The following is a 55,019-nucleotide window of genomic DNA, read 5'->3' as shown; positions in this document are numbered from 1 at the left end:
AGCGCACGACCCTCGATCACCGGCTCGCCCCAGCCGCTGATGCCTTCGTCGGTCTCGATCTTCAGGAACATCGAGCGCGGTGCAACGCGGTAGGTCGTGAGGCGTGTGATCTTCATGGGGCAGGTCTCAAGGGGTCTGCAGGGTGCCGTCGACCCGCCGCGTCTGGGTCCAGGTCGTCACGCTGTTCTCGCAGGGAAATCGCCGCGCGGCCTCCTCGTCGATGTCGACGCCCAGGCCGGGCTTGTCGTTCGCATACACATAGCCCTGCCGGAACTCCGGCAGGCCCGGGAACACGTCGAGCAGCGCCTCACGGGGTCCTTTCAGGTCCTGGATCACGAAGTTGGGCGGCTCGGTCCCGGACCACTCCTGGACGCCGAAGTTGCGCGCCGCGAGGTCGATATGGATGTTGGCCGCGTGCGCGAGCGGTGACATGTCGCCAGGCCCGTGCCACGCCGTGCGGACGCCGAACTGCTCGGCGAAGATCTGCAGCTTGCGGCCCGGCGTGATGCCGCCGATCTGGCTCAGGTGCACGCGGATGAAGTCGATCAGCCGCTCTGCAATCAGGAACTTCCACTCGAAGGGATTGTTGAAGAGCTCGCCCTGCGCCAAGGGGATGGTGGTCTTGTCGCGCAGCTGGCGCAGCCACTTGCCGTCTTCGAGCGGGATCGCGTCCTCGAGGAAGAACAGGTCGAACTGCTCCATGTCGCGCGCGAAGCGGATCGCGTCGACCGGCTGCAGGCGCTCGTGCACGTCGTGGCACAGCGAGATGTCGAAGCCGACCTTGCCGCGAATGCCTTCGAACAGCTTGAGCGTGTCGCGCATGTACTTCCGGCTGTCGAGGTACACGCCCGGCGGTGCCCCGCCGGGCGCGCTCCCGGGCGCGGCCCCGAAGGCGCCGCCGCCGTAGCCGCCGCTCTGGCAGCGCACGTGGGTGATGCCCTGCGCCTGGTACTTCAGGATGTTGTCGCACAGCTCGCCGAGGTCGCGGCCGTCGGCATGGCGGTAGATCGGCACACCCTCGCGGACCTTGCCGCCGAACAGCTGGTAGAGCGGCATCCCGGCCATCTTGCCCTTGATGTCCCACAGCGCCATGTCGACGCCGGAGATGGCGTTGTTCTCGATCGGCCCGTTGCGCCAGTAGGCGTTCTGGTGCATCAGCTGCCACAGCTCCTCGATCGCCGTGGCATCGCGGCCGATGAGCAGCGGCCGCAGGTACTGCTCGACCAGGCACTGCACCGCCAGGTGGCGATAGGCGAAGGTGGCGCAGCCGAGGCCGTGCAGGCCGGGCTGGTTGGTATCGATCTTCACCACCACGAGGTTGATGCCCTCGGGGGCGGTCAGGATGACCTTGACGTCGGTGATGAGGGTTGCCATGCCGAGCGTCTTCTCACTTCTGGATGTTGAGACCGGCCAGCAGCTTCTTGAAGTAGCTCGACTGGCTGGCCATGAAGGCCTTGAACTGCTCGCCGTCCATGTAGGCGGGCTGGAGGTTGGCCTTCACGAGCGCATCGCGGAAAGCCGGGTCCTCGGCGGTCTTGCGCGCGGCCTCGCGCAGGTACTGGACGACCTCGGGCGGCGTATTCAGGGGCACGCCGAGACCGCGCCAGGTTCCCACCACGAGGTCGGTTCCCTTTTCGGTGAAGGTCGCGACCTTGTCGTAGGGCGCCGGCAGCCGGCGGTCGGCCATCGAGATCAGCACCCTGACCTTGCCCGCCGCGACGAAGGACCCGATCTCCGCGGGACTCACCGCGATCGCGTCCACATGGCCGCCGACCAGCGCCATCACGCTCGGTGCCGCGCCCTGGTAGGGGACATGGTTGAACTTCACGCCGGTCTTTTCCTCGACGGCGGCGGCGGCCAGGTGCCAGATCGTTCCGGTTCCCGCATTGCCCATCGTCACGCTGCCCGGTGCCTTGCGGGCCTGCGCCAGCAGTTCGTCGATCGTCTGCCACGGGGCCTCGGCGCGCACCGCGATCAGGCCGGGGTCGGCATTGAGCCGCGCCAGCGGGATGAAGTCGGCGGTCGTGACCTTGGTCATCCCGAGGTACGGAATGATCGCCAGTTCGGAGATCAGCACGCCGATCTTGTAGCCATCGGGCGCCGCCCGCTGGACTTCGGTCATCGCAATGCCGCCGCTCGCGCCCGGCTTGTTGCTCACCACGATGGGCTGCGGGATGTACTTCTTGGCCGTGTCGGCGAACAAGCGCGTCATGACGTCGGTCCCGCCGCCGGCCGACGACGGCACGATCATCTCGATCGGGTGGTTCGGGTAGTCGCCCGCGGCGGCCGCGACGACCGCTTGCGAGCCGGCCAACGCAATGGCGGCGATGGAAAGTGCGGCGCGAATGAGCTTCATGGGAATCACCTTTTCATTGACGGTCGAATGGGATGGGCGCGTCGTCTACAGGACGGCCAACATGCCGCCGTCGACGTAGACGATCTGTCCGTTCACGTAGTCGGACGCGGCCGAGGCGAGGTACACCGCGGTGCCGCCCAGTTCGTCGGGCCGGCCCCAGCGCCGGGCCGGCGTGCGCCCCTTGACCCAGGCATCGAAACTCGGGTTCTCGATCAGCGCGGTATTCATCTCGGTCGCCATGTAGCCGGGTCCGATCGCATTGGCCTGGATGCCGTGCTCGGCCCACTCGGCGGCCATGGCGCGGGTCAGCATCTTGATGCCGCCCTTGGCTGCGGTGTAGGGCGCCACGGTGGCGCGCGCCGCCTCGCTCGTCAGGGAGCCGATATTGATGATCTTGCCGCCGCGCTTGCGCGCGATCATCCGGCGGGCCGCTTCGCGCCCGACCAGGAAGGCGCTCGTCAGGTTGGTCCGCAACACGCTGTCCCACTCGGCGAGCGCCAGGTCGACCAGCGGCTTGCGCAGCTGGATGCCGGCGTTGTTGACCAGGATGTCGACCGCGGTGTCCGCCGCATCGAGCCGGGCGAAGGCCTCGCAGACTGCCGCTTCGTCGGTGACATCGAACGCCGCCGCGACGACGTCATGACCCTTGGCGCGCAGTGCATCGGCGCTGCGCTGCAGGCGATCCCGATCCACGCCGTTGAGAACCAGCCTGGCGCCAGCTTGTGCCAGCGCCTCGGCGATGGCGAGGCCCAGACCGCGCGACGAGCCGGTGACCAGGGCGGTGCGACCGGAGAGATCGAACAATGGATGCGTCATGAACTGTGCGCCCGAAATGAAAGCGATGCGGAAGAATATCGTGATATTTCACCAAAGTTCTGCAGGTTTTCCCCTAGTACGTTTTTCGGCCGAGCACGCCATGAACCAGGTCGTTTCTCTGGAGAACGGAGCAAAATGCGTGAGATAGCATTCAAATATCTGAGTGTGTTCAGCGACAATCACCGCCCAGGCGCCCTCGTCCCACTGCATTTCAAGGTTCAGCATGGCATCGTCCCCCCGCCCCCGACCGCGCGTGGTCGCCSCCGACGCCCTGGCATCGGATGCGCAGCGCCCGCGCAGCCCGGTGAATCTGTCCGATCAGGCCTATGAGCGCATCGAGGAACTGTTGGTCTGCTGCGAGTTGCGCCCGGGGCGGTTCCTCGCCACCCACGACCTTCAAAAGCTGGTCGGCTTCGGACGCACGCCGGTGTTGCAGGCCGTCAACCGGCTGGCCGCCGACACGCTGGTCATCGTTGCGCCGCGGCACGGCCTCAGGATCGCGCCGGTCGACCTGACGCGTGACCGGGTGCTGCTGCGGCTGCGCCGCGACATGGAGCGCTTCGTGATCCGCCTGGCGACCGAGCGATCGGGTGCATCGCAGCGCAATCAGATGCTCCACCTGAAACGCCATCTGCTCGAGCACAGGGACCAGATCAATCTGGATCAGTTCAATCGGGTCGACCGGCGGATCGATCAGCTCTTTCTTGCCGCCGCCGGCGAGCCCTTCGTCGAGAGCACGCTGCGGCCGCTGCACACCATTTTTCGACGGCTGGGCTGGATCTATCACACCCAGACGGGGCGAGGCGTCAACCTCGACGACACCGTGGACGGCCATGTCGCGGTCATCGAGGCCGTGGCCGAAGGCCAGGTCGACAGCGCGATCGCCGCCTCCGACCGGCTCATGGATTTCGTCGAGGGCATGTTCGACGTGCTCGAGCGCGAGGTCTCGCCCACGATGCTGGATTGCAGCCTGGACATGCTGGACGGCACGTTCTCGAGCGTGCAGGCGCCTGCCCCCGTGGAAGGCTGAGGGCCAGGCCCCCTCTCCAGGGTCGCGAAGGCCTGCCAGGACGGCCGGCAAGCGCAAACCACCGACGCCACGAGAATGCCTCCGATATCCCTCCGGCCATAGTTTGAATTTGAATTTCAATTTGATATCATTCCAGCACTCACCCGCACAGGATCCTGCGCCGTCATCGGCGCGCGAGAGCGACCCATGAACAAGAAGCCCCTCCTTGCCGGCGCCATCGTCCTCGCCGCGGCGGCTGCCTTCGCGGCCTGGTACCTGAACCGCCAGCCCGCCGATGCGCACCAGCTGGTGCTCTACGGCAATGTCGACCTGCGCCAGGTGTCGCTGGCCTTCAACGGCAACGATCGCATCGCCAGGCTCGAGGTCCAGGAAGGCGACCGGGTGAAGGCCGGCCAGGTGCTCGGCGAACTCGACACCCGCGCCCTGCAGCTGCAGGCGGCACAGGCCGAGGCCCAGATCGCCGGCCAGGCACAGGCGCTGCAGCGGCTGAAGGCCGGCAGCCGGCCCGAGGAAGTGGCGCAGTCGCGGGCCCAGGTCGCCGCCGCCCAGGCCGATGCCGAGCTGGCCCGCCAGCAGCTCGAGCGGCTGCAGGGGATCCGCCAGACCACCGCCGGCCGCGCGGTCAGCCAGCAAGACCTCGACGCCGCACAGGCGCGCCGCAAAGTGGCCGAGGCCCAGCTCGACAACGCCCGCAAGGCACAGCAGTTGGTGGTCGCCGGTCCGCGCAAGGAAGACATCGCCCAGGCCCAGGCGCAGCTCGACGTCGCGACGGCGGCGCTCGCCGTGCTCCGCCACCAGCTGCAGGAAGCCCGGCTCATCGCGCCGATCGACGCGGTGGTACGGGCGCGGCTGCTGGAGCCTGGAGACATGGCTTCGCCGCAGCGCCCGGTGTTCACGCTGGCGATCACCGATCCCAAGTGGGTGCGGGCCTATGTCGCCGAATCCGACCTCGGCCGCGTCAGGCCCGGCATGGCCGCCACGCTCTCGACCGACAGCCACCCGGGCGAGCCGCTCGCGGGCAAGGTCGGCTACATCTCCTCGGTGGCCGAGTTCACGCCCAAGACCGTGCAGACCGAGCAGCTGCGCAGCAGCCTGGTCTACGAGATCCGAGTACTGGCCGACGACCCCGGCGACCGGCTGCGGCTCGGCATGCCGGTGACGGTTCGGCTGGCGCTCGATGGCGACGCGGGCGAGCCCGGGAGCGCACGCTGATGTCTTCCTCGGCGCCGGCGCTGGTCGGACGAGGCCTGCACAAGCGCTTCGCCCCGAAAGGCTCCGCCGAGGGCACGCTCGCGCTCGACGATGTGTCCCTCGACATTCCGGCCGGCACGCTGGCGGCGCTGGTCGGGCCGGACGGCTCGGGCAAGACCACGCTGCTGCGGCTCGCGGCCGGCCTGATGCAGGCCGACCAGGGGCATCTCGAGGTGCTCGGCATCGACGTGGCGAGCCGTCCGCAGGCGGTGCAGGACCGCATCAGCTACATGCCGCAGCGCTTCGGCCTCTACGAGGACCTCAGCGTGCAGGAGAACCTCGACCTCTACGCCGACCTGCATGGCGTCGACAAGGCGACCCGGCGCCAACGCTACGCACGGCTGATGGCCATGACCGACCTGGGCCGCTTCACCTCGCGGCTGGCCGGCAAACTCTCGGGCGGCATGAAGCAGAAGCTGGGGCTGGCCTGCACGCTGGTGCGCTCGCCCGAACTGCTGCTGCTCGACGAGCCCACGGTCGGCGTCGACCCGCTGTCGCGGCGCGAGCTGTGGGAGATCGTGCAGCAGCTGGTCGACGAGGAACACTTGTCCGTGATCGTCAGCACCGCCTACCTCGACGAGGCCGAACGCTGCGCGCAGGTCTTCGTGCTGCACGGCGGCAAGCTGATCGCACAAGGCGCGCCGGCACAGCTGCGCGACCATGCGAAGGGCCTCTGCTTCGTGACGACACCGCCTCGCGGCACGGCGCCGCGCACCTTGCAGGCCCGCCTGATCGATGCGCCCGCATCGATCATCGATGCCGTGCCGCAAGGTGGTGAAGTGCGCTTCATCCGCCGGCCCGACGCCGATGCCGCCGCCGTGGGGGCCCTGCTCGACGGTGCGCCGGCAGAGCCGGTGCCCGCACGCCTGGAGGACGGCTTCATGGTGCTGCTGCGTGCACGGCAAAAGACCGCAACCGCGGCGACCGCGCACACGCCCGCGCAGGCGCCTCCGCCCGCTTCCGGCACGCAGGAGATCGTCATCCAGGTGAAGGACCTGGTGCGCAGGTTCGGCGACTTCACCGCCGTCGCGAGCACCAGCTTCGATGTGCGGCGTGGCGAGATCTTCGGCCTGCTCGGCCCCAACGGCGCCGGCAAGACCACCACCTTTCGCATGCTCTGCGGGCTGCTGCCGGCCAGCAGCGGCTTCCTGCAGGTGGCCGGCATGAACCTGCGCACCGCGCGCGCCCAGGCACGCGGCCGGATCGGCTACGTCTCGCAGAAGTTCGCGCTCTACGGCAACCTCACCGTCGCCGAGAACCTCCAGTTCTTCGGCGGGGCCTACGGCCTGCGCGGACAGCGGCTTCGCGATCGCATGCAGACGGTGCTGCAGCAGTTCGACCTGCTCGGCCAGGCGCATGCGACCAGCGGCCAGCTGCCCGGCGGCTTCAAGCAGCGCCTCGCGATGGCGACCGGCCTGCTGCACGAGCCGGAGATCCTTTTTCTCGACGAACCCACGAGCGGCACCGATCCGCTGGCGCGGCGCGAATTCTGGCGCCGCATCACGGCGCTGGCCGAGGCCGGCGTGACGGTGATCATCACCACACACTTCATGGAAGAGGCGGAGTACTGCGACCGCATCGTGATCCAGGACGCCGGCAAGCTGCTGGCCATCGGCACCCCGCAGCAGGTGCGCGTGCAGGCGGGCAGCGCGGCAGACAGCCGGCTCAGCATGGAGGAGGCCTTCATCGACATCGTGACGCAGGCCCGCGACGCCGCGAAGGTCTCCCAATGACCGCGCCCGCCCAGCCTCCCGCCCCTCACAGCCGCTTCTGGCAACGGCTGATCGCGCTCACGCGCAAGGAGACGCGGCAGCTGGTCCGCGACCCGAGCAGCCTCGCGATCGGCATCCTGCTGCCGATCATCCTGATCCTGATCTTCGGCTATGGGCTCTCGCTCGACGTCAAGAACGCGCCGCTGGCCGTCGTGCTCGAAGACAGCTCGCCCACCGCCGTGCAGGCCGTCTCCGGGCTCCAGCTCACGCCGTACATCTCGCCGGTCATGCTGGGCTCGATGCATGAAGCCGAGACGCTGATGCAGCAGCGCAAGGTCGACGGCATCGTGCGCGTGCCCGGCGACTTCTCGCGCCGGCTCGCGGCCGGCGACGCCAGCATCCAGGTGATCGTGCACGGCGCCGATGCGAACAAGGCCGGCATCGTGCTGCGCTACGCGAGCGGCGCCCTGGCGCAGAACGCGGTGCGGCTGGCCGACCGCGGCGCTGTAGCGGCGCCCGGCGTCGGCGCCGTCACCATCGAGCAGCGGCTGTGGTTCAACGCCGCCAACACCAGCACCTGGTACCTCGTGCCGGGGCTGATCGTCCTCATCATGACGCTGGTCGGCGCCTTCCTCACCGCGCTCGTGATGGCGCGCGAATGGGAGCGCGGCACGCTGGAGGCGCTGTTCGTCACGCCCGTGCGGCCGGTGGAAATCCTGCTGGCGAAGATCATTCCCTACTTCGGCATCGGCATGGTCGGCCTGCTGCTGTGCCTGGTCGCCGCGCGCTTCCTGTTCGAGGTGCCGATGCACGGCTCGCTGATCGTGATCGTCGTCAGCGCGATGCTCTATCAGCTGGTCGCGGTGGCCGTCGGCCTGGTCATTTCCTCCGTCACGCGCAACCAGTTCCTCGCCAGCCAGGTGGCGCTGATCTCGAGCTTCCTGCCGTCGCTGATGCTGTCGGGCTTTCTCTTCGACCTGCGCAACGTGCCGACCGTCATCCGGATCGTGGGCCATGCGCTGCCGGCAACCTACTTCATGGAACTGGTCCGCACGCTGTTCCTCGCGGGCAACGTGTGGTCGCTGATCTTCAGGAACTGCGCGATCCTGATCGCCTACGCCGTGGTGCTGCTCGGCGTCGCACGCTTCGTCACGCGCAAGAAGCTGGATTGAGGATCATGAACGGTTCATTCATCGACTTCGTGCGGCGCGTCGCCCACCTCTGCCGCAAGGAGCTGCTGGCGATCCTCAAGGACCCGTCCAGCCGCGTCATCCTGGTCGTGCCGGCGCTGATGCAGAGCCTGCTCTTCGGCTATGCCGCCACCTACGACCTGAGCCGCGTCGACTACGCGCTGCTCGACCAGAGCCACAGCGGCGCCTCGACCGCGCTGATCGCCAAGCTCGACGGCACCGGCGTCTTCCGCCGCGCGGCGACGCTCACGTCGCCCGACCAGATCGCGCCCATCGTCAACGCACAGGATGCGCTGGTCGTGATCCAGATCGGACCGCGGTTCGCGCAGCAGCTCAACGCGGGCGAGGCCGCGCCGATCCAGGTCGTCATCGATGCGCGCAACTCCAACACCGCGGGCTCGGCGGCGGGCTTCGTCGCTTCGGTCGTGGCCAGCTTCAACGACGAATGGCGCCGGCGGCACGGCGGGCTCCAGGCGCCGGTCGCGATCGAATCGCGCGCCTGGTTCAACCCCAACCTCGAAACCCGCTGGAACTTCATGCCCGGCATGATCGCCGCGCTCAGCATGATCCAGACCCTGCTGCTGACCGCACTCTCCGTGGCGCGCGAGCGCGAGCAAGGCACCTTCGACCAGTTGCTCGTCACGCCGCTGTCCCCCACCGAGATCATGATCGGCAAGGCCATTCCGCCGGTGATGATCGGGCTCGTGCAGTCCACCCTCGTGCTGCTCATCACGCTGCTGTGGTTCCGGGTTCCGATGGCGGGCTCTCTCGTCACGCTCTATATCGGGCTGTCGTTCTTCACCATCGCGAGCGTCGGCGTCGGGCTGTCGATCTCGGCGGTGTCGGCCAACATGCAGCAGGCCATGCTCTACACCTTCGTGCTGATCATGCCGATGATGCTGCTGTCGGGCCTGACCACGCCGGTGAGCAACATGCCGCGCGTGCTGCAGATCGCGACGCTGGCCAACCCGCTGCGCTTTGCGATCGACCTGGTGCAGCGCGTGTACCTCGAAGGCGTGGGGCTGCTCACGGTCTGGCACAAGCTCATTCCGCTCTTCATCATCGCGGCCATCACGCTGCCGCTGGCCGCCTGGCTGTTCCGTCATCGGCTTTCGTGAAAACGTGCGCAACAGACCGACAAACTGCGTAGCAGTTTTTGCTCTGTCCTCAACTGACTGGAAAGGACACCGACATGAAATCCACCCTTCGCCCCCTGCATCGCCTGGCCTGGCTGGCCGCGCTGGCGCTGGCCGGCTGCGCGGTGGGACCCGACTTCAAGCCCGAAACGCCGGCGGCGCCGGCGCGCTTCTCGGACTGGCACGGCGGCTCGCCGGCGCTGATCCCGCCGCAGGAACGCGAGCGTTCAAGCGCAGCGGCGCCGGCCGACTGGACCCTGTTCGGCGACCCGGTGCTCGATGCGCTGGAGGCGCAGGCGCTGGCCGCCAGCCCCGACCTGCAGACCGCGGCACTGCGCTTCGCGCAGAGCCGCACGCAACTGCGGGTCGAGCAGTCGCATCAGCTTCCGCAGGTCGGCGCCCGGGCCGGCGCGCGGCGCGTGCGGCAGAGCGAGGACGGCGATCCCACGCGGCTGATCGATGCCCTGAACCCGCTGAACCGCAGGCAGTTGATCCAGACGCTGAGCGATCCGCACGACCTGTACGAGGCCGGCTTCGACGCCATCTGGGAGATCGACCTGTGGGGCCGCGTGCGGCGCTCGATCGAGGCCGCCGACGCCAACGTCGCGGCCTCGCAGGCACTGCTGGCGCAGGTGCAGCTCAGCGTGCAGGCCGAGCTGGCGCGCCACTACTTCGCGCTGCGGGCGGTGCAGGACCAGATCCGCATCGCACGCGCCGACATCGCCGCTGCGGAAGAAACGCTGGAGCTGGTCAAGGCGCGCGCCGACGGCGGCCTCACGACCGATCTCGACGTCACGCGGCAGCGGGCCCAGGCGGCCGATCTGCGCGCCCGCCTGCCCCAGCTGCTGGCACAGGAGGCGGCGGCCTTGAATCAGATCACGCTGCTGCTCGGCGAGCGGCCCGGCGCGCTGCAGGCGCAGCTTGCGGACCGGCCCGATGCGGCCGAACGCGCATTGCCCGACCTCTCGCTGGGCCTGCCCTCCGAGCTGGCGCTGCGCCGCCCCGACATCCAGCTCGCCCAGGCGCAGCTGCATGCAGCCACGGCGAACATCGGCGTCGCCGTGGCGGACCTCTACCCGCGCATCACGATCGGCGCCAGCTTCGGCTTCGAGTCCGTCAACGCCAGCACCTTCGGCGACTGGGGCAGCCGCCAATGGTTCGTCGGGCCCAGCCTGCAACTGCCGGTCTTCGATGGCGGGCGCCGGCGCGCCACCGTGACCCTGCGCGAGCTGCAGCAGCAGGAGGCCGCCGTCGCCTACCAGCAGACCGTGCTGAAGGCCTGGCACGAGATCGACGATGCATTGAGCGCCTATTCGGCCGAGCGGCTGCGCAACGTGCAGCTGGCCGAGCGCGAGCGCAGCAGCCGCGACGCACTGCAGCTGGCCCGGGTGCGCTACGACCACGGCCTGACCGACTTCCTCGTGCAGCTCGATGCCCAGCGCACCTGGCTGCAGGCGCAGCGCGACTACACCGAGAGCACGAGCCGCCTGGCACTGGGCCTGGTGGCGGTGTCGAAGGCGCTGGGGGGCGCCGGAGCGCTGCCGGCGAAGTCCTGATCCATGCCGCTACAGTCAGTCGGCCCGGCACCACCGGCCGGATTGCGGACAGACAATGGCCCGTTCGCCGTTCAGCCGGATTTGCTCTTCGTCCAGCTGCGACGCGGTCGAAGCGTCGATGTCGAAGGCGACCCGAAGTGCGCGCCCGACATGGGCGTCTTCGATGGGAAGCTCCCAGGTCAGGAACAGTTGAGTGCAATCCTGGCCGGGCGAGAAATCGGCCGCATCGAAGCCGCTGCTGCGGTGTCGAATGACGGCGTGCGGCTGGCCCGTATCGAATATCACGACCGTCCCCCGGGCAAGCGGGATTCGCTGATCCGTGGACGGAAAATGCAAATCCAGGCCCCTGTCCTCGCTCAGGAAGAGATTGCAGAACGCCGCACCGCCGTATTGCGCACCGTCGTGGTGGTACCGCGCGCCGCGGCAAGCCATGAGGGCGACATCGGAGGAGGCAAGCACCTCATGCAGGCCGAGCTCGCGCGTCCAGTCGGACACCGCCTGCACGCAGTGCCGGTAGTCCGGCCAGCGCGCTCGCGCCCGTGCCAACGGCAAGGCCTCGACGTCTCCAGGTTCCAGGACCAGGCGCGACGATATCTCCCTGTCCCAATCCGCGATCAGGCGTGCGGGGGGCACGGGCACGTCGACCGTGCCGGACAACACCACATCGCTCACGCTGCGACTGCGGAGGGCATCGCCACGCCAGAAATAGGAAGTGAGGAGGTCTCGCCCGTGGTGCGATGGAGGGGGGCGGTTCATCCGTACCAGTGTAGTGAGGCTGACTGCGAGAGCGACGGGCGCCTTCTCCCAAGTTCCCACAGCGCGAAGCGTCGCGGCTGCGGCACCGGGGCTCTTCAATGACGTGCAGGGACTGCATTCTATTTCTTGGATGCGTGCTTCATGCGCCAGGCACGCGCCGAGCCCACCATCGTGAGCGCGAACAGCGCGATGGCCAGTGCGTTGCCGGCGGCGCCCTGGCTCAGCAGGCTGAAGGCCACCGGCCCGAGACAGAGTCGAACGGCAAGCGACGCGTGAAGAAAGAACAAGGGGATGTAGAAGAACCAGCCGAAGAGAAGCTTGACGCGAGCCAGCGCGGGCAGGATGACGGGCGCATGCCCCAGCATCATCGAGAAGATGAAGCCCAGCCCGAGCGCGTGAAGCGCCACATCCCTGAGCGGCAGTCCGAACGATGTCGCGACCCAGGCGGCACCGGCAACGCCCAGCCACACGTAGCCCAGCAGCAAGCAGACGGCCATGTAGCGGCTCAATCCATGGGCTGCGACGGTACGACGGGCGATGTCGAAGGCAATCAACCAAACGGCAAGGCATAGGAGCGACAGCCCGTACGCGACGCCACCCCAGACTGGCGACAGCGAGGAGGTCGCCGCACCGAGCAACATGACGCCAAGGCAGGCATGGAGCGCCGGCGCGGCACCGCGGCGGCGACGCATGAGACGAGTCATCTCGAGCCGTTCGGCCGCAACCGTCAGCACAAGGAACGAGAACCACCAGGGGATGACCGCGGCCGACTGGCTGCCGAGTGCCTGGAGCAGATTGCCCACCAACCAGGCGACTGCGCCGGTCAGCAAGAGCGCCGTGTGCGGTGCGCGTTGGCGTTCGACGACAACGACATTCACGACAACGAACACGATGGCCGCGACAACGGCAAGCCAGGCAGCCGAGCTGGGCAGACCGGCCAGCATGGCGAGTCCGGCCAATGCGGAGGCGCCCGGCGCGACGAACGCAAAGCGCTGCTTGACGGCAACTGCCCGTTCGATCCCGATGACTGTTCCCGTGAAACCGCAAACCATCAGGAATGCGTGTGCAAGAACTGCTTGCCCGGGCCATGCACTGTCGCCGGGGACCGGCACGGCAACGCCGGCGCGCAGCAGACCGCCGATGATGCTCGTCACCAGCGACGCCGCCACGCCAAGCAGGAACACCACGCGCAGACCCAGCACCCACACTGGCGTTCGGACGTCCGATGGATTGCGCATGGCCAGCTGGATGGGCTTACCAGCCCATGAAGGCCTTCGCCCGCAAGCTCATGCGGTCGGTGTTCCAGGGCGGTTCCCAAACGAGCTCGACCAGAATCTTGAAGTCTGGAGGCACCACGCGGTCCAGCTCATTTTCGACGTCGGTCAGGATGACCTCCGTGACTGGACATGCCGCCGAGGTCATCGTCATCAGGATGTGCACCTGCTTGGCCGTCACCGCAACGCCATAGACCAGGCCGACATCGACGATGGTCAGGGCGACCTCCGGGTCGACCACTTGCCGCAAGGCCGCCTCGATGGGCGCTCTCAGCTCTGGGGGTCCGGAATAGAGATACGGCGCATCGGCGCCCGGGGTCGGTTCTTCGTTCATGGTCGATCACGCCGGGTGAGTTTCATGGTGGTAGCCAAGCGCCCCGAACGACAGGACGAAGATGAGACCGAGCCAACGCCACAGCCTTCCGGTGGATTTTTCGATCTTGCTGCCGTTGGAGGTCTGGGTCATGGTCTCTTCCGTTGCCTGTTTAAAGCTGCATATGAAATGAATCTATTGTCCGGAAGCAGACCGCGCCGAAGTTTGATTTGCATCAATGTCGCGGCGAGCGCGCACGGAGCAGGCTCGAGTCCCGGCCATGCCCATCTCGCCCGCAATCAGCTGTCAGGCCGCCCGCTCCCAATACGGTGGATCGCCGAAGTGCTTCCGTAGCCACTCGACCAGGGCTCGCAGCTTTGCCGAGGCTCTGCGTCCTTCGGGGTGTGCCACGTAGATGGATTCAGGCCCCACCACGCGGCCCACGTCCACTTCGACCAACTGGCCCGACTGCAATGCCTGCCAGACAATGAAGGTCGGCAACAGGGCCAGCCCAAGGCCGGCCAGTGCAGCGTCCCGCATCATGTCTCCGTTGTTCACTCGAAGGGCAGCCACGGGCCGCACCGCGCCACTGTCCTCGGCGTCCAGGAAGCGCCAGTCCGCAATGCCTCGGTTCAGGTAGTAGATGGCGTGATGCCCGGCCAGGTCGTCCAGCGAGCGCGGGCTACCGTGACTGGCGAGGTAGGCGGGCGATGCCACCACCATGCGCTGGCTGCGCGCCAACTGCCAGGCCACCAGCCGGGAGTCTTCGATCACCCCATGCCGAACCACGGCGTCGAAACCGTCGGCGAACGCATCGACTCGGCGGTCGTCCAGTTCCAGCGTGAGCGAGATCGCCGGATGCTGGGAGAGGAAAGGGTAGAGCGCCGGCCCGAGGTGCATGCGCCCGAAGGTGACCGGTGCCGAGATGCGCATGGGCCCGGTCAGCTTCCCGCGTCGCTCGGCCATTTCCGCCGCGGCCTCGTCGACCTCGCGCACGATGCGCGCCGCCTTCTCCAGAAAGGCCGAACCATCTTCGGTGAGGCTGAGTTTGCGGGTCGTGCGGTGAAAGAGCGTCGCACCCAGGCCTTGTTCCAGATCCGCCAGACGCTCGCTGACGACGGACTTCGAGAGGTGCAATCGGCGCGCGGCGGCGACGAGGGATCCGGCCTCCGCCACGGCGACGAAGGTCGCGATGCCGTCCAGTTTGAGCACGTCGGTTTCTCCTCTCCCTCATGGGCCGATAGGCAGGGGCGGACCACTGAACTTGCCGGGCCGGTCCTGGGCGCAAGCTGCCCGAGTATGCCGGCAAGGCCCGATTGTTCGCCAATCCCGGAGGGCAGTTCCGTCAACTGCCCTCTTCTCGAACGGCTCCCCGACCGCCAAACTGGGACGATCCGATTCATTCAACCCAAGGTTCAAGGTTTCAAAGGAGATCCCATCATGAATAAGCGACTCGAAGGCAAGGTTGCCCTGATCACCGGGGCCAGCTCGGGCATCGGCCACGCCACCGCACTTCTGTTCGCCGCCGAAGGTGCCAAGGTCGTCGTCGGGGCTCGCCGCCAGGCCGAACTCGACCAGTTGGTCGCCCAGATTCTCGCGGCGGACGGTCAAGCCGTCGCCTTGGCCGGCGACGTGCGCTCGGAGGATTACGCCAAGACACTCGTGGCGCTGGCCGTGAATCGCTTCGGCCGCCTGGACATCGCATTCAACAACGCCGGCACCCTGGGCGAAGGAGGCCCCAGCACCGGCGTGTCCGAGGCCGGCTGGACCGACGCCCTGGCCATCAACCTGACCGGAGCCTTCCTTGGTGCCAAGCACCAGATCGGCCAGATGCTCAAGAATGGCGGCGGCTCGGTGATCTTCACCTCCACCTTCGTCGGACACACCTTCGCCTTTCCCGGCGTCGCCGCCTATGCCGCGAGCAAGTCCGGCCTGATCGGCCTGACCCAAGCCCTGGCCGCCGAGTTCGGTCCGCAGGGCGTGCGCGTCAACGCGGTGCTGCCAGGCGCGGTCGACACCGACATGTACCGCGGGATGAACAACACGCTCGAGTCGCAGGCCTTCGTGACCCAGCTGCATGCGCTCAAGCGGGTCGCCAAGCCCGAGGAGCTGGCACGCTCGGTCCTGTACCTCGCCTCGGACGACTCGTCCTTTGTCACCGGCACGGCATCGCTGGTCGATGGCGGCGCCTCCATCACCCGCACCTGATCGCCAAGGAGCCCATGTTGTTCAACCCTCTCAAGAGCGCGATCGGCGCCGGCCTGATCGCCCTGGCTGCCGTGCTGCCCGCGCATGCCCAGCCCAAGCCCTACCCGCCCAGCTTCAAGGCCCAGCAGATCCAGACCGACGGCGCCAGTCTGCATGTGCGCGTGGGAGGCAGCGGTCCCGCCGTGGTGCTCATCCATGGTTTCGGGGATACCGGCGACATGTGGACGCCGCTGGCCATGGCGCTGGCCAAGGACCATCGCGTGGTGGTGCCGGACCTGCGAGGCATGGGCCTGTCCTCCAAGCCCGAAAGCGGCTACGACAAGAAGACCCAGGCGGCCGACATCCGCGCCGTGCTGGACAGGCTGGGCATCGACAAGGCCGACATCGTCGGCCATGACATCGGCACCATGGTGGCCTACGCCTACGCAGCGCGCTATCCCGACAAGACCACCAGGCTGGTGGTGATGGATGCGCCCGTGCCCGGCGTTGCGCCCTGGGACCAGATTGTTCGTCTGCCGGCGCTGTGGCACTTCGACCTCGGCGGCAAGGACATGCTGCGACTGGTGCAAGGCCGCGAGAGAACCTACCTGGACCGCTTCTGGAACGATTTTGCGGCCGACCCCGGCAAGGTGGACGAAGGTACGCGGGTGTACTACGCCAAGCTCTACGCTCGCCCGGGCGCGATGCGCGCCGCGTTCGCCCAGTTCCAGTCCATCCGCAAGGATGTCGAAGACAACACCGAATCCGTGAAGACCAAGCTCACGATGCCTGTGCTGGCCATCGGGGGCGAGAAGTCCTTCGGCGGAAATGAGGCGGCGGTGATGCGCAATGCGGCAAGCAACGTGACCGAACTGGTCGTGCCGGGCTCCGGCCACTGGTTGATGGAGGAAGCTCCCGCACCGACGATCAAGGCGATACAGGAGTTCCTGGCCCAGCGCTGAAGCTGCCCGCGAGGAGCTCGCAACCACGCTCTGGTCGTCGAAGCATTGAAGGCGGCGCAAGCAGATGGCGGCGACTACAAAAACTTGAACCGCGGGCGGGACTGCTCGTTCCGTGAGCACCGCAATGAAAGCCAAGCAGGACGCGGCTCCGACGAGTTGCTCAGTCGGTTATCCACAGAGTCATGCACCGGCCAAGGGGACAACAGCGACTTGACTTTCGTATTTTGGTGCAGTGCACAATGTCCATTCCTCATTGGTAGCGGCACGCTTGGCGAGCATTGGGGCCCTGCACTGCAGCACGCCATGTTGGTGCGTCGCCTGCCATCTTTTCCACAGCAAGATGCGAGCGGTAACTCACCTGCCTCGCGCCGTTCGCATTGCGCTGTCACGGCACCGCCCTGCTCAAGCCGCAGCCGCAGCCGCAAGTCGTCTACTGCCTCGTCGGCGTCGGCGGCGCTCCCATGCGCGACGCTGAGGTGCGGCTACCAACGAGCGCCGAAGTTGCGTCGCAGCTCATTGATCTCGGCCTCGCCGAGCACATCGGGCGGATCCACGCGCCCGTTCGCAAGCAGCCAGAGCCTGGCCGTTTCTTCCAGTTCCTCCAGCACCGCCATTGCCGCGGCCGGCGAGTCGTGCCAGACGTTGGGCCCCAGGCGCTCGAGCATCACCGCGCGGATCGGCGTGCCGGCGGCGCCATAGCGCCCGATGACCTCGGCCACCTGCGCCGCCGCTTCGGGCGCGCCCGGGCGGTGATAGCGGATCAMCGGCACCCGCCCCACCTTCATCACGAAATACGGGGTCAAGGCCGGTAGCAGTTCGGCGCCGGTCTCGCGCAGCGTGAGCGCCACGCAGTGGGTGCTGTGGGTGTGGATCACGCAGCGCGTGCCGGCATCGAAGCTGCTCGCCGCGCCATAGATGCGGGCATGCAGCGCGATGGTCTTGCTGGCGCGGTCGCCCTGGATCTGGCGCAGGCCGCTGTCGAGCCGTGCCAGCTTCGCCGKATCGAGGAAGCCGAGACAGGCATCGGTGGGCGTGATCAGGAAGCCGTCGTCGAGCCGCACGCTGATGTTGCCGGCCGTGGCGTGCACGTAGCCGCGCTCGAACAGGCTGCGGCCGACGCGGCAGATTTCCTCGCGGGCGCGATGCTCGTTCATCGCAGCTGCTCGAAGGCCTTGGTGAAGAAGTCGTCGCCGCCGAAATTACCGGACTTCAGGGCAATGTGCAGGCCCGCGCCGCCGGCCGCCACGCTGGCCGCATGGCACCACGGCACGCCGGGGTCGATCTGGCCGCCGATCTGCAGCTGCGCGATGCCGAGCGCCTGCACGCAGGCGCCGGAGGTCTCGCCGCCCGCGACCACCAGCTGGCGCACGCCGCGCTCCACCAGGCCACGCGCAATCGCGGCGATCGCGCGCTCGACCATCGCGCCGGCCTCCTCGACGCCGAGCCGGCCCTGCACCGCCTTCACGGCCGACGGCTCGGCCGTGGAATAGACCAGCACCGGCCCGTCGCGCAACAGGGGCTCGGCCCAGGCCAGCGCCTGCCCGACGACATCGCCGCCGGCCGCGAGCTGCAGCGGATCGAGCGCCAGCGCCGGCCGGCCGGAAGCGATGAACGCCGCCACCTGGCCGTTGGTCGCCAGCGAGCAGCTGCCGGACACCACGGCCCGCAGGCCGCCCGCCGCCGGCAGCGCGCTGGCGGTCGACGACGGCGCGATGCCGAAATTCGCCGGCAGGCCGATGGCGACGCCCGAGCCGGCGGTCAGCAGCGGCAGGCCGGCCAAGGCCGGGCCGAGGCGCAGCAGGTCGTCGTTGGAGACCGCGTCGACGATCGCGATGCCCACGCCTTCGCCGCGCAACTGCGCGATGCGGGCGCGGATCGCCTCGGCGCCCTGCGCCACCGCCACGTGGTCGATCAGGCCCACCTTGCGCCGGCTCTGCGACTGCAGCACCCGCACCAGGTTGGCATCGGTCATCGGCGTCAGCGGATGGTTCTGCATGCCGCTTTCGTTGAGCAGCACCTCGCCCACGAACAGGTAGCCCTTGAACACGGTCCGCTTGTTGTCGGGGAAGGCCGGCGTGGCGATGGTGAAGTCGCAGTGCAACGCGTCCATCAGCGCCTCGGTCACCGGGCCGATGTTGCCTGCGGGCGTGCTGTCGAAGGTGGAGCAGTACTTGAAGTAGATCTGCCTTGCACCCTGTGCCTGCAGCCAATGCAGCGCCGCCAGCGATTGCGCCACCGCTTCGGCCGGCGGGATGGTGCGCGACTTCAGCGCCACCACCACCGCGTCGACCTCGGCGCCCAGCGGCCCCTCGGGCACGCCGATGGTCTGGACCACGCGCATGCCCGCGCGCACCAGGTTGTTGGCCAGGTCGGTGGCGCCGGTGAAGTCGTCGGCGATGCAGCCGAGCAAGAGGGGGTGGGCCGCTTGGATCATCGGGCGAGTTTACTGACGGGCCGGCGCCCGGCGCAGCAGCATGAACCCCCATGGAACTGCGCACCCTTCGCTACTTCATCGCCGTGCTCGAGGCCGGCAGCCTGTCGCGCGCGGCCGGTTCGCCCCGAAGGCTCGGTCACGCCGGCGCCCTTCCTGGGCGCTGATGGCGAGGGCGGCCTCAACCGGCCGCGGCTTCCCCATGCAGCCGGATGATCAAGGCGCGCAGCCATGCGATGGCCGGGTCTTTCTGGTAGCGGCCATGCCAGAACAGGTTGATCGCAATCTCGGGCAGCTTGGCGGGGTGACGCACATAGGACAAGCCGAAAGGCTCGGCCAAGGCTTGAGCCAGCCGCTCGGGAACGGTCGCCACGAGGTCGGAGTCATGCAGGATATGACCGACGGCCACGTAGTGCGGAACGGTCAGGACGATCTTGCGCACGATCTTCCTGCGATCGAGCAGTTCATCCGCCTGGCCATGGCCGGTCCCCGCCGAGACCACCACCACGTGATCGGCCGCCGAGAATTCGTTCAAGGAAATCTGCTTCTTGTCGAGCGCATGGCCGCGCCTGAACATGCAGACGTAGTGCTGCCTGAACAGCCGGCGCTGGAAGTAGCCGGCCTTGAGCTGCGGCAACAACCCGATCGCCAGGCTGACATGGCCGGCTTCCATCTCGTCCTGCAGGTTGACGGCCGTGTTGCGAACGGTGCTGAGCGAAACGCCGGGCGCGACGCGTGCCAGTTCCTTCATCAGCTTGGGCAGGAAATAGATCTCCCCGATGTCGGTCATGCCGACCGTGAAGGCGCGCTTCGAGGTCGCGGGGTCGAACGTGGCCCGCTGGTTGATCGCCGCATGGATGACCTGCAGCGCGCGCGCCGTCGGCTCGGCGAGCTGCGCTGCGAAAGGGGTCGGCTCCATGCCCTTGGGGGTTCGGAAGAACAGCGGGTCGCCGGTGAGCTTGCGCAGGCGCGCCAGGGCATTGCTGACGCCCGGCTGGGAAAGCCCGAGGCTGGTCGCAACCTTCGACACCCGCCGATCGACCAGCAATTGATGGAAGACGACCAGGAGATTGAGGTCGATGTCCTTGAGTTCCATGTTCGCCTCACATTCGTGAAATCAATAGGCACTATTTTGCATATTCTATTGAACCATGGCGTCGCGGGGGCGATCATCCCGGAACCGCACGACGCAAGTCGTCCGGCACCACGACTCAGGAGACAAGAATGGATGACGCAACAGCAGTCTTTCCCCGGCAGATCCATTGGGAAGACCAAGGCACGAGCCGCATACCCTTCATGGCCTACACGGAGGCCGATCAGCATCGCCGGGAACTCGAACGCTTCTTCTATCGCGGGCACTGGTGCTACGTGGGACTGGAAGCCGAGATCCCGAACGCCGGCGACTTCAAGCGCACGGTGGTCGGCGAGCGCTCCGTCATCATGGTCCGCGATGCCGAGGGCGCCATCAACGTCGTCGAGAACGTGTGCGCGCACCGCGGCATGCAGTTCTGCCGCGAGCGGCACGGCAATCGGAAGGACGGCGGATTCACCTGCCCCTACCACCAGTGGAACTACACGCTCAAGGGCGATCTGCAGGGCGTGCCCTTCCGCCGCGGCGTCAAGCAGGACGGCAAGATCAACGGCGGGATGCCGGCCGACTTCAAGCCGGCGGACCACGGCCTCAACACGCTGAAGGTCGCGACGCGCGGTGGCGTGGTGTTCGCGTCCTTCGATCCCGATGTCGAGTCGCTGGAGGACTTCATGGGCCCGGAAATCGGGGCCTGCTTCGATCGGCTGTTCAACGGCCGCAAGCTGAAGATCCTCGGCTACAACCGCCAGCGCATCCCCGGCAACTGGAAGCTGATGCAGGAGAACATCAAGGACCCGTACCACCCGGGCCTGCTGCACACCTGGTTCGTGACCTTCGGGCTCTGGCGCGCCGACAACAAGTCGGCGCTGAAGATGGACCGGCACCATCGGCACGCCGCCATGATCTCGACCCGGGGCTCGAGCGGCAAGGCCGATCAGGTCACCCAGGTCTCGAGCTTCAAGGAGAGCATGCAGCTCCACGACGACCGATTCCTCGACATCGTTCCCGAGCCCTGGTGGGGCGGCCCGACGGCGGTGATGATGACGCTGTTCCCCAGCGTGATCCTGCAGCAGCAGGTCAACAGCGTCTCGACGCGGCACATTCAACCCAGCGGGCCTGGGGCTTTCGATTTCGTCTGGACGCACTTCGGCTTCGAGGACGACGACGACGCGATGACGCAGCGGCGGCTGCGCCAGGCCAACCTCTTCGGTCCGGCGGGCTTCGTGTCGGCCGATGACGGGGAAGTCATCGAGCTGTCGCAGAAGGGCTTCGAGCAGAAGCCCTTCCACCGCACGCTCGCCGAACTGGGCGGGCGCGAAGTCGGCGACACGGACCACATGGTCACCGAGACCCTGATTCGGGGCATGTACGCCTACTGGCGCAAGGTCATGGAGGCTTGAGATGGACTTTCAGGACTACTTCGCGCTGACCCAGCTCTACGCCGACTACGCCAACGTGCTCAGCGCCGGGCAGTGGGAGCTCTGGCCGGAATTCTTCACGGACGAATGCAGCTACCGCCTGCAGCCGCGCGAGAACCACGAACGCGGCTTTCCGCTCGCCACGCTGTCGTTCGAGAGCAAGGGCATGCTGAAGGATCGCGTCTACGGCATTCGCGAGACGCTGTTCCACGACCCCTACTACCAGCGCCACGTCGTCGGGACGCCGCGCGTCCTGAAAGCCGGGTCGGATCGCTTCGAATGCGAAGCCAACTACGCGGTGTTCCGCACCAAGCTCTCCGAGCTTTCTTCCGTCTTCAGCGTCGGCCGCTACATCGACACCGTCGTGCGCACCGAGCAGGGCCTGAAGTTCGCTTCGCGGCAAGTCATCTACGACAGCGAAATGATCCCCAACTCCATCATCTATCCGATCTGAGGCCCCCATGAGCATTTCGCAATGGACCGATGCCGCACCTGTGGACCAGGTGCCCGAAGACGACGTGGTCGGCATGGTGGTCGATGGCCGCGACATCGCGCTGTACAGCGTGGAGGGCCGGATCTACGCCACCGACAACATCTGCACCCACGGGCACGCCCGCCTGTGCGAGGGCTTCCTCGAGGGGCACGAGATCGAATGCCCCTTGCACCAGGGCAAGTTCGACGTCCGCAACGGGCAGCCCGCCTGTGCGCCGGTGACCGAAGCGATTCGGTCCTACCCCGTCAGGATCGAAGCCGGCCGCGTGTTTCTCGCGCTGGACTGATCCGCTCCCACCCGCTCGGCGACCTCGGGAACACGAGGCGTCGCCGCGGCATGCCCCGGCACCCCACAGTGCTTGGATCCTTGCCCCCGCCAGGGTTCTCTCATCGACCTACCTGGAGACATCGATGCGCCACATAGACGTCCACGCGCTCGCCGACAAGGCGCGCTTCAATCGCTTCCACGGCCTGGTGCTGTTCTGGAGCGCGCTGATCATCATCTTCGACGGCTATGACCTCGCGGTCGTCGGCATTGCCCTGCCCGCGATCATGCAGAGCATGGATGTCGCCCCCGCGAACGCGGGCCTGATGGTGAGCTCGGCGCTGTTCGGCATGATGTTCGGCAACATCATCCTCGGCACCGTCGCCGACCGGATCGGGCGGCGCTGGGCGGTCGCGATCTGCGTCGCGCTGTTCAGCGTCTTCACGGCCGCCGCGGGTCTGGCCAGGGACCCCGTGATGTTCAGCATCTTTCGCTTCATCGCCGGCGTCGGCATCGGCGGCGTGATGCCCAACGTGGTCGCCCAGATGACCGAGTACTCGCCGCTGAAGATCCGCAGCATGATGGTGACGCTGATGTTCAGCGGCTACTCCGTCGGCGGCATGCTGGCGGCGCTGGTCGGCAAGGGGATGATCGAGCGCCTGGGCTGGCCGTCGGTCTTCATCGTCGCGGGCCTGCCTGTGCTGCTGATCCCGCTGATCTTTCGATCGTTCCCGGAGTCGATGCCTTTCCTGATCAGGAAGGGTCGATTCGACGAACTGCGGCGCATCGCCTCGCGCCTGGACCCGAGCTACAAACCGCAGTCCGACGACCAGTTCGCCTTGCCGCAGGAAGACCGGGCGGACAGCACGCCGATCGGGCACCTCTTCCATGAAGGGCGCGGCTTCAGCACGCTGATGTTCTGGCTGTCGTTCCTGATGTGCCTCTTCATGGTGTACGCACTCAGTTCGTGGCTCACCAAGCTGATGGCCAGCGCAGGCTTCAGCCTGGGATCGGCACTCACCTTCGTGCTGGTGCTGAACTTCGGCGCCATGATCGGCGCGATCGCAGGCGGGTGGCTGTCCGACCGGCTGCCCATCAAGTACGTGCTGGTCACCATGTACGTGCTTGCAGCCATTTCCATCACGCTGCTGGGCCAGACCCTGCCGACGCCCGTGCTGTTCCTGATGGTCGGACTCGCCGGCGCCTGCACCATCGGGACCCAGATCGTGAACCTGGCCTACGTCGGCCAGTTCTACCCCATGGCCGTGCGCAGCACGGGGATCGGCTGGGCGCTGGGTGTCGGAAGAATCGGCGCGCTGCTGGGGCCGATCCTGATCGGCACGCTGGTCGGCATGGCGCTTCCGCTGCAACAGAATTTCGTTGCGATCGCCCTCCCTGCCGTGCTCGCGGCGGTGGCGACTCTGCTCATCCACACGGGTCGTTCGGCAGCCACGCACAGCGTGGATGCCGGCGCGACGATCCGCAACGCGGTGGTGGCCAAATGACGACCGAGACCCTGGTGATCGTGGGCGCCGGCCAGGCCGGCGGCTGGGCCGCGCAGACCTTGCGAAGCGAAGGCTTCAAGGGATGTGTCGTCCTGATCGGCGACGAAGCCCATCGGCCCTACGAGCGCCCGCCCTTGTCGAAGGCGGTGCTCTCGGGAGAAGCGCCCGCGGAGTCCACCTACCTGGCGAAACAGGAAGCCTTCGACCTGCTCGACATCGACTGGCGGCCGAAGGTCGGCGCGACCCGGATCGACAGGTCCGCGAAACAGCTCCACCTGACACAGGGGGAGCCCGTCGACTACGACAAGTTGATCCTGTGCAACGGCGGACGGGCGCGCCGACTGAACGTCCCTGGCGCCGACCTGCCCGGCGTCTTCACCTTGCGCAGCATCGAGGATGCGACGGCGCTCGGCGCTGCGCTGTCCGCCGGCAAGCGGCTGCTGGTCGTGGGCGGCGGATGGATCGGCCTCGAAGTGGCTGCCACCGCCAGGAAGAAGGGGATGGACGTGACCGTCGTCGAGGCGATGGGGCGCTTGTGCGAGCGCAGCGTTCCGCCGGAAATCTCCGACTACCTGCTGCGGCTTCACCGCTCGCACGGCGTCCGCGTCGAGCTCGGCGCGCAGGTCGAGCGACTGGCCCGGGACACGCAAGGGAGCCTGGCGGTCACGCTCGGCGATGGCCGCGAACTGGCCTGCGATGCGGTCCTCGTCGGTGTCGGACTGGTCGCCAACGACGCGCTGGCGCGCGAGGCCGGATTGGCGTGCGAGGCGGGCGTGCGGGTCGATGCGCAATGCCGCACGTCGGACCCCGACATCCTGGCCGCCGGCGACGTGGCGACCTGGCATTGCGAATGGGCGGGCCGACGGATGCGGCTCGAGTCCTGGCAGAACGCCCAGGAGCAGGGCATCGCCGCCGCCCGCGCCGCGCTCGGCATCGCGGTGAATCATCAGCCGCTGCCATGGTTCTGGTCGGACCAGTACGACGTCAACCTGCAGATCTTCGGCATGCCGACGCCCGCGCACCAGGTGGTGGTGCGCGGGGATCGGGGTTCCGACAGCTTCGTGATGTTCTTCCTCGACGCCGACAAGGTGGTCGCGGCGCTGGGCCCCAACGCGGCGCGGGACCTGCGATTCGCGCGGCGCCTGATCGAACGCCGCACCCGCGTCGACCCGAACCGGCTCGCAGACCTCGAGGTGCCGCTCGCCAAGCTTTGAAAACGAGGCCCGACGCCCGACCGGATCCCCAACCCCTCTCCTGAAAATCATGACCTCTGCCTACCTCTGGACCCCTCCCCCCGTTCCCTCGCTGCCGGTGCGCGGCAAGACCGGACGCCTGCCCATCAACCGCCTGTTCTTCGTCGGACGCAACTACCACGCCCACGCCGTCGAGATGGGCCGTCCGGTCGACAAGACAGTCGAGGTGCCGTTCTATTTCACCAAGAGCCCGTCGACCCTGGTCGAATCCGGCGCCACCGTGCCGTATCCGCCGGAAACCGGGAACTACCACCACGAGATGGAGCTGGTGCTCGTCATCGGAGCCCCGGGCTTTCGCGTCGGCCGCGCCGACGCCGCCCGGCTGATCTACGGCTACGCCTGCGGCCTGGACATGACGCGGCGCGACCTGCAACTGGCAGCCCGGGACAAGGGCCGGCCCTGGGACCTCGGCAAGGACGTCGAGCAGTCGTCGGTGGTGTCGGAAGTCGTGCCCATGCCGGCCACCGTGCTGGACCACGGCGCGCTGGCGCTCGGCGTGAACGGGCGGGAACGACAGAGCTCCGATCTTTCCAAGCTGATCTGGAGCATCCCCGAGCTGATCGAGGACCTCTCGAACTTCTACCATCTTCAACCCGGCGACCTGATCTTCACCGGCACGCCCGAAGGCGTTGGCCCGCTGCAGCCGGGCGACCGCGTCGAAGGCCGCATCGCCGGCGTCGGCGAGATCACGCTCACGGTCGGCCCGTCCGAATGAACATGGCAGGCAACACCGAGACCTCGCCCGTGCGCCTCGAGGCCGTCGCCGGTCCGGGCCAACCCGAGCCCAGCCCTGCGCTCGAACAGCTCTACCGCGGCTTCGAACGCGAACTGCTCGTCCCGCTGTGGACGGAGATCGGCGACCTGATGCCCCGGCATCCGCGCAGCAAGGCGGCCGCCCATCTCTGGCGCTGGGACCGCCTGGTGGCGCTGGCGAGCGAAGCCGGGCGCATCGTCCCTGTCGGCCGCGGTGGCGAGCGACGTGCCATCGCCCTGGCCAACCCGGCGCTCGGCGGCAGGCCCTTCGCCACGCCGACCTTGTGGGCTGCGATCCAGTACCTGATGCCAGGGGAGGACGCACCGGAGCACCGCCACACGCAGCACGCGTTTCGCTTCGTGGTCGAAGGCGAAGGCGTGTGGACCGTGGTCAACGGCGACCCGGTGCGGATGTCGCGCGGCGACTTCCTGCCGCAAGCCGGCTGGAACTGGCATGCCCATCACAACGCGGCGAGCGCACCGATGGCCTGGATCGACGGACTGGACATCCCTTTCTCGTACTACACGGAGTCGCAGTTCTTCGAATTCGGGCGCGAACACGTCAGCGCAGCCGAGAAAGCCACGCCGGCGCGCTCGCGCTCGGAGCGCCTCTGGGGCCACCCCGGCCTGCGCCCGCTGTCGCAGCCGGAGGCGCCGGCCGCAACGCCGCTGCTGGCCTACCGCTGGATCGACACCGACCGGGCCCTGGCCGACCAGCTGGCGCTGGAGGACGAAGGCCAACCCGCCACGCTGAGCCCGGGTCATGCGGCGGTGCGCTTCACGAACCCGGGCAACGGACGCGACGTGCTGCCCACCATTCGCACCGAGATGCACCGCATCAGGCAGGGGGCCGGCACGCGGCCGCGGCGCGAAGTCGGGTCGTCGGTCTACCAGGTCTTCGAGGGCGGCGGCACGGTCGAGGTGGGCGAAGACAAGTGGACGGTCCGGCGCGGCGACATGTTCGTCGTGCCGTCGTGGTCTTCCTTCGCGGCGCACTGCGACCCCGCCGGGCCGACGACACTCGACCTGTTTCGCTTCAGCGACGCGCCGATCTTCGAGGCCCTGCATGCGCACAGGGTCGAGACGAACCCTCCGGCGTAGCTGCGGCGTCCGCGACCGGCCTCCGGGGCGTCATTGCCTCAGGAGCGCATCGAGTTGATCGACCAACTCTGCCCATTCGGCATCCTCGTTGATCTCTTCCCGCAGAAACGCTGCCTGGCCCGCGGTCCAAAATGGTGCATCAGCAAGCCGAACGGCCCCCGGAAGCGGGCCGTGCCGCTCGATGAACGCGTCGATTTCGCCTTTCGAGTTCGGCAAGCCGAGTTGTGCGAACAGGCTCTTCAAGCTGTGGTCGGTGAGGTCCATGCGGTCATTTTCGGTCGAACGAGCGCATGCGTCCATCGGCGGATCTTCAGCGCGCTGGCTGCAGCGACACGGCCGCGGCCCAGCGTTCAGCCATCGCCGGCGAATTGAAGCACGTGGTGTCCTTCGAAGCCGTGCAAACCGCTCGTTCGAGCAGTTGGATGTCGGCCTCATGCTGGCGTGCGACATGCGGATCCTCGAAGAAGATCACCTTGCTGCAGGCGCGGTTCAGCACCAGCTCCGCAATCTGTGCATCGCCTCCCATCGGTCCGCTCAGGTGGCGTTGGACCCAGGGTTGGCCTGCGGGCCATCCGCGAGACCACGCCATCTCGTTGAGCAGGCCGCCGGTCGTGCCGGTGCCTACGCGTGCGGCGAACCTGGACAGGATGTCGAAGTGCCGGGCGGCGAAATCCACCATGCGTTGCTTCAACGCGTCGTGTGCAATCAATGCGACGGTCTGGCCTGCCAGTGGCAGCCGGAGTTCCGCCTTGCCCTTGTTCGCATGGAGCAGTTCGACGGCGATCCACTCGACCGCACCGGCCGAGGTGGACACGAATGGCTTGCCATGAATGACGCACTGGCGCTTCAGCGCCTGGGCCTCTGGATAGAGGGACGACGGATCGACCGGATCGATCAGGTAGATCACGCCGTCGAGTTCATCTTCGGGCTTCAGCCCGCCCGCAATGCGAGAAGCCAGCCTCATCACGCCCCCCTCGACCCCCGAGGGCAATCGGAACATCGATCGATACCCCATCAACATCTGCGCATTCATCAATGCGTCGTACGCGCCCCCCACCACGAACAGTCGCATGTCGAGGGCGCGGATTCCTTCGTCACAGGTCTTGGCCCAGGTCATGAGCGCACCATCGCCCCCCTGGCGGTGCACCCGGTTGGCGATGAGTCCGAATCGCAGCGGATTCACCCGTGCTCCCGAGGGCAGTTGCTGTGGCGCTGGATCTCGGCGGACGGGCTCTGGGTCTTCATTTGGATGCTCGACTGGGATACCTGATCTTCGCTTGGGGCGAACACGCGATGGGACTCACTCTCGATGCATTGGCCCCATCTTGTCAAGCCGCTCCCGGCGGGCGGAGGCAGCGCATTGCCCGGGCCGAGGTATGCCGCCTCGACCAAGGCACCCGAGTCGAGGACGAGCCGATGAATCGAGGATCCAACATCCCGGAGCCAGTTCAGCATGATGTCCTCAGGTTGAGTTCATTCCGATAGATCCGGATTGCGTTGTCATGAAAGAGCATCTTCTTTTGCTCCCTGGTCGCGCCGGAGGCGAGCCTCTTGAGGGCGTTCCAAACGACGCCATAGCTGGCAGCGCTGCGATCGACCGGAAAATTGCTCTCGAACAGGCCCTCGGCCGAGCGTCGAACCGGCGTCCAGCGTCGTCGAGGTGAGGCGAACCTACAAGACGACCTCCGACAAGGTGGCCGAGGTGTCGGTCAATCTCTACCCGGCCGACAAGTTCCGCTTCAACATGAAGCTGCGACGCGCCTGAATATGCGCCGGGGCTTCATCTAAAAGTTCAAGGCGTGGACCTGTGGCCTCCTCCCCTCTGTGCAGTGGGTGGGACGGTCGATATTCTGAGATGCAAAGCACATCTGGAGACGACATGGCTCAAGCCGGAGTTCACTTGCCGGTTCGCATGGGATGTCAATGCCATCGCGCTCTGGGACAACCGTTGCACCCAGCACAACCCCGTGAACGACTACCACGGCTTTCGGCGCGTGATGCAGAGAATCACCCTCAAGGGTGATCGGCCGAGATAGCGACGCTGGGCGGGGCAGCGGGTCCGATTCGGGGTCCGGCAGAATGTCTGGCCGACCTGCCTCTCCGAAAGGGTTCGCACCATGAACAGACTGTGGCTGTTTCCCATCGCGTGGGCCTGCGCCACCGCAGCCAGCGGCGCCGAAGACTGCGAAGCCCTGCGCGCCCGTATCGAGGCGAAGATCGCCGCCGCCGGCGTGCTGCGCTTCGCGGTCGTCGCGATCGATGCCGCGGCACCGGTGGAAGGCCAGGTGGTCGGCAGTTGCGAGCTCGGCAGCAAGAAGATCGTGTACCAGCGCGAGCGCGGCCCGGAGTCCGGGGCCTTGCCATCTCGCCCGCGCCCGCGCAGCGCGCCGATCCTGACCGAGTGCAAGGACGGCAGCTCGTCCGTCGGCGGCGATTGCCCCAGGTAGCGGGGCACCGACGGCTCAGCGGCAGATCGTGGTCGTCCCCACGGGCCGGCAAGTCCTGCCGTCCAGGCTCTGGTAGCGCTCGAGCTGGCCGGAGCGGTTGTATCGGTTGCCCTGCCGGTCCTCGCAGCCGCCCGCGTCGCAGTGGCGGATTCGCGGCCGCATGTCGCGCGGCGGCGGACGTCGATAGGCGCCGCCGGGATAGCCATAGCCATCGTCGACCGGCATCGGATCGACGCCACTGTCGCTCGAGCGCGAATCGACGGCCGGATCGCCGCCGCGGCTGCCGCGCGCGTCGATGACGATGGGCCCCGAGGGTGCCGGCGGCGGACGCGCCGCGGCTTCCGCCCGCTCTCGCTGCGATGGCGATGGGCTCGCCGGTTCAGCGCCGCCCGGCGCCGGCGGGGCGGGTTCCGGCACGGCCACGCGCCCCACGGCCCGGGCGCCCGACGGGCATGCGCCATCGGTATAGCTCACGTTGCCGGCCGCGTCCGCGCAGCGGATCACCTCGGCGTAGGAGACGGCGCCGAGCAAGACAAGCCCGAGGATGACAAACCGGCAACGCATGACACCCCATTGTGCGGTCCTCATTGAAACAATGTGCGAAGGAGGGCCGGCGGCGGGCGCGCCATGATGGCCCTGCTGCGATCATGAACCTTCCACCCTTGGACGAGATTCCGATGCCATCCCCCGGTTTGCGCAAGGTCCGGCAAGGCGCCGCCATCGTCGGGATCCTGTTCACCGTGACTGCCATCTTCCTGTTCGTCGGCGGCGATCGTTCGGCTGCGGGCGGCGGCACCGACCGCGGCCGGGAGCTTGCCGCGCTCGCCATGGCAACCGTGGCCGTCGCCGCGTTCCTCGTTGCCTGCCTTTGCAGCGCCGTGGTCATCGTGCAGCAGTGGCGGCTGCACAGGCAGCGCGAGATCGAGCGCCTGTCCGCGGCCGAGCGGCGTGCCGACATCGCGATCCGCAGGGCGCGAATCCGCGCCGGACTCAGGGACTTCCGCTGAGCAGACGCCTCCTCCTTCTCCCCGGGGCGACCAGGCGCACGCTAACATCGCCGACCGAGCGAACCATCCAGAGAGAGCACAAGCCCATGGCGAACGAGTCCAACCGACAGGCCGAATTGAAGAAGATGGTGCTCTGCGCGTCATGTGCCGGAATCCAGCGCAACTGGCGCCGTGCGCCCGGGCACGCCGAGCTCGTGCAACAGTCCAGCCGCAAGGAAGAGCGCGGCGACGGCCATGTCGTCAACGTCACCAGCTACCGCTGCGACGCCTGCGGCACGCGCTGGGAATACGAGAACGACAAGACCAACCAGCAGGCGGGCTGGTCGGTCGTCGGGCAATAGCGCAGCAGACGCGGGGATGCATCAGGCCGGCACCAGCATGGCGGCGGCCGCGGCATGCACCGCGCCCGTCAGCCCGCGCAGCACCTCCGATTCGATGCGCCAGTGCTGCCAGTACAAGGCGACGTCGAGGCCCTCCCCCGGCACCAGTTCGACCAGGTCGCCGCTCGCGAGCAGGCCGCCCACCAGCACCTGCGGATTCATCCCCCAGCCCAGGCCCTGCAACGCGGCGTGCACGAAGCCGTGGGTGCTCGGCACCTGGTGCATCGGTGGCGCCGGCTTCTTGCGCGTCAGTCGGCGCATGAAGCGCGCCTGCAGCGAATCCCTGGCGTTGAACACACTGCACGGCGCCGCGGCCAGCGAGACGGCGTCGACGCCGTGCGCGAAGTGCCGCGCCATGAACGCCGGGCTGGCGACAGCCACGTAGCGCATCGCCCCCAGGGGCTCGGCCACGCAGCCCTGCACCGGCTGGGGCTCGGAGGTGACCGCCGCCATCACGCGGCCTTCGCGAAGCAGGAGCTTGGAGTGATCCTGGTCTTCCACATGCAGCTCGAAGGCCACCGGGTGCGCGGCCTGCACGGCGGCCAGCGCCGGCACGAACCAGGTGGCCAGCGAATCGGCATTGACCGCCAGGGCCAGCGGCAGTGCAGGAGGCCCTGATTCATCAGGCCGTTGCGGGTCCGGCAAGCCGAGGCCGAAGGGCTGCAGCACGTCGGCCTCCAGCAATTGCAGTTGCTGCGCGTGCCGCTGCAGGGCCTGCCCGGCCGGCGTGGCGACGCAGGGCGAACTGCGCTGCAGCAGCACGCGCCCCATCCGCTCCTCGAGGCCCTTGATGCGCTGGCTGACGGCCGATGGCGTGATGTGCAGCACGCGCGCCGCGCCATCGAAACTGCCCTCGCGCAACACGGCAGCGAAGGCGGCCAGTTGCCGTGAGTCGATCTGCATGTGAAAAATTCTAATGCGAATGCAGAAAGACGAGTTTGATTGAACCAGCACGGCGCGCTACCGTCGAGCCATGTACCTGATCTTTGCCAAGGGATTCCTCACGTCGGCCGCACTGATCGTCGCCATCGGCGCGCAGAACGCGTTCGTGTTGCGCCAGGGCCTGAAGCGCGAGCATGTGCGCGAGGTGGTGCTGGTCTGCGCCCTGTCCGATGTGCTGCTGATCGCCCTGGGTGTCGCCGGCCTGGGGCTGCTGGTGCAGTCCAGCGCCCCGCTGCTGGCACTGGCGCGCTGGGGCGGCGCCTGCTTCCTGCTGACCTACGGGGCCCTCGCGGCCCGCCGCGCCTGGATGGGCGGGCAAATGTCGCTGCCATCGGCGGCGCCGATGAGCCTGCGTTCGGCGCTGGCCGCCTGCCTGGCCTTCACCTACCTCAACCCGCATTGCTGGCTCGACACCGTGGTGCTGCTGGGCGCGGTCTCGGCGCAGCAGCCCGAGGGCGGCCGCTGGGTCTTCGGCGCCGGCGCCGCCGGCGCCAGCATCGCCTGGTTCCTTGCGCTCGGCCATGGGGCCCGGCTGCTGGGCCCGCTGTTCACCCGCCCGCAGGCCTGGCGCCTGCTCGATGCGCTGGTGGCGCTGCTGATGTGGACGATCGCGGCCTCGCTCCTGAGCACGTCGGCGTCCTGACGGGTGCGCCGTGCCGGCGCACGGTCAGTCGGCCTTCAGGATGGTCTCGCCCTTGAGCGGACCCCAGTCGCGGATGTTGTCGCGCCGCCGTTTCCAGCCGGCATAGCTGCGGCGCCAGTTCACCGCCGAGATGAAGTAATACAGCACCTTGAACATCCACAGCGAGCGGCGGTAGGCCGCCCCGTGGTGGATGTCGGCCGCCAGGAGCGACATCAGGCCCTGCTTGGCCTTGAAGACGTTGTTGGGGTGCATGAACATGTCGCGGATCGTCGGGTTGGTGACCCGGTAGATGAACCACGAGTAGTCGCGCGGTCCGACCCGCATGCGCTTTTCGAGCGCCCGGCGTGCCGGCGCCAGTTCGGCCGGCCGGTCCAGCGCCGTCGCCACCAGCTCGGCGCCATCGAAGGCGCTCTGCATCGCCAGGAACACGCCCGAGGAGAACATCGGGTCGATGAAGGTGAAGGCGTCGCCCACCATCAGGTAGCGCTCGCCGGCGGCATGCGTGCTCGAATACGAGAAGTTGCCGGTCGCGTGCACCCGGTCGTCGACCAGCGTCGCATCCTTCAGCCGGTCGTGCAGTTCCGGACACAGCGCGATGGTGTCGTAGAAATAGTCCTTCAGCGGCTTGTCGCGCGCCTTCAGGTAGTAGGCCCAGCAGACCGCGCCGACGCTGGTGGTGCCGTCGGCGAGCGGAATGAACCAGAACCAGCCGTGCTCGAACCAGCAGATGCTGATGTTGCCCTCGCGCCGGCCCTCCAGCCGCCGCGCGTCGCGAAAATGGCCGAACAGCGCCGTGCTGTTGTGGTCGGGGTTCTTGTTCTTGCATTTGAACTTGCTGGCCAGCACGGTATCGCGACCGCTGGCGTCGACCACGAAGCGTGCCCGCCAACTGCGCGGGTCGCCGTCGTCGAGCACGGCCTGCACCGTCGCGCCGGCGTCGTCGAAATCCACTTGCCGCACCTTGGCGCCTTCGAGCGTCAGGGCGCCTTCCTTGCCCGCGTGGCGGAACAGCAGTTCATCCAGTTCCGAGCGGCRCACCTGCCAGGCCGATCCCTTGGACGGATCCCAGCCCTCGGAGAAATCGACGTAGCTGCGGTAGTCGAGGTCCGGCGGCACGAACTCGATGCCGAACTTGGGCATGCCGATCTTGTCGACCTGGTCGCGCACGCCGAGCTTGTCGAAGAGTTCGACGTTGCCCGGCAGCAGCGATTCACCGATGTGAAAGCGCGGGTGATGTTCTTTTTCGAGCAGCACGACGCGCCGCCCCTGGCGCGCGAGCAGCGTGGCGATGGTCGAGCCGGCCGGTCCGCCGCCGATCACCAGCACATCGCATTCCTGCCTTGTTTCCATGACCTCGAAGCTCCTTTTGAATTCACTTGATGCGGCCCGCATTGTGCCGGGGCCGCGAACCGCCCCGTCAATGGCTGGCCGCACCGTCGACGGACTCGCCGCTGCGGCGGCCGATCAGGGCCAGCAGCGGGCCGGTCGCCGCGGTCGTGACGAGGGCCATGACGAGCAGCATGGTGAACAGCTCGGGACCGATCAGGCCGGCATCGAGGCCGACCTTGATGACGATCAGTTCCATCAGGCCCCGGGAATTCATGAGCGCTCCGGTGGCCAGGCTCTCGCGCCAGCCATAGCCGCAGACCCTGGCACCGGCCGCGCCGCCGATGATCTTGCCGGCCGTCGCCACCAGCAGGATCAGGCCCAGGGCGCCGAGGCCGGCGCTGGCGAATGCACCCGACGTGGTCCCCAGGCCGGCCAGCGCAAAGAAGATCGGCATCAGGACCACGACCGACAGCGGCTCGATCCGTTCGACCAGGGCGCGAAGCAGGCGATCGTCCCGAGGCAGGCTGATGCCGAAGAGGAAGGCGCCGAACACGGCGTGCAGGTGCAGCCACTCGGTGATCATCGCGCAGGCGAACAGGCCGATCAGCAGCGCGGCCAGCACCATCGGCGAAGGCACGCCGTCGGGCGCATGCACGCGCAGCAGCCGGGCCAGCAGAGGCCGAACGACCAGCAGGACCGCGGCCACCAGCAGCGCCAGCCCGAGGGCGATCTTGAGAAAGCCGCCGAAGCCCGCACCCGAACTCGCCAGCGCGACGACCATCGCCAGCAGCACCCACGCCAGCGCGTCCACCACGCCGGCCGCGCCCAGGGACAGCTGGCCGACCGGCGTCCGCGTCATGTTGCGGTCCTTGAGGATGCGCGCGAGCACGGGAAATGCCGTGATCGACAGCGCCACGCCGAGGAACAGCGCGAAGGGCCAGAACGCCACGCCTTCCGGTGCCAGCGAAGGATGAAGGACGGGTGCGATGGCCAGGCCCAGGATCATCGGCAGCACCATGCTGGAGACGCCGACCCAGCCGGCCGCCTTGAGCTGCGCCCCCATGCCGCTGGGTGCCCGCAGTTCGGCGCCGACGATGAACATGAACAGCACCACGCCGACCATCGCCAGGGACGACAGGCTGGCCAGCGAGGCCGGCGGGAACAGCTGCGCATGCCACTGCGGGAACAGGGCCCCGAAGACGACCGGGCCGAGCAGGATGCCGGCCGCCATCTCGCCGATGACCATGGGCTGCCCGAAAGCCCGCAGCACCAGGCCGCAGGCGCGGGCAAGCGCCAGGATCACCGTGAGTTGCAGAAGCAGGAGAGTGAGGGACATGGCGCGAGAGTATGACTTCTCGTGCCGGCCATCGCAGGATGGCCGCGGACGAACCTGTCAGCCGGACGCGGCCTGGTCATCCACCCATGGCCAGCTTCCGTCGAGCGTCGAGCCGGCGCCCTTCACCGGCCTGGGCCGGCCTGCGCCAGAGCGAGACCACCTGGTCGAGTCCGGGAAACCCCGGCTCGGGCAGCGCGACGGCGGCGCGCGGGGCGAACACGAACTGCCGGGACGGCCCCTTGACCGACTGCCCGGGCCGCGGCGCCCGCACCACCTTCAGGCCGTCGACGTGGGCCTCGGTCCAGAACACTTCCTTCCAGGGCGTTCCGGGTGGGAAGCCTTCGGCCCAGTCGGTGTTTCCCTTGATCCAGACGCCGCAGACCGTGCCGAGGCGTCCGCGCCAGGCCGGCGGGCAGACGAAGACGCCGGCATCGCCCGGCTGCAGCCTCAGCAGCTGCGAAGGGTAGGCATACAAGCCCATCCAGTCCATGTTCTCGCTGGCGCTGGTGTCGCGCGCCGGGCGTGCCTGCTCGCCCAGCCGCTTTGGCACCTCCACGAGCGGCGGCCTGCCGTTGACGGCGGGCTCCGCCCGCCTTCCGGTCGCGGTGCTGGCGGTCGCAGTGCTCCCGGCGCAGCGGCCCGGGCTCGGAAGCGCCGTGGCGTTCGGCAGAAAATCGAGCCCCACGCGCGCCAGCGCCTCGCGCAGGCGACCCACYGTCTTCGCCCCGATCGCCTCCTCGTTCAACAATTCCTGTTCGCTGATCGCCGACAGGTCGTCGATGCAGAAGATGCTCAGATTCCTCAAGGCATCCCGGGCCGCCGACCGCATGGAGATCTCGTCGATCGGTGTTTCGGGGCTCAGTTGAGCCGGCATGCTGAAACGCTGGGAACCTCTGGGACGCCAGTTGAAGGCATGAAACTCGAACGGGGAGCCGGGCGGAATCAGGCAGTCGCGCAGCGCGTCCGCGTACTGGCGCCTGGATTCCTGGATCGCGGTCCGAAGGGCTCCGAAGCAGGCGAGCAATTCCGTGTCTGGCATTTGGGCAAGGTCATCAACGGTTCGGATCGTACGAGACATAAGCAAGATGGCAATTCATCCAGGCGCCGTTCCGACGGCGGCTGTCGATTGCCGAATCAACAGTGATGCCCAAGTATTGGGAGTCCTCACTAGCTTGTCCATGCTACGAATGGATGAACACTATCCACTTCGTGCATTGAAGTATCTAGGCGTAAGCCCAATCCGGGCCCTGCGCCTTGAGATCGAGGCTCCGCATCACCTGGTCGCGAAACCAGATGTGGGCGGCGTGGCGATGGGTGCGGTCGTGCCACGAGATGTAGACCTCGAAATCCGGCAGTTCCATCGGCAATGGAAGTTCGGCCAGTCCGAAGCGGTCGCGGAAGCGGTCCGCCAGCGACTGCGGCAGCAGCGCCACCATATTGGTTCCTTCGAGCAGGTGCGGTGCCGTGAGGTAGTTCGGCGTGACAAAGCGCCGATTGCGCTGCAGGCCCTGGACAGCCAGCGCCTGGTCGACCGCCTCGCCGAAGCAGTTGACCGTGTTCGGCATGATCACGACGTGCTCGAGGGCGGCGAATTCGGGCGGCGACAGCGTCCTGCCGACGGCCCAGTGGCCGGCGCGCGCCACACAGATGATCCGGTCGCGAAACAACAGGCGGTGGCGCAGTTCGCGCAGGCTCGTCGGCAGCATGCCGACCGCGAAGTCGATTTCGCCGGACTCCAGCACCTTGTTGAACTGCGACGGGTGGACCGGGTGGCGCACCGACATCGAGATGCCCGGATAGCGGGTGCCCAGGTGCTGCACCAGGCGGTCCATGAACAGGCATTCCAGGTAGTCGGTCGCGACCATCCGGAACAGGTAGTGGGTGCGCTCGGCGTCGAAGGCCACCGCATGGCCCAGCAGTTCGCTCATCTCGCCGAGGATGCGCTCGGCGAACTCTCGCAGCTGGACCGCCTTGGCGGTGGGGATGAGCCCGGTGCCCCCCTTCACGAGGATCGGATCGGCGGTGACCGCGCGCAGCTGGCCCATCGCCCGGCTCATGGCGGGCTGGCTGATCGACAGCGCATCCGCGGCGCGCGAGACATGCGAATGGTCGACCAGCGCGACCAGGCACTTCAGGAGATAGAAATTGAGGACGCCGCTGTCATTTCTTCTCTGCTGCATCTCAGTGATCCACCACGCCATTGCGTGACGCACGACGCATGAATCCGGCGCAATCAAGGGCCAGGAACACCGCGGAACCGGCTTTGCCGGGCCGCTGGTGTTGCCCCCTTGAGGGGGAGGCGCCGCAAGGCGCTTCGGGGGTGAGTTTCATCTCAGCCCAGCTTGCGGATCAGCTCCGCACGAACGACGGCGCGCGACTCGGGCCCGTCGGCGGCGTCGTGCAGCCCGCGCATCATGTCGTCGTAGCCGAGCGCGAACAGGGCGTCGACAGCGCTGCGCTGATCGGCCGAGAAGGTGCCCAGACGGGTCCAGGCGTCCAGCAGCTGCATCGCCTCGCTGCGGCACGCGAGGCCCAGCTCATAGGACTCGAGCACCAGCTTCACCTGCACGGCGGTGAAGGATTGCCGAACTGTCAAAGCCTGCCTCAAAAGTTGGCCTGGATGGTGGCGCCGCCCCGGATCTGGCACTCGCCGGTGCCACCCCCCGACATGCCCTGCTGCGGCCGCAGCATGTGCAGCCGGCAGCGCATCAGGCCACCCTGCGGGCTCTTCAGGTTCGCGATCACCTTGCCGCTGTACACGGTGGCGAACTGCACCGGATCGAAGCCCGGCATCATGCCCATGCCGCCCATGCCCGCGACGCTGCCGTAGCCCCAATAGGACCAGTCGGACCAGCCCGCCGGCCAGCCGCCGCCCCACATCGGCGCCATGGCCTCGCTCTGCGTCTGCTGCGTGATCTGCAGGAAAGGCCCCTGGTAGGTGGCCGTGGGCAGCGTCRCCGTCATGGTGCCGGTGATGCCGCCGTCGGTGCTCTTCCAGGAGAACAGCACCGGCTTGTCGGGCTGTCCCTTCTGCACGATGTCGCCGCTGCCCGTGCCGGTGGTCGTGCACCCGGCGAGCAGCAACGCTGCTGCGGCCAGCGCGACGGGGCTCCAATTCCTGGGCTTGCGCATTTGTCTTTTCCTCTTGAGCGAATTGAATCTTGCAGGGATTGTTCCGCAGCGCCTCTCAAAAGTCACCCGCCGGATAAACCCTTTGTGTTCGAAAAAGGTCAAGGGGCGAGCACCCGCATGCAGGGATTCCACCTTCGCCGCTAGACTCCACGCCGTGGTGCGCCGATCGCGCATCAACCTGTTGATCGCTGAAGGCATATGCCCTATGGCTGAGTCCCGGTCTCGCCCCCTGTCGAAGCACGCGCCGCGCGCGGGCCGTGTGGTGCGCGACCCGTTCGAGCGGCTGGTCGACGCCGGGCTGCGATTGAACACGCCGGGCAGCGCGAGCGAGCTTTTCGACCTGCTGGTCGATGAAGCCGCCCGGCTCGTCGGCGCCCAGCGCGTGCTGCTGGTGCTCGACACCGAGGCCGGCCTGCGCAGCGCCGGCGCGATGCTGCCGGCCGCCGAGGACGCCGGCGACCTGCTCTGCGCCATCACACCCTGGCTCGGCGAAACCCGCCGCACCCGCAAGCCGAGCCTGCGGCACGGGCCCGAGGGCGCCACGGCGGCCGAACAGCGATCCTGCCTGATCGCGCCGCTGGTCGCCCGGCGGGAACTGCTCGGCTACCTCTATGCCGACATCGAAGGCACGCTGGGCCGTTTCGACCCGATGCAGCGCGACCTGCTGGCCACGCTGGCTCGGCAGGCCGGCGGGGCCCTGGCCCACGCCCGTGCCCGCGAGGGCCTCCAGCGCGAGCTGGCCGAGTGCAAGAGCGCGCTGGTGCAGCGCAGCGACGAACTGACACTGATCAACGGCATCCAGCAAGGCATCGCGGCCAAGCTGGATTTCCAGGCCATCATCCAGCTGGTGGGCGACAGGCTGCGCGAGCTGTTCGATACCGGCGACCTGAACATCGTCTGGTGGGACGACAAGACCAACCTGGTCCAGGTGCTGTACCGCTACGAACACAACGTGCCCCTGCCGCAGCCGCCGGCACGGCCCCTGAAGCCGGACGAGCCATTGGCGCGAATGCTGCACACGCGCCAGGCCGGCGTGACCAACACGCGCGAGGAACAGATCCGGGTCGGCCTGCGTCCCGCCCCCGGAACCGACTGGGCCCATTCGATCGCTGCCGTTCCGATCATCGGCAGCGACCGCGCCCTCGGCATCATCGCGCTGCAGAACCACGAACGCGAATACGCCTTCGGGCCGCACGAGATCCGGTTGCTCGAAACGGTGGCAGCGAGCCTGGGCCTCGTGCTGGAGAACGCGCGCCTGTTCGACGAGACGCAACGCCACGGCCGCGAGATGCAGGAGGCGCTGGCCCACCAGCGCGCGGCCGCCGAGGTGCTGCAGGTCATCGGCAGCTCCCTGGCCGACCCCGGCCCGGTGTTCGACAAGATCCTCGAATGCTGCGAGCACCTGTTCGACGGCAGTTCCTTCGCCCTGCTGATGGTCGACGCCGAGGGGCGCCTTGCGCTGACGCGCTGGTTGATGACCGCGGCCGGCCGTGCTGCGGTCAGCGAGAAGCGCCTGGCCGAGCTCGCGGCGGCGATGCAGTCGAACTACCCGATGGCGCTGGCCGGCACCTCGGCCGAACTCTCCTTCCAGAGCGGCGATCTCGTGGAGTTCGCCGATGTCCTGAACGATGCCTCGGCGCCGCCGGTGTTGCGCCTCAACGCCGAGCACATCGGCTCGAGCTATGCGAACCTGGCGGCGCCGCTGATCTGGGAAGGCCGCGGCATCGGCATCCTGAGCATGCAGCGCATGGAGGTCGGTCCGTTCCGGCCCAGCGAACGTGCGCTGCTCAAGACCTTCGCCGAGCAGGCCGTCATCGCGATCCAGAACGCGCGGCTGTTCAACGAGACGCAGGTGGCGCTGCACAAGGTCGAGGAGCGCACCGCGGAGTTGACCGAGTCCCTGGAGTCCCAGACCGCCGTCAGCGACGTGCTGCGCGTCATCAGCGAGTCGCCCACCGATGTGATGCCGGTGTTCGAGGCCATCCTGGACTGCACCATGTGGTTGTTCGAAGGCCCGACGGCCGCGATCTTCACCTTCGATGGCCGCCAGGTCCAGCTGGCCGCGACCCGCAACTGGTCCGCAGAGGCGCTGGAGGCGGCGCGCGCGCTGTGGCCGGCGCCGCCCGACCTGCGCCAGATGAACGGCCGCGCCATCCTCGAGCGACGGGCACTCTGCACCGAGGACGCGGGGTCGGACCCGGACTACGACCACAGGCTGGCGAGCACCGGCAACCGGCGCCGCATGATCGCCGCGCCGATGCTCAAGGACGGCGTGCCGATCGGCGCCATCACCACCGCCTGGCCGGAACCCGGCAAGACGCCGCAACGGCAGATCGATCTGCTCAGGCTGTTCGCCGACCAGGCCGTGATCGCGACCGAGAACGTGCGGCTGATCCATGAGACCCGGGAGGCACTCGAGCGCCAGACCGCCACGGCGGACGTGCTGCAGGTCATCAGCGAATCGATGGAGAACGCCCAGCCCGTGTTCGACAAGATCCTGGAGAGCTGCCAGCGCCTGTTCGCCGGCACGCAGCTGGGCATTTCACTGGTCGGCGACGACGGGATGATGCACCTCGGCGCGCATCGCGGCTCGGCCCGCGAAACGCTCGAACGCTTCTATCCGCGCCCCATCGACCACTCGCCCATCGGTATCGCCATGGCCGGACCCGACGTGCTCCACATTCCGGACGCGCTCGCCGAGCCGAACCTGCCGGCGTTCATGCGCGAGGTCGCCGCTCACATGGGCAACTACGCGATCATGATCGCCCCGCTGATGTGGGAGGGCCGCTACATCGGCTCGATCCACGTCGCGCGCCAACCGCCGAAGGCGTTCGCCGAAAAGGAAATCAAGCTGCTCGAGACCTTCGCCGACCAGGCCGTGATCGCGATCCAGAACGCGCGCCTGTTCAACGAGACCAAGGAAGCGCGGGCCGCCGCCGAGGCCACCAACGAGGCCAAGAGCGCCTTCCTGGCCACCATGAGCCACGAGATCCGCACGCCGATGAACGCGGTGATCGGCATGAGCGGCCTGCTGCTCGACACCCGGCTCGACACCGAGCAGCAGGACTACGTCGAGACCATCCGCGATTCGGGCGATGCGCTGCTGACCATCATCAACGACATCCTGGACTACTCGAAGATCGAGGCCGGGCGCATGGACATCGAGGCGCACCCCTTCGACCTGCGCGACTGCGTGGAGTCGGCACTCGACCTGATCAGCACGCGCGCCACCGAGAAGAAGCTCGACATCGCCTATGTGTTCGAGTGCGACGTGCCGATCGGCGTGATGGGCGACCTCACGCGGCTGCGGCAGATCCTGCTGAACCTGCTGAGCAATGCGGTGAAGTTCACGGAGGCCGGCGAGGTGGTGCTGACGGTCAGCGCCAAGGCCCAGGCGAGCGGCCGGATCGACCTGACCTTTGCCGTGCGCGACACCGGCATCGGCCTGTCGCCGCTGGGCAAGAGCCGGCTGTTCCAGTCCTTCTCGCAGGCCGACTCGAGCACCACGCGCAAGTACGGCGGCACCGGCCTGGGCCTGGCCATCAGCAAGCGGCTGGCCGAGCTGATGGGCGGCACCATGTGGGTCGAGAGCGACGGCCCGGGCAGGGGCTCGACCTTCTTCTTCACGATCGAAGTGTCGATCGCCCACACGCCGCCGAGCAAGCGCCGCGTCGTCACCGGCGTGCAGGTCCAACTGCAGGACAAGCGCCTGCTGATCGTCGACGACAACGCCACCAACCGGCGCGTGCTCTCGCTCCAGACCGGGCGATGGGGCATGGATTCGCGCGACACCGAGTCGCCGGCCGAAGCCTTGCGCTGGCTCGAGCAGGGCGAGCGCTTCGACCTCGCGATCCTCGACATGCACATGCCCGAGATGGACGGCATCGACCTGGCACGGCGCATCCGCGCCAACCACGCCACGCTGCCGCTGGTGCTCTTCAGTTCACTGGGCCGGCGCGAAGCGGGCGACGCCGAATCGCTGTTCAACGCCTATCTGTCGAAGCCGATCCACCAGTCGCAGCTGTTCGACACGCTGGTCAGCCTGCTCGCACACGAGGCGGCCGCCCGACCCGTGGAGGGCGGCATTGCCAAGCCGCGGCTCGACCCGACGATGGCAACGCGCCACCCGTTGCGGATCCTGCTGGCCGAGGACAACGCAGTGAACCAGAAGCTCGCGCTGCGCCTGCTGCAGCAGATGGGCTACCGGGCCGACCTGGCCTCCAACGGCATCGAGGCGGTGGAGTCGGTGCAGCGCCAGACCTACGACGTGGTGCTGATGGATGTGCAGATGCCCGAGCTCGACGGGCTCGACGCCACGCGGCAGATCTGCATGCTGCTCGAGGCCCACCAACGGCCGCGCATCGTGGCGATGACCGCCAACGCCATGCAGGGCGACCAGGAGATGTGCATGGAAGCCGGCATGGACGACTACCTGACCAAGCCGATCCGGGTCGACCGGCTGGTCGAGGCACTGGGCAACGTGCCGGCGCGCAAGGACCGCTGAGCCTGTCCATTGGCTTGTGGAGGGCCAGTTGTCGACGAGGCCGCAAATTGGGCGTAAGCTAGAAAAAGGTACTAGCTTTTGCCTCACAGACACTCTTGTTTTCTTTTAAAAACAAGAACTTGCGGGCGAGGCAGTGCTTGCGGCAGCGAACCGATTCAAAGCGCATCGACATCGATTGCGGAGAGCGTATGGACCTGAGAAGCGAGCAACTGGCCGACGGCGTCGAGAAGATCAGTCTGGTCGGGCGCATGGACAGCCTTGGCGGGTATGACATCAACCTGCGCCTGTCGGAGCTCGTGGCGAGCCGAAAGCTGCTCGCCGTGGTCGATCTGTCCGAAGTGTCGTTCCTGGCGTCCATCGGCATCCGGACGCTGGTCGTCAATGCGAGGGCCCAGTCGTCGCGCGGCGGCGTGATGGCCCTGGCCAACCCGCAACCCCTTGTGGCGGAGGTGCTCAAGATGGCAGGTATCGACACGATCATTCCGGTGTACCCCGACGTCGAAACGGCCTGCAGCGCGCTGACGGCCGCCGCCGAAAGCCGCTGATGTCCGCCTCCGGCGGGGAGCCCCGGGCATCCCTCACCGTTGGCAGCGAGTTGAACGAGCTCGCGCGTGTCAGCGCCTGGGTGCACGACTGGGCCGAGTGCCAGAGGCTTCCTGCCAGGGTCGTGCTGAACCTCGATCTCTGCTCCACCGAGGTGGTCACGAACATCATGACCCACGCCTGCGGCCACGGCACCCAGAGCATCCTCCTGCGCCTGGGTTGGCAAGGCGAGGACGTGGCGCTCGAAGTCGAGGACGAGGGCAGCGAGTTCGACCCACGGCTGGTTCCCGAACCTGCACCGGCCACGAGCATCCAGGACGCCCGAATCGGTGGCTGGGGCATCCCCATCGTCCGGCGCTTCTCCGACGGCCTCAGTTACCGCCACGAGGACGGACGCAATTGCCTGACGCTGCTGTTCCGGGCGACCGCGCCACCCTGAGCGCCCTGCAGCRCCCGATCGGCCAACCACCCACCCATCCATCCACCCACCGAGGAGACGTCTCCATGGCATCCACAGCCAAACCCTCACTCAGCATCGACACCCAGAGCGCACTGGCGGCTCAGGCGGCCCTTGCGGGGCAACCCAACGGCGCCGGCGAGAGTTCGGGCGTCGACAAGATGCGCGAGTTGCTGTTCGGCAACCAAATGCAGGACTACGACAAGCGCTTCGCCATTCTCGAGGAGCGCTTCCAGCAACGGATGCGCGACATCGAGGCCGAGTCGTCGCGCAGCCTGAGCAGCCTCGAATCGACGATGAAGAAGCAGCTCGAATCGGTCGCCGGCCAGTTCCGCGAGGAGAAGGACCTGCGCGCCGATGCCGACAAGGAGCTGGAGCGCAGCCTGCGCGATCACACGCAGGCGCTCGAGAAGCGCCTGGCCCAGGTGTCCGACCAGCTGGCACGCCAGGAGCGGGAGTTCACCGATCGCTTGGGCCACGAGGTCCAGGTGCTGCGCGACGAGATGCGCAAGCGCCAGGACGACGCCCGCGCCACCACCGAGCGGATGTTCGCCGAGCTCAGCAACGTCAAGACCGATCGCAACCTGCTCGCCGGACTGTTTGTCGAGATCGCCAAATGCCTGAACCAGGACGTCGCGCCCAAGGGCAGCAACGGCCACGCCGGCTGAGTCGCGCGGACAGCGCGCCGGTGGGGCTGGTTCGCGCGGGCGCCGCAACGGAGGCGCGGTGAACGCACGCCTGTCGCTGGCCGCGACGCGCGTGCCCGGAGGCGCCTCCGAAGAGGATCCGAACRCACGGCTCGCCGCGCTCTTGCTGGAGTTGGCGCGCTGCGTCGATCCGGACGTGGCGGCGAGGCTGCCGAGCCGCCTGGACGACGATCCGCGGCTGGAGGCGATGCGCGGCGTGCTGTTCGAGCGCGAGCAGGTGGCGCTGGCGCGGCTGCAACAGAAGTTCGACGACCCGCGCGAGTTCGCCGATGCGGTGGGCGCGGTGCTGCCCGCCGCCTTTGCGCTGGCGGCGACGCAGGGCGACCGCCTCGGCCAGTCGATCGCGCCCACCGTCGAGCGTGCGACCCAGGCGTCGATCCAGAAGAACCCGGGCACGATGGTCGACATCCTGTATCCGGTCATGGGGCCGGCGATCCGCAAGGCCATCGCCGAGACCCTCGAGGGCACGCTGCAATCCCTGAACCAGGCCCTCAAGCACAGCCTGTCGTGGCGTGGCCTCAAGTGGCGCATCGAGGCCTGGCGCAGCGGCAGCACCTTTGCCGACGTCGTGATGCGGCACACGGCCGTATTCAGCGTCGAGCACCTGTTCCTGATCCATCGCAAGACCGGCCTGCTGCTGGCGCACGTGGCGAGGGACGACGCGACCACGCGCGACCCGCAGCTGGTGTCGGCGATGCTCTCGGCGATCCAGGACTTCGTGCGCGACTCCTTCGACGAATCCGGGACCGGCGGCGCGAGCGGCCGCAGCATCGACAGCCTGCGGCTGGGCGACCTGCTGCTGTGGTGCGAGGAAGGGCCGTCGGCCTTTCTCGCAGCGGTGATCCATGGCAATCCGCCGGCCATGCTGCGCGCGCGCCTGGGCGATACGCTGGGCTCCGTCCACGACCAGTTGCGCACGGCGCTCGATGAATTCCAGGGCGACACCACGCCCTTCGACGAGGCCGCGGACCGCCTGCGGCCCTGCTTGTTGTCCCAGGTGGCCGAGACGCACAAGAAAAAGTCGCCGCTGCTCTGGATGATCCCGCTGGCCCTGCTGGCGGTGCTGGGCTACTGGATCACCGGGCGGGTCATCGAGCGCCAGCGCGTCGATGCCTATGTCTCGGCGCTGCAGGATCAGCCCGRCATCGTCGTGACGGGGGCCGAACGCCGCGACGGAAAGTGGCTGGTGTCGGGCCTGCGCGACCCGCTGGCCACGCAGCCGGAGACCTTGCTGGCACAGGCCCGTCTGGACCCGGCACGCGTCAGCGGCCGCTGGGAACCCTACCAGGCGCTGCATCCGGCCATCATGCTGAAGCGGCTGCAGGCGACCCTGAATCCGCCGCCGACGGTCATCCTGGCCCAGGACGCGAGCGGCATTCGCGCCAGCGGCACGGCCCCCCAGCAATGGATGGACAAGGCGCGGGCCTTCCTGCTGACCTTGCCGGCCGGCGCCCCGAAGGTGGATCTCAGCGCCCTCAAGGACGTGCAGGATCCCGAGTACCTTCGCCTGCGCGATGCCATTCAGGCGCAGCTCATCCATTTCGAGTTCAGCGTGCCGCGGCCTGCACCGGGCCAGGACGACAAGCTGGACGCCGTCGCTGCCGACATGCGCGAACTGGTTCAGGTCACCCGCGCCCTCGGCTTCCCGGTCAGGGTGACGATCGTCGGCCACGCCGATGCCACGGGCAAGGACACCTCCAACCTGGCATTGAGCGTGGGCCGCGCGGAGGTCGTGCGCTCCATGCTGCGGGCCCGCGGCGTCGATCCCGCGGTGCTCGCCGTGCGCGGCGCCGGCCCGCTGGAACCACTGCGTCCCGGCGCCAGCGAGGACGAGCTGTCGATGAACCGGCGCGTCTCCTTCGCCGTGAGCACAGGCGACTAGGGACTGTTCAGCCATGCTGCAAAAGAAGATCTGCCTGCTGGGCGCCTTCGGCGTCGGAAAGACCAGCCTGGTACGCCGCTATGTCGACACCATCTTCTCGGACGCCTACCTGACGACGGTCGGAGTGAAGATCGACAAGAAGCAACTGACCGTCGGCAGCGAGCAGATGGCCCTGATCCTGTGGGACATCGCCGGCGAGGACGAGGTGGCGGCGGTCCGGGTGAGCTACCTGCGCGGCGCGGCCGGCTATCTGCTGGTGGTGGATGGCACCCGGCCCGAGACCCTGGACACCGCGGTGTCGATCCAGGCCCGGGTCGGCGCGGAAATCGGCGAGGTTCCCTTCGTCGCCCTGCTCAACAAGGCGGACCTGCTGGAAGACTGGGCGCTCCCGGCCGAGCGCATCGAGCGCCTGGAGGCCGCCGGATGGAACTTTCGCCGCACCAGCGCCAAGACCGGCATGGGGGTCGAGGAAGCCTTCCAGGAACTGGCGGCGCGCGTGGCCCGATAGTCATGCTCGACCTGCCGGCCCGGATCTCCGACTCGCTGCTCTTGCTGCTGCACGCGCAGCGGGTCGTCGCGCACCTGGTCATCGATGATTCGCAGAACCTGACGCAGGCCGGCGGGCACCTGGACCACTACGGACTGTCCGGGCTCCAGACCGGCTGCCCGGCCAGCGACCAGATCCCGTTCCTGGAAGGCCTGTTGCCGCTGGTGGAGACGCCTTTCCTGATCCGCTCGATGGAAATGCCCAGCGGGCGCGTGGCGGACATCCACTTCTTCGCCGACGACGGCACCGTCTGGGTCCTGCTGCTCGACGTGACGACGGAATACGAGGAAGCCCGGCTGGTGCAGCAGAAAGCCTACGACATGACCCTGCTGAGCCAGCGCGAGGCCAGGCTCATCGAGCAACTCGAATCGGCCAACCTGGAACTGACCCGGGCCCATCGCGAACTCGCGGCGTCGCAGGAAGCGCTGCAGCTCACCCACGACCGGCTGCAGCAGGAACTGCGCGACGCCGAGCGCTATGTCCGCTCGATCCTGCCGGAGCCCGTATCGGGCCCGCCGTCGGTCGACTGGCGCTTCGTACCCTCGACCGAACTGGGCGGCGATTCGTTCGGCTATCACTGGATCGACGACCAGCACTTCGCGCTCTACCTGCTCGACGTCTGCGGCCATGGCGTGGGCTCGGCCCTGCTGTCGGTGGCGGTCGCCGACACGCTGCGCTCGGAGGCCCTGCAGCGGACCGACTTCCGCAGCCCCGGGGAGGTGCTCACCGCGCTCAACCAGGCCTACCAGATGGAACGCCACGGCGAGCTGTTCTGCACCGTCTGGTACGGCGTCTACCACCGCGCCACCGGCAGCCTGCGCTACGCCTCTGCCGGCCACCCCCCGGCCGTGCTCGTGAGCGGCGCCGGCGAGGCCCGCCCCTTGCCGGCATCGGGCCCCTGCGTCGGCATCTCGCCGGCGGCCCGCTATAGCGAAGCGCAGTGCACCCTGCAGGCCTCCGACCGGCTGTTCGTCTTCAGCGACGGCACCTACGAGATCAGCCGCCCGGATGGCTCGATGCTGGCGTTCGAGGACTTCACCGAGGTGCTGTCGCGACCGGTCGGCGACGGGCAGTCCGAGCTGGACCGCCTGCTGGACTTCGCGCGCGAGGTCCATGGCCCGGGCGTGCTCGAGGATGATTTCACCCTCATCAAGATGACGGTCTGAGCCGGCCTATGCCGACTTGAGGACCGTCCATCCCGACTCGATGTGCTTGCGCATGGCCAGCATGGCCACGGAAGCGTCACCGGTCGTCAGGGCATGCAGGATCTCGTCGTGTTCCTTGACCGCCTCCTGGCCACGCCCTTCCACGGCATTGATCAGGTCGAAGGGGTAGCGGGCCCAGAGGATCTGCACGAAGTGAAGGGTCTGCGGCATCTGCGCGATGTCGTACAGCCGGCGATGGAAGCGGTAGTTGACGCCACGCGCCGTCGCACGGTCGCCGCTTTCGAAGGCCTTGGCGAACTCGTCGGCCAGGGATCGAAGCGCGGCGATGTCGTGCGAGGTCACCCGCTCGGTCGCGCCGCGCACCAGCTGGGCCTCCAGCATGAGGCGCAGGTTCAGGATCTCGCCGGAGGCGGAGGGGTCGAAAGGCGCGACGCGGGCGCCCCGATACGAGTCGCCGCCGACATAGCCTTCGGCCGCCAGAAGCCTCAGGGCCTCGCGCACCGGCGTGATGCTCAGGTGCAGCTGCTCGGCGATCTCGGCCTGCTTCAGGCGCGATCCGCGCGGGTACACCCCCGAGATGATTCGCTCGCGCAGGTAGTCCGCGACCTGTTCTTCTTTGGTTCGATATTCCATCTGCTGCAGCACCCCGGGGGAGCCATCCCTCGGGGCCGATTCTAAGCGCCGCCGCCGGCGGCCCCGCCCTCGGCGAGGATGCGCCGCGCCCGCTCGACCACCGGCTTGTCGATCATCTTTCCGTCCAGGGAAGTGGCGGCGCCCGCGCTGGCCTCGAAGGCGGCGAGCACCCCCTGCGCCCACGCCACTTCCTGCGCCGTCGGCAGGAACGCCGCATTGACGGCAGCAACCTGGCGCGGATGGATGCAGAGCTTGCCGCCGAAGCCGAGCTGGCGCGAACGGCGAGCCTCCGCCTGCATGCAGGCGTCGTCGGTGAAATGGAGGCTCACGCCGTCGACCGGCGCCGCCAGGCCCGCCTGGCAGGACTGGAGCACGATCTGGATGCGCACGCTGGTCATGGCGTCGCCTGCGTCCTCGATGCCGCTTTCGGCCGCGAAGTCCACGCTGCCGAACGCGATGCGCTCCAGCCCGGGCACGGCGGCCAGGCGCGCCAGTTCCAGGTAGCCCGCGACCGTCTCGAGCAGCGCGATGATCCGGCGCCCGGGCAAGGCCCGGGCGGTCCGGGCCAGCGATTCGGCGTCGGACTTGGGCAGCATCACGCCCGCGCGCGGCGCCGCCTGCAGCATGCGGAGGTCGTCCGCATGCCATTCGGTGTCCGCCGCGTTGAGGCGCACGAAAGCCTCCCGGCCGGTCGCGAGCCATGACGCCACCCGGTCGCGTGCCTCGGCCTTGGCCGCGGGCGCGACCGCGTCCTCCAGATCGAGAACGACTTCGTGCGCCCCGCTGCCGGCGGCCTTGTCGAAGCGCTCCGGCAGGTGGCCCGGGACGAACAGCAGACTGCGCGCAATAGGGCTCATCGGCACCTCACTCGAAGCTCAGGTCCTGCGACGTCGTGAGGCGGCAGAAGCGGCGCAGGCTCTCGATGGCGCCCGCGTGCTCCTCGGCCGACAGCCCGCAGCAGCAGTCCTCCAGCACCACCATCTCGTAGTCGCGGTCGTGGCCTTCACGCACGGTGGCCTGCACCACGGCGTTGGTGGAGATGCCGGAGCAGTAGATGCGCCGGATGCCGTTGGCGCGCAGGATCGCCTCCAGGCTGGTGCTGTAGAACGGGCTGACGCGGTGCTTGACGATGTCGAAGTCGCCCGGCTGGCGGCCCAGGTCCGGATGCACCTCGGTGCCCCAGCCGCCGAGCTTGAAGATTCCGTTCTTGCGGGCGCCGGAAAAGATCGGCGAGTTCGGCGGGCATTCGCGGTAGTCGGGCGAGAAGCCGACCCGGACGAAGCCGATCGGCACGCCGGCGGCGCGCGCCTTGTCGAGAGCCGCGCGCGTGTTCTCCAGCACGCGCCGGCCGCGCACCTGCTCGCCATAGGCGGCCTTGCCGTTCGGTCCGTCGGCATGGACCAGGTCGTTCTCCATGTCCAGCACCAGGTAGATGGACCCTTTCACGCAGCACTCCTTTCATTCGCTTGTTGATCGTTCGCCCCGTTCACAGGATCACCTCCCGCTTCTCGAGGTCGGCGCGGCGTGCCGAATCGATGCCGAGCAGTTCGCCGAACACATAGTCCTCGTCCTGCCCCAGCGCGGGCGTCAGCCGTCGGATGCCGACGTCGTCGGTGACCGAGAAACGCGCCGGCGCGCCCACCGCCAGCCGCTTCGGGATGTCCGGCGCACTGACCTCGACCAGGGCGCCGCGCGCGCGCAGATGGGGATCATCCGCCACATCCTGCATGGTCCACGAGACATGGGCGCAGACGCCTGCCCGCTGCAGCTGCGCCGCCGTCTGGTCGGCGTCGCGTCCGGCCAGCCACCGGGTCAGCAGCGCATCGAGCTCGGCGTGGCGACTGCGCCGGCCGTGCGCCGTGGCGAAACGTTCGTCGTGCGCCATCTCGCCCTGTTCGAGCACCGCCAGCAGGGCGTGCCATTCGTGGTCGCTGCGCACCGCCAGCGTGAGCCAGCGGTCGGGTCGGGCGGTCGCATAAATGCCGTGGGGCGCCATCGCCGGGTCGCCATTGCCGGGCCGCAGCGGCGTGCCGCCGCCACTGGCCTGGACCAGCGCGTCGCCGATCATCGCCGAGGCCACCTCGCGCGCGGCCAGGTCGACGTGCTGCGCGCGGCCCGTGCGGCGCCGCTGGTGCAAGGCCGCCAGCGTCGCGGCCGCCGCGTGCATGCCGGCGGAATGGTCCATGACGTGGCGCATCTCCATCGGCGGGCCGTCGCTGTAGCCGCTCATCCAGCCCAGGCCGCCCCAGGCGCCGAACAGCGGCGCATAGCCCGCGAAGTGCGAGTCCGGCCCGCTCTGGCCGCACGAGGACAGCGACAGCAGGACGATGTCCGGCCTGGCCTCGCGCAGGGCATCGAACCCGAGTCCGAGTCGATTCATCACACCGGGCCTGAAGCTCTCGGCGGCGATGTCCGAGAGGGCGACGATGCGCTTGGCGAGTTCGACCGCCTCGGGATGCTTGAGATTCAGCCGCACCGACAGCTTGTTGGCCGATACCTGGTCGAAGGTCGCCGCCTGCATCCGGCCGTAGACGGCGTGCGGCTTGCGAAAGGCGTCGGGCCGGGTGCGGCTCTCGATCTTGATGCACTGCGCCCCCAGCTGCGACAGCAGGTGGGTGCAGAAGGGGCCGGCCGCGTGGATCGTGAAGTCCGCGATGCGAACGCCGGCCAATGGCGCGTGGCGGGCCGTCATGCGACGCCCTCCCCCTGGGCCATCTCGCCCAGCGCCGGCACCCGCCCGGCACGCTGCAATGGCGAGCAGCGGAACTGGAACGGCGCCAGCAGCACGTCGACCTCGAAGCCGCCCGGGAGCGCGGCCGGGACGAACAGTTCGCGGGCTCGCTCGTGCTCGCCCTGCGTCACCTCCACCGGCGTGCGGTACTTGGCGGCCGGCACGCCGAGCTCCTGCGCGCGCCGGACGATGTCCTCGACCCGGTGCCTGGCCATCCATTCGCGGATGTGGCCATTGATTTCGTCGCCGCGGCGGCTGCGCTCGAGCGGATCGCGCAGCGCCTCCTCGCCGGCCCAGCCGGGGCGGCCGAGCAGCTCGACCAGCGCGCCCCACTGCCGGTCCTCGAGCGTGAGCAGTTCCAGGTAGCCGTCGAGCGTCTCGAACACCCCGCCATAGCGGAAGCTTCGCGTGGTGCGATGCTCCAGCGAACCGTCTCCGAGCCGCTGCAATGCGAAGGCGCCGACCGAGAGCATCGCGTCCTGCACCGACACGTCCACGTACTGGCCGCCGCGCTCGGGCACCGCCCACCAGGCGGCGAGCGCGCACATCGCCGCCAGGCTGCCGCCCTGGTAGCCGGCGAAGTGGCCGTAGACCTTGAGCGGCGGGCGGTCCGGGAACCGCTCGTTGGACAGGCCGTTGGGCAGCAGGAAGCCTTCGCCGCCGGCATGCACCAGGTTCACCTCCTCGCCGTCCCAGTCCGCCTTGTCCCCGGTGGCGCCGAAAGGCAGCACGCTGGCGTGAACGAGGCCGGCGAAGCGCCGGCCGATCGATGCCGGATCGAGGCCCGCGCTGGCGCGGTGGCGCAGCGGCGTGTCGTCGATCAGGATGTCGGCGCCGTCCAGCGCGCGCGCCAGCACGGCCTGCCCCTTGCTCGTCAGCGGGTCGCAGACCCGGCTGCGCTTGCCGACGCAGAGGTAGGCGAACAGCGCGCTCTCTCCCGTGTCGCCGAGCAGCGGCGGCGCCTGCCGCAGCGGCGAGCCCTCCTCGGGCTCGAGCATCACGACCTGCGCGCCCATGGCGGCGAGCAGGCGGCCGGCATAGGCGGCCGCCACGGTGCGCGAGCGCTCGACGACGCGGCAGCCTGCCAGGGGCAGCTCGGCGGATGGCGACGCTTCATCGAAAAGCATGTGACCTCTTTCGCGGGTTGTTGCAGGAAGCGGGCGTTCAGCGGATCACCGGCAGCTCGAGGTCGATGCCCGAGCCGTCGATGAAGGCCGGCAGCCTGACGTCGCGCGAGGGCAGCGCGACGGTCGCGATGCCCGGCGTCGTCACTTCGCCGCGCTGGTTCTCGGCCGCGATCTCGATGTCGACGAGCGCGGTCTTGTCCTTCACGTACTTGCGCACCACCTTGGCCTTGCAGAAGGTGGTGTCGCCCACGATGTTGAAGCGCCGCATCTCGGTGCGCACGCGCTTGATCACGCCCGCATCGCCCATCCAGTTGGTGATCAGCGTGCACATCCACGACGAGCGCTGCGGACCGTAGTCGTAGGTGCCGGGGACACCGACCTCCTTGGCCACCGATTCGCGGTGGTGACCGATGCCGGTGTACTCGACGCCGCCGCCAGCCTCCGGATTGCGGAAGAAGTGGCCCGGGTGCTTGACCGCCGCCTGCAGCACCACGCCATGCGTGTGGCCGCGGCCGCAGCCGACCAGGAAGCCCATCGTGTCCATCAGCGACAGCGGGCCGCGTGCGATGGTCGGCAGTTCCTCGCCTTCCTGCACTTCCTCCCAGTAGCGCACGTTGGCGCCGCGGATGTTGTTCGGCTCGTCGAGCACCATCTGGTCGATGCGGTCGTGCATTTCGTTGCTGTATTCGTGCTGGACGATTTCCTTGTACTTGCCGGTGTCGCGCGCCGCCTTGCGCTCGTGGCGGGTGCAGGTGCCGAGCGCCCGCGCCACCAGTTCGCCGCGCTGGTTGTAGTAGCAGGCCTCGACGTACTGGAGCACCAGGCGGCCCGAGAACTTGCTTTCCTTGACCTCGACGCCGACCACCCGCTCGATCGGCGTGATGCGGTCGCCCGGGCGCACGTGGCGGATCAGTTCCCAGTCGTTGCCGGCATAGAAGCCGTGCACGCCCGGCAGGCCCCAGCGCGTGCGGCCGAGCCAGCCGAAGGCCATCGGGAACATCGGATGCGCGAGCATCGTGCCGTAGCGGCTGGCCGCGCCGTAGCCGATGTCGCGGTACAGCGGATTCAGGTCGCCGATGCCGTTGCACCAGTTGCGCAGCGTGTCGGGCGTGGCGTCCTGCAGGTAGGGGCCTTCGGGGCGCAGGTGCAGGCCGATCATGGCCTTGGCGTCGGCGATGGCCTGGTCGGTGATCAGGCCCTCCGCGGGGGCGTTGCCGACGTCGGATTGGGGGTTCAGGGTGGCAGTGGCAGTGGTCAAGTTCATTACTCCGGTTGGCTCAGGTTGACTCAGGTTGACTCAGGTTGAGATTGAAATGCAGGATGCATTCTTTGGGGAAACGTGGTTGTTCTCGGTGAAGTGACACAGGGTGCGTCTCAGTGCTCCGCCAGGTGATCGCGTGACCCGCGACGCTTGAAACCGGCACAACCGAGGCGGGAGACACCGCGGAACTGGCTTTGCCAGGCCGCTGGTGTCGCCCCCTTGAGGGGGTACTCGGCTACACGAAGTGAGCCGATACGGGGGTKGGCTTTCATCTCAGTCGACGCGGATCTCGGCGGCCTTGATGACCTCGCCCCACTTGGGGCGCTCCGCCTTCACGAAGGCATCCAGCTGGGCCGGTCCCATGAAGAGCGGCTCGACGCCGATCTCGAGCATTCGCCGCCGCATCTCGGGCTGTTGCAGGGCGCGCCGGAGGTGCTCGCTGAGCTTCTCCACGACCTCCGGCGGCGTGCCGCGCGGCGCGAACAGCGCATCCCAGGCCACGACCTCGAAGCCGGGCACCCCCTGCTCGGCCACCGGCTTGACGCCGGGCAGCATCTCGCTGGCCTTGAGCGAGGTGATGCCCAGGGCGCGCAGCTTGCCGGCCGCGAGATGCGGCCGGGCCGCGGTCACCGTGTCGATGACCAAGGGAATCTGGCCGCCGAGCGCGTCGGTCATCGCCTGGCCGGAGGCCTTGTATTTCACGCCGAACAAGGGCGCCTGCGCCGACTTCACGAACTGCGCGAACACCACGTTCGCGGTGGTGCTCGGCAGCCCCACGTTCAGCGTGTTCGGCTTTGCGCGGGCCCGCGCGACCAGCTCGGCGACGCCATTGGCGGGCAGCTCGGGCGCCGAGGTGCAGAGCACCATCGGCAGCAGCCCGATCATCGCCACGGCATCGAAGTCGGCGGCAGGATCGAAGCCCAGGGCGGGGAAGAGGAACTCGTTGGCGGCATTCGTCGCGTTGGTGCCGAGCAGGAAGGTGTAGCCGTCGGCCGGCGACCTCGCGGCGGCGGCCGCGCCGATGTTGCCGCCGGCGCCGGCGCGGTTCTCCACCACGAGGGCCTGGCCCAGGGTCGCCGACAGTTCGTTCCCCACCAGCCGCATCAGCACATCGGCGCCCTGCCCCGCGGCATACGGGACGATGATGCGGATCGGCCGCGCGGGCCAGGCCGGCTGCGCGCTCGCCGCGAGCGGCCCGGCGCCGAGGACGGCCGCGACGGTGGCGGCGCCGGCCTGCAGGAAACGGCGGCGGCCGGAACAAGTGCCTTGGTTCATGGGTGCGTCCTTGTGGGTTGGCGCGTGCTGCACGGGGGGTCAGGCCGAAAGCGCCAGGCCGGCGCGCGGCCAGCGCGCGGCCAGGAGTTGGCCATGGCCCGAGAGGGTGATGAAGGCGGTGCG

59 protein-coding genes (2 of these 59 only partly in view) are annotated in these 55,019 nt (G+C 68.1%); 27 read left to right on the top strand and 32 right to left on the bottom strand.

Annotated elements, in window-relative coordinates:
- The 5 genes in view from dgoD to AC1D2E_RS03050 are tightly spaced (at most 48 nt apart) and all read right to left on the bottom strand, a layout consistent with a single transcriptional unit that may run on beyond the window.
- A protein-coding gene (dgoD, locus tag AC1D2E_RS03070; protein WP_478196032.1) for a galactonate dehydratase crosses the window boundary here: on the bottom strand, positions 1–116 show its start. Its footprint begins 1,033 nt before the window's first position; only the first 116 of its 1,149 coding nucleotides appear in the window; its start codon is at positions 114–116; its stop codon lies off the left edge, out of view.
- Between the two features lie 10 nt (positions 117–126).
- On the bottom strand, positions 127–1,374 hold the full coding sequence (locus AC1D2E_RS03065; RefSeq protein ID WP_478196031.1) for an enolase C-terminal domain-like protein: 1,248 nt from the start codon (positions 1,372–1,374) through the stop codon (positions 127–129).
- 13 nt (positions 1,375–1,387) lie between these two features.
- The gene (locus AC1D2E_RS03060; RefSeq protein ID WP_478196030.1) at positions 1,388–2,356 is read right to left on the bottom strand and encodes a tripartite tricarboxylate transporter substrate binding protein; all 969 of its coding nucleotides are present in this window, start codon (positions 2,354–2,356) and stop codon (positions 1,388–1,390) included.
- A 45-nt stretch (positions 2,357–2,401) separates the two neighbouring features.
- Positions 2,402–3,172 (bottom strand): SDR family oxidoreductase, encoded by a 771-nt coding sequence (locus AC1D2E_RS03055; protein WP_478196029.1) that lies wholly within the window; start codon positions 3,170–3,172, stop codon positions 2,402–2,404.
- A gap of 48 nt (positions 3,173–3,220) precedes the next feature.
- On the bottom strand, positions 3,221–3,397 hold the full coding sequence (locus AC1D2E_RS03050; protein ID WP_478196028.1) for a hypothetical protein: 177 nt from the start codon (positions 3,395–3,397) through the stop codon (positions 3,221–3,223).
- Here AC1D2E_RS03050 and AC1D2E_RS03045 point away from each other — a divergent pair.
- From AC1D2E_RS03045 to AC1D2E_RS03020, 6 genes are all read left to right on the top strand, one after another.
- Positions 3,396–4,202, top strand: a complete 807-nt coding sequence (locus AC1D2E_RS03045) for a GntR family transcriptional regulator (protein WP_478196027.1) — start codon at positions 3,396–3,398, stop codon at positions 4,200–4,202. The genes AC1D2E_RS03050 and AC1D2E_RS03045 overlap by 2 nt on opposite strands.
- 186 nt (positions 4,203–4,388) lie before the next feature.
- Positions 4,389–5,414 carry an HlyD family secretion protein gene (locus tag AC1D2E_RS03040; RefSeq protein ID WP_478196026.1) on the top strand — a complete coding sequence of 342 codons (1,026 nt, stop codon included), beginning with the start codon at positions 4,389–4,391 and terminating at the stop codon, positions 5,412–5,414.
- Entirely contained in the window at positions 5,414–7,186 is a 1,773-nt protein-coding gene (locus AC1D2E_RS03035; RefSeq protein WP_478196025.1) for an ATP-binding cassette domain-containing protein, read from the top strand. Before AC1D2E_RS03040 ends, AC1D2E_RS03035 begins: the two co-directional genes overlap by 1 nt.
- Positions 7,183–8,337, top strand: a complete 1,155-nt coding sequence (locus AC1D2E_RS03030) for an ABC transporter permease (RefSeq protein ID WP_478196024.1) — start codon at positions 7,183–7,185, stop codon at positions 8,335–8,337. The genes AC1D2E_RS03035 and AC1D2E_RS03030 overlap by 4 nt, the downstream gene beginning before the upstream one ends.
- 5 nt (positions 8,338–8,342) lie before the next feature.
- Positions 8,343–9,473 (top strand): ABC transporter permease, encoded by a 1,131-nt coding sequence (locus tag AC1D2E_RS03025; protein ID WP_478196023.1) that lies wholly within the window; start codon positions 8,343–8,345, stop codon positions 9,471–9,473.
- Positions 9,474–9,547: 74 nt separating this feature from the next.
- Positions 9,548–11,047, top strand: coding sequence for an efflux transporter outer membrane subunit (locus AC1D2E_RS03020; protein WP_478196022.1), 1,500 nt, complete (start codon positions 9,548–9,550; stop codon positions 11,045–11,047).
- 15 nt (positions 11,048–11,062) lie between these two features.
- On the opposite strand, the gene AC1D2E_RS03015 is transcribed toward AC1D2E_RS03020, so the two are convergent.
- The 5 genes from AC1D2E_RS03015 to AC1D2E_RS02995 all read right to left on the bottom strand — a co-directional run bounded on the left by AC1D2E_RS03015 (position 11,063) and on the right by AC1D2E_RS02995 (position 14,602).
- Positions 11,063–11,803, bottom strand: coding sequence for a hypothetical protein (locus AC1D2E_RS03015; protein WP_478196021.1), 741 nt, complete (start codon positions 11,801–11,803; stop codon positions 11,063–11,065).
- 119 nt (positions 11,804–11,922) lie between these two features.
- Entirely contained in the window at positions 11,923–13,041 is a 1,119-nt protein-coding gene (locus AC1D2E_RS03010; protein WP_478196020.1) for a hypothetical protein, read from the bottom strand.
- A gap of 16 nt (positions 13,042–13,057) precedes the next feature.
- On the bottom strand, positions 13,058–13,411 hold the full coding sequence (locus AC1D2E_RS03005; RefSeq protein WP_478196019.1) for a metal-sulfur cluster assembly factor: 354 nt from the start codon (positions 13,409–13,411) through the stop codon (positions 13,058–13,060).
- A gap of 6 nt (positions 13,412–13,417) precedes the next feature.
- On the bottom strand, positions 13,418–13,543 hold the full coding sequence (locus tag AC1D2E_RS03000; RefSeq protein WP_478196018.1) for a hypothetical protein: 126 nt from the start codon (positions 13,541–13,543) through the stop codon (positions 13,418–13,420).
- Between the two features lie 153 nt (positions 13,544–13,696).
- On the bottom strand, positions 13,697–14,602 hold the full coding sequence (locus AC1D2E_RS02995; RefSeq protein ID WP_478196017.1) for a LysR family transcriptional regulator: 906 nt from the start codon (positions 14,600–14,602) through the stop codon (positions 13,697–13,699).
- 228 nt (positions 14,603–14,830) lie between these two features.
- On the opposite strand from AC1D2E_RS02995, the gene AC1D2E_RS02990 reads away from it, so the two are divergent.
- Both AC1D2E_RS02990 and AC1D2E_RS02985 read left to right on the top strand, forming a co-directional pair.
- Positions 14,831–15,598: an SDR family oxidoreductase gene (locus tag AC1D2E_RS02990; RefSeq protein WP_478196016.1), complete on the top strand. Its 768-nt coding sequence runs from the start codon at positions 14,831–14,833 to the stop codon at positions 15,596–15,598.
- Positions 15,599–15,612: 14 nt separating this feature from the next.
- On the top strand, positions 15,613–16,539 hold the full coding sequence (locus tag AC1D2E_RS02985; protein WP_478196015.1) for an alpha/beta fold hydrolase: 927 nt from the start codon (positions 15,613–15,615) through the stop codon (positions 16,537–16,539).
- A gap of 482 nt (positions 16,540–17,021) precedes the next feature.
- Here AC1D2E_RS02985 and AC1D2E_RS02980 read toward each other — a convergent pair whose 3' ends face one another.
- The 3 genes from AC1D2E_RS02980 to AC1D2E_RS02970 all read right to left on the bottom strand — a co-directional run bounded on the left by AC1D2E_RS02980 (position 17,022) and on the right by AC1D2E_RS02970 (position 20,066).
- A complete protein-coding gene (locus AC1D2E_RS02980; protein WP_478196014.1) occupies positions 17,022–17,693 on the bottom strand; it encodes a class II aldolase/adducin family protein in 672 nt (223 codons plus the stop codon).
- On the bottom strand, positions 17,690–18,973 hold the full coding sequence (gene otnK / locus AC1D2E_RS02975) for a 3-oxo-tetronate kinase (RefSeq protein WP_478196013.1): 1,284 nt from the start codon (positions 18,971–18,973) through the stop codon (positions 17,690–17,692). Before otnK ends, AC1D2E_RS02980 begins: the two co-directional genes overlap by 4 nt.
- A gap of 178 nt (positions 18,974–19,151) precedes the next feature.
- The gene (locus AC1D2E_RS02970) at positions 19,152–20,066 is read right to left on the bottom strand and encodes a LysR family transcriptional regulator (RefSeq protein WP_478196012.1); all 915 of its coding nucleotides are present in this window, start codon (positions 20,064–20,066) and stop codon (positions 19,152–19,154) included.
- A gap of 128 nt (positions 20,067–20,194) precedes the next feature.
- Between AC1D2E_RS02970 and AC1D2E_RS02965 the strand changes: the two genes are divergently transcribed.
- The 7 genes from AC1D2E_RS02965 (at position 20,195) to AC1D2E_RS02935 (ending at position 26,847) form a co-directional block, all read left to right on the top strand.
- Positions 20,195–21,460, top strand: coding sequence for an aromatic ring-hydroxylating dioxygenase subunit alpha (locus AC1D2E_RS02965; RefSeq protein WP_478175440.1), 1,266 nt, complete (start codon positions 20,195–20,197; stop codon positions 21,458–21,460).
- Position 21,461: 1 nt separating this feature from the next.
- Positions 21,462–21,932, top strand: a complete 471-nt coding sequence (locus AC1D2E_RS02960; protein WP_478196011.1) for an aromatic-ring-hydroxylating dioxygenase subunit beta — start codon at positions 21,462–21,464, stop codon at positions 21,930–21,932.
- 7 nt (positions 21,933–21,939) lie between these two features.
- Positions 21,940–22,257: a non-heme iron oxygenase ferredoxin subunit gene (locus tag AC1D2E_RS02955; protein ID WP_478175442.1), complete on the top strand. Its 318-nt coding sequence runs from the start codon at positions 21,940–21,942 to the stop codon at positions 22,255–22,257.
- A gap of 124 nt (positions 22,258–22,381) precedes the next feature.
- Entirely contained in the window at positions 22,382–23,740 is a 1,359-nt protein-coding gene (locus AC1D2E_RS02950; RefSeq protein ID WP_478196010.1) for an MFS transporter, read from the top strand.
- Positions 23,737–24,954, top strand: coding sequence for an NAD(P)/FAD-dependent oxidoreductase (locus tag AC1D2E_RS02945; RefSeq protein WP_478196009.1), 1,218 nt, complete (start codon positions 23,737–23,739; stop codon positions 24,952–24,954). Before AC1D2E_RS02950 ends, AC1D2E_RS02945 begins: the two co-directional genes overlap by 4 nt.
- A 49-nt stretch (positions 24,955–25,003) precedes the next feature.
- Positions 25,004–25,708, top strand: coding sequence for a fumarylacetoacetate hydrolase family protein (locus AC1D2E_RS02940; protein ID WP_478196008.1), 705 nt, complete (start codon positions 25,004–25,006; stop codon positions 25,706–25,708).
- A 2-nt stretch (positions 25,709–25,710) separates the two neighbouring features.
- Complete coding sequence (locus AC1D2E_RS02935) at positions 25,711–26,847, top strand: cupin domain-containing protein (RefSeq protein ID WP_478196007.1); 1,137 nt, start codon at positions 25,711–25,713, stop codon at positions 26,845–26,847.
- A gap of 30 nt (positions 26,848–26,877) precedes the next feature.
- On the opposite strand, the gene AC1D2E_RS02930 is transcribed toward AC1D2E_RS02935, so the two are convergent.
- From AC1D2E_RS02930 to AC1D2E_RS02920, 3 genes are all read right to left on the bottom strand, one after another.
- Positions 26,878–27,111 carry a DUF2789 domain-containing protein gene (locus tag AC1D2E_RS02930; protein ID WP_478175447.1) on the bottom strand — a complete coding sequence of 78 codons (234 nt, stop codon included), beginning with the start codon at positions 27,109–27,111 and terminating at the stop codon, positions 26,878–26,880.
- Between the two features lie 46 nt (positions 27,112–27,157).
- Positions 27,158–27,964: a methylglyoxal synthase gene (locus AC1D2E_RS02925; RefSeq protein ID WP_478175477.1), complete on the bottom strand. Its 807-nt coding sequence runs from the start codon at positions 27,962–27,964 to the stop codon at positions 27,158–27,160.
- A 331-nt stretch (positions 27,965–28,295) separates the two neighbouring features.
- Positions 28,296–28,466, bottom strand: coding sequence for an amidohydrolase family protein (locus tag AC1D2E_RS02920; protein ID WP_478196054.1), 171 nt, complete (start codon positions 28,464–28,466; stop codon positions 28,296–28,298).
- 180 nt (positions 28,467–28,646) lie between these two features.
- Here AC1D2E_RS02920 and AC1D2E_RS02915 point away from each other — a divergent pair, with 180 nt between their 5' ends.
- Together AC1D2E_RS02915 and AC1D2E_RS02910 are read left to right on the top strand one after the other, a co-directional pair.
- Positions 28,647–28,883 carry a TauD/TfdA dioxygenase family protein gene (locus AC1D2E_RS02915; RefSeq protein ID WP_478196006.1) on the top strand — a complete coding sequence of 79 codons (237 nt, stop codon included), beginning with the start codon at positions 28,647–28,649 and terminating at the stop codon, positions 28,881–28,883.
- An 81-nt stretch (positions 28,884–28,964) separates the two neighbouring features.
- Positions 28,965–29,294: a DUF1161 domain-containing protein gene (locus tag AC1D2E_RS02910; protein WP_478196005.1), complete on the top strand. Its 330-nt coding sequence runs from the start codon at positions 28,965–28,967 to the stop codon at positions 29,292–29,294.
- Positions 29,295–29,309: 15 nt separating this feature from the next.
- On the opposite strand, the gene AC1D2E_RS02905 is transcribed toward AC1D2E_RS02910, so the two are convergent.
- Positions 29,310–29,882, bottom strand: a complete 573-nt coding sequence (locus AC1D2E_RS02905) for a DUF4124 domain-containing protein (protein WP_478196004.1) — start codon at positions 29,880–29,882, stop codon at positions 29,310–29,312.
- Between the two features lie 74 nt (positions 29,883–29,956).
- Between AC1D2E_RS02905 and AC1D2E_RS02900 the strand changes: the two genes are divergently transcribed.
- Entirely contained in the window at positions 29,957–30,301 is a 345-nt protein-coding gene (locus tag AC1D2E_RS02900; RefSeq protein ID WP_478196003.1) for a hypothetical protein, read from the top strand.
- An 86-nt stretch (positions 30,302–30,387) separates the two neighbouring features.
- Positions 30,388–30,642 carry a hypothetical protein gene (locus tag AC1D2E_RS02895; protein WP_478196002.1) on the top strand — a complete coding sequence of 85 codons (255 nt, stop codon included), beginning with the start codon at positions 30,388–30,390 and terminating at the stop codon, positions 30,640–30,642.
- 21 nt (positions 30,643–30,663) lie between these two features.
- Here the strand turns inward: AC1D2E_RS02895 and AC1D2E_RS02890 are convergent, their stop codons facing one another.
- Positions 30,664–31,584: a LysR family transcriptional regulator ArgP gene (locus AC1D2E_RS02890; protein WP_478196001.1), complete on the bottom strand. Its 921-nt coding sequence runs from the start codon at positions 31,582–31,584 to the stop codon at positions 30,664–30,666.
- Between the two features lie 70 nt (positions 31,585–31,654).
- Here AC1D2E_RS02890 and AC1D2E_RS02885 point away from each other — a divergent pair, with 70 nt between their 5' ends.
- A complete protein-coding gene (locus AC1D2E_RS02885; protein ID WP_478196000.1) occupies positions 31,655–32,266 on the top strand; it encodes a LysE/ArgO family amino acid transporter in 612 nt (203 codons plus the stop codon).
- A 24-nt stretch (positions 32,267–32,290) separates the two neighbouring features.
- On the opposite strand, the gene AC1D2E_RS02880 is transcribed toward AC1D2E_RS02885, so the two are convergent.
- From AC1D2E_RS02880 to AC1D2E_RS02855, 6 genes are all read right to left on the bottom strand, one after another.
- A complete protein-coding gene (locus AC1D2E_RS02880) occupies positions 32,291–33,658 on the bottom strand; it encodes an NAD(P)/FAD-dependent oxidoreductase (RefSeq protein ID WP_478195999.1) in 1,368 nt (455 codons plus the stop codon).
- Positions 33,659–33,683: 25 nt separating this feature from the next.
- Positions 33,684–34,931, bottom strand: coding sequence for a cation:proton antiporter (locus tag AC1D2E_RS02875; protein WP_478195998.1), 1,248 nt, complete (start codon positions 34,929–34,931; stop codon positions 33,684–33,686).
- A gap of 76 nt (positions 34,932–35,007) precedes the next feature.
- A complete protein-coding gene (locus AC1D2E_RS02870) occupies positions 35,008–35,970 on the bottom strand; it encodes a helix-hairpin-helix domain-containing protein (RefSeq protein ID WP_478195997.1) in 963 nt (320 codons plus the stop codon).
- A 184-nt stretch (positions 35,971–36,154) separates the two neighbouring features.
- The gene (locus tag AC1D2E_RS02865) at positions 36,155–37,111 is read right to left on the bottom strand and encodes a LysR family transcriptional regulator (RefSeq protein WP_478195996.1); all 957 of its coding nucleotides are present in this window, start codon (positions 37,109–37,111) and stop codon (positions 36,155–36,157) included.
- 152 nt (positions 37,112–37,263) lie between these two features.
- Entirely contained in the window at positions 37,264–37,527 is a 264-nt protein-coding gene (locus tag AC1D2E_RS02860; RefSeq protein WP_478175458.1) for a hypothetical protein, read from the bottom strand.
- Between the two features lie 8 nt (positions 37,528–37,535).
- Positions 37,536–38,063: a hypothetical protein gene (locus AC1D2E_RS02855; RefSeq protein ID WP_478195995.1), complete on the bottom strand. Its 528-nt coding sequence runs from the start codon at positions 38,061–38,063 to the stop codon at positions 37,536–37,538.
- A 205-nt stretch (positions 38,064–38,268) separates the two neighbouring features.
- Here AC1D2E_RS02855 and AC1D2E_RS02850 point away from each other — a divergent pair, with 205 nt between their 5' ends.
- The 7 genes from AC1D2E_RS02850 (at position 38,269) to AC1D2E_RS02820 (ending at position 47,869) form a co-directional block, all read left to right on the top strand.
- On the top strand, positions 38,269–42,567 hold the full coding sequence (locus AC1D2E_RS02850; protein ID WP_478195994.1) for a GAF domain-containing protein: 4,299 nt from the start codon (positions 38,269–38,271) through the stop codon (positions 42,565–42,567).
- A gap of 188 nt (positions 42,568–42,755) precedes the next feature.
- Positions 42,756–43,112: an STAS domain-containing protein gene (locus tag AC1D2E_RS02845; RefSeq protein ID WP_478195993.1), complete on the top strand. Its 357-nt coding sequence runs from the start codon at positions 42,756–42,758 to the stop codon at positions 43,110–43,112.
- 50 nt (positions 43,113–43,162) lie between these two features.
- On the top strand, positions 43,163–43,549 hold the full coding sequence (locus tag AC1D2E_RS02840) for an ATP-binding protein (protein WP_478195992.1): 387 nt from the start codon (positions 43,163–43,165) through the stop codon (positions 43,547–43,549).
- Positions 43,550–43,614: 65 nt separating this feature from the next.
- Positions 43,615–44,235: a hypothetical protein gene (locus tag AC1D2E_RS02835; RefSeq protein ID WP_478195991.1), complete on the top strand. Its 621-nt coding sequence runs from the start codon at positions 43,615–43,617 to the stop codon at positions 44,233–44,235.
- Between the two features lie 58 nt (positions 44,236–44,293).
- Entirely contained in the window at positions 44,294–46,156 is a 1,863-nt protein-coding gene (locus tag AC1D2E_RS02830) for an OmpA family protein (protein WP_478195990.1), read from the top strand.
- 13 nt (positions 46,157–46,169) lie between these two features.
- Positions 46,170–46,664 (top strand): Rab family GTPase, encoded by a 495-nt coding sequence (locus AC1D2E_RS02825; protein WP_478195989.1) that lies wholly within the window; start codon positions 46,170–46,172, stop codon positions 46,662–46,664.
- Positions 46,665–46,666: 2 nt separating this feature from the next.
- Positions 46,667–47,869, top strand: a complete 1,203-nt coding sequence (locus AC1D2E_RS02820; RefSeq protein WP_478195988.1) for a PP2C family protein-serine/threonine phosphatase — start codon at positions 46,667–46,669, stop codon at positions 47,867–47,869.
- Positions 47,870–47,875: 6 nt separating this feature from the next.
- Here the strand turns inward: AC1D2E_RS02820 and AC1D2E_RS02815 are convergent, their stop codons facing one another.
- The 8 genes from AC1D2E_RS02815 to AC1D2E_RS02780 form a co-directional block, all read right to left on the bottom strand.
- Positions 47,876–48,502 carry a GntR family transcriptional regulator gene (locus AC1D2E_RS02815; RefSeq protein WP_478195987.1) on the bottom strand — a complete coding sequence of 209 codons (627 nt, stop codon included), beginning with the start codon at positions 48,500–48,502 and terminating at the stop codon, positions 47,876–47,878.
- A 41-nt stretch (positions 48,503–48,543) separates the two neighbouring features.
- On the bottom strand, positions 48,544–49,359 hold the full coding sequence (locus AC1D2E_RS02810) for an HpcH/HpaI aldolase/citrate lyase family protein (RefSeq protein ID WP_478195986.1): 816 nt from the start codon (positions 49,357–49,359) through the stop codon (positions 48,544–48,546).
- Between the two features lie 7 nt (positions 49,360–49,366).
- Positions 49,367–49,948, bottom strand: a complete 582-nt coding sequence (locus tag AC1D2E_RS02805; protein WP_478195985.1) for a cysteine hydrolase family protein — start codon at positions 49,946–49,948, stop codon at positions 49,367–49,369.
- Positions 49,949–49,988: 40 nt separating this feature from the next.
- Positions 49,989–51,194, bottom strand: a complete 1,206-nt coding sequence (locus AC1D2E_RS02800) for a CaiB/BaiF CoA transferase family protein (protein ID WP_478195984.1) — start codon at positions 51,192–51,194, stop codon at positions 49,989–49,991.
- Positions 51,191–52,360, bottom strand: a complete 1,170-nt coding sequence (locus tag AC1D2E_RS02795) for a CoA transferase (protein WP_478195983.1) — start codon at positions 52,358–52,360, stop codon at positions 51,191–51,193. Before AC1D2E_RS02795 ends, AC1D2E_RS02800 begins: the two co-directional genes overlap by 4 nt.
- Before the next feature lie 37 nt (positions 52,361–52,397).
- Positions 52,398–53,618, bottom strand: a complete 1,221-nt coding sequence (locus AC1D2E_RS02790) for an FAS1-like dehydratase domain-containing protein (protein ID WP_478195982.1) — start codon at positions 53,616–53,618, stop codon at positions 52,398–52,400.
- A gap of 276 nt (positions 53,619–53,894) precedes the next feature.
- Positions 53,895–54,896 (bottom strand): Bug family tripartite tricarboxylate transporter substrate binding protein, encoded by a 1,002-nt coding sequence (locus tag AC1D2E_RS02785; RefSeq protein WP_478195981.1) that lies wholly within the window; start codon positions 54,894–54,896, stop codon positions 53,895–53,897.
- A 39-nt stretch (positions 54,897–54,935) separates the two neighbouring features.
- Positions 54,936–55,019, bottom strand: partial view of an SMP-30/gluconolactonase/LRE family protein gene (locus AC1D2E_RS02780; protein WP_478195980.1) — the end only. 858 nt of this gene lie beyond the right edge of the window; only the last 84 of its 942 coding nucleotides appear in the window; the start codon falls outside the window, past its right edge; it ends in the stop codon at positions 54,936–54,938.

This window comes from Variovorax sp. P1_H2 (assembly GCF_056405295.1).
The sequence above is the reverse complement of the archived record's forward strand: the minus strand, read 5'-3'. Positions and strand labels throughout refer to the sequence as shown.

What these genes read in the sequence shown, in the direction of transcription:
- AC1D2E_RS03065 (WP_478196031.1), bottom strand. Translation starts at nt 1,374, where the DNA reads ATGGCAACCCTCATCACCGACGTCAAGGTCATCCTGACCGCCCCCGAG.
- AC1D2E_RS03060 (WP_478196030.1), bottom strand. Translation starts at nt 2,356, where the DNA reads ATGAAGCTCATTCGCGCCGCACTTTCCATCGCCGCCATTGCGTTGGCC.
- AC1D2E_RS03055 (WP_478196029.1), bottom strand. Translation starts at nt 3,172, where the DNA reads ATGACGCATCCATTGTTCGATCTCTCCGGTCGCACCGCCCTGGTCACC.
- AC1D2E_RS03050 (WP_478196028.1), bottom strand. Translation starts at nt 3,397, where the DNA reads ATGCTGAACCTTGAAATGCAGTGGGACGAGGGCGCCTGGGCGGTGATT.
- AC1D2E_RS03040 (WP_478196026.1), top strand. Translation starts at nt 4,389, where the DNA reads ATGAACAAGAAGCCCCTCCTTGCCGGCGCCATCGTCCTCGCCGCGGCG.
- AC1D2E_RS03035 (WP_478196025.1), top strand. Translation starts at nt 5,414, where the DNA reads ATGTCTTCCTCGGCGCCGGCGCTGGTCGGACGAGGCCTGCACAAGCGC.
- AC1D2E_RS03030 (WP_478196024.1), top strand. Translation starts at nt 7,183, where the DNA reads ATGACCGCGCCCGCCCAGCCTCCCGCCCCTCACAGCCGCTTCTGGCAA.
- AC1D2E_RS03025 (WP_478196023.1), top strand. Translation starts at nt 8,343, where the DNA reads ATGAACGGTTCATTCATCGACTTCGTGCGGCGCGTCGCCCACCTCTGC.
- AC1D2E_RS03020 (WP_478196022.1), top strand. Translation starts at nt 9,548, where the DNA reads ATGAAATCCACCCTTCGCCCCCTGCATCGCCTGGCCTGGCTGGCCGCG.
- AC1D2E_RS03015 (WP_478196021.1), bottom strand. Translation starts at nt 11,803, where the DNA reads ATGAACCGCCCCCCTCCATCGCACCACGGGCGAGACCTCCTCACTTCC.
- AC1D2E_RS03010 (WP_478196020.1), bottom strand. Translation starts at nt 13,041, where the DNA reads ATGCGCAATCCATCGGACGTCCGAACGCCAGTGTGGGTGCTGGGTCTG.
- AC1D2E_RS03005 (WP_478196019.1), bottom strand. Translation starts at nt 13,411, where the DNA reads ATGAACGAAGAACCGACCCCGGGCGCCGATGCGCCGTATCTCTATTCC.
- AC1D2E_RS03000 (WP_478196018.1), bottom strand. Translation starts at nt 13,543, where the DNA reads ATGACCCAGACCTCCAACGGCAGCAAGATCGAAAAATCCACCGGAAGG.
- AC1D2E_RS02990 (WP_478196016.1), top strand. Translation starts at nt 14,831, where the DNA reads ATGAATAAGCGACTCGAAGGCAAGGTTGCCCTGATCACCGGGGCCAGC.
- AC1D2E_RS02985 (WP_478196015.1), top strand. Translation starts at nt 15,613, where the DNA reads ATGTTGTTCAACCCTCTCAAGAGCGCGATCGGCGCCGGCCTGATCGCC.
- otnK (WP_478196013.1), bottom strand. Translation starts at nt 18,973, where the DNA reads ATGATCCAAGCGGCCCACCCCCTCTTGCTCGGCTGCATCGCCGACGAC.
- AC1D2E_RS02970 (WP_478196012.1), bottom strand. Translation starts at nt 20,066, where the DNA reads ATGGAACTCAAGGACATCGACCTCAATCTCCTGGTCGTCTTCCATCAA.
- AC1D2E_RS02965 (WP_478175440.1), top strand. Translation starts at nt 20,195, where the DNA reads ATGGATGACGCAACAGCAGTCTTTCCCCGGCAGATCCATTGGGAAGAC.
- AC1D2E_RS02960 (WP_478196011.1), top strand. Translation starts at nt 21,462, where the DNA reads ATGGACTTTCAGGACTACTTCGCGCTGACCCAGCTCTACGCCGACTAC.
- AC1D2E_RS02955 (WP_478175442.1), top strand. Translation starts at nt 21,940, where the DNA reads ATGAGCATTTCGCAATGGACCGATGCCGCACCTGTGGACCAGGTGCCC.
- AC1D2E_RS02950 (WP_478196010.1), top strand. Translation starts at nt 22,382, where the DNA reads ATGCGCCACATAGACGTCCACGCGCTCGCCGACAAGGCGCGCTTCAAT.
- AC1D2E_RS02945 (WP_478196009.1), top strand. Translation starts at nt 23,737, where the DNA reads ATGACGACCGAGACCCTGGTGATCGTGGGCGCCGGCCAGGCCGGCGGC.
- AC1D2E_RS02940 (WP_478196008.1), top strand. Translation starts at nt 25,004, where the DNA reads ATGACCTCTGCCTACCTCTGGACCCCTCCCCCCGTTCCCTCGCTGCCG.
- AC1D2E_RS02935 (WP_478196007.1), top strand. Translation starts at nt 25,711, where the DNA reads ATGGCAGGCAACACCGAGACCTCGCCCGTGCGCCTCGAGGCCGTCGCC.
- AC1D2E_RS02930 (WP_478175447.1), bottom strand. Translation starts at nt 27,111, where the DNA reads ATGGACCTCACCGACCACAGCTTGAAGAGCCTGTTCGCACAACTCGGC.
- AC1D2E_RS02925 (WP_478175477.1), bottom strand. Translation starts at nt 27,964, where the DNA reads ATGACCTGGGCCAAGACCTGTGACGAAGGAATCCGCGCCCTCGACATG.
- AC1D2E_RS02910 (WP_478196005.1), top strand. Translation starts at nt 28,965, where the DNA reads ATGAACAGACTGTGGCTGTTTCCCATCGCGTGGGCCTGCGCCACCGCA.
- AC1D2E_RS02905 (WP_478196004.1), bottom strand. Translation starts at nt 29,882, where the DNA reads ATGAGGACCGCACAATGGGGTGTCATGCGTTGCCGGTTTGTCATCCTC.
- AC1D2E_RS02895 (WP_478196002.1), top strand. Translation starts at nt 30,388, where the DNA reads ATGGCGAACGAGTCCAACCGACAGGCCGAATTGAAGAAGATGGTGCTC.
- AC1D2E_RS02890 (WP_478196001.1), bottom strand. Translation starts at nt 31,584, where the DNA reads ATGCAGATCGACTCACGGCAACTGGCCGCCTTCGCTGCCGTGTTGCGC.
- AC1D2E_RS02885 (WP_478196000.1), top strand. Translation starts at nt 31,655, where the DNA reads ATGTACCTGATCTTTGCCAAGGGATTCCTCACGTCGGCCGCACTGATC.
- AC1D2E_RS02875 (WP_478195998.1), bottom strand. Translation starts at nt 34,931, where the DNA reads ATGTCCCTCACTCTCCTGCTTCTGCAACTCACGGTGATCCTGGCGCTT.
- AC1D2E_RS02865 (WP_478195996.1), bottom strand. Translation starts at nt 37,111, where the DNA reads ATGCAGCAGAGAAGAAATGACAGCGGCGTCCTCAATTTCTATCTCCTG.
- AC1D2E_RS02850 (WP_478195994.1), top strand. Translation starts at nt 38,269, where the DNA reads ATGGCTGAGTCCCGGTCTCGCCCCCTGTCGAAGCACGCGCCGCGCGCG.
- AC1D2E_RS02845 (WP_478195993.1), top strand. Translation starts at nt 42,756, where the DNA reads ATGGACCTGAGAAGCGAGCAACTGGCCGACGGCGTCGAGAAGATCAGT.
- AC1D2E_RS02835 (WP_478195991.1), top strand. Translation starts at nt 43,615, where the DNA reads ATGGCATCCACAGCCAAACCCTCACTCAGCATCGACACCCAGAGCGCA.
- AC1D2E_RS02825 (WP_478195989.1), top strand. Translation starts at nt 46,170, where the DNA reads ATGCTGCAAAAGAAGATCTGCCTGCTGGGCGCCTTCGGCGTCGGAAAG.
- AC1D2E_RS02820 (WP_478195988.1), top strand. Translation starts at nt 46,667, where the DNA reads ATGCTCGACCTGCCGGCCCGGATCTCCGACTCGCTGCTCTTGCTGCTG.
- AC1D2E_RS02815 (WP_478195987.1), bottom strand. Translation starts at nt 48,502, where the DNA reads ATGGAATATCGAACCAAAGAAGAACAGGTCGCGGACTACCTGCGCGAG.
- AC1D2E_RS02810 (WP_478195986.1), bottom strand. Translation starts at nt 49,359, where the DNA reads ATGAGCCCTATTGCGCGCAGTCTGCTGTTCGTCCCGGGCCACCTGCCG.
- AC1D2E_RS02800 (WP_478195984.1), bottom strand. Translation starts at nt 51,194, where the DNA reads ATGACGGCCCGCCACGCGCCATTGGCCGGCGTTCGCATCGCGGACTTC.
- AC1D2E_RS02795 (WP_478195983.1), bottom strand. Translation starts at nt 52,360, where the DNA reads ATGCTTTTCGATGAAGCGTCGCCATCCGCCGAGCTGCCCCTGGCAGGC.
- AC1D2E_RS02785 (WP_478195981.1), bottom strand. Translation starts at nt 54,896, where the DNA reads ATGAACCAAGGCACTTGTTCCGGCCGCCGCCGTTTCCTGCAGGCCGGC.